This window comes from Paraglaciecola sp. T6c (assembly GCF_000014225.1).
GTDB lineage: Bacteria > Pseudomonadota > Gammaproteobacteria > Enterobacterales > Alteromonadaceae > Paraglaciecola > Paraglaciecola atlantica_A.
This window is the reverse complement of sequence record NC_008228.1, coordinates 4,613,364-4,671,034: the sequence shown is the minus strand read 5'-3', so window position 1 is coordinate 4,671,034 and position 57,671 is coordinate 4,613,364. Positions and strand designations below refer to the sequence as shown.

At 44.4% G+C, this 57,671-nt stretch carries 56 protein-coding genes (2 of these 56 cut by a window edge); 19 read left to right on the top strand and 37 right to left on the bottom strand.

Annotated elements, in window-relative coordinates:
- Positions 1-748, bottom strand: partial view of a DNA-3-methyladenine glycosylase 2 family protein gene (locus PATL_RS19830; RefSeq protein ID WP_011576582.1) — the 5' portion only. Its footprint begins 626 nt before the window's first position; only the first 748 of its 1,374 coding nucleotides appear in the window; the start codon lies at positions 746-748; the stop codon falls past the left edge of the window.
- A 302-nt stretch (positions 749-1,050) separates the two neighbouring features.
- Here PATL_RS19830 and PATL_RS19825 point away from each other — a divergent pair, with 302 nt between their 5' ends.
- On the top strand, positions 1,051-2,190 hold the full coding sequence (locus PATL_RS19825; protein WP_041714116.1) for a serine hydrolase domain-containing protein: 1,140 nt from the start codon (positions 1,051-1,053) through the stop codon (positions 2,188-2,190).
- Between the two features lie 74 nt (positions 2,191-2,264).
- Here PATL_RS19825 and speA read toward each other — a convergent pair whose 3' ends face one another.
- Positions 2,265-4,187 carry a biosynthetic arginine decarboxylase gene (gene speA / locus PATL_RS19820; protein WP_041714115.1) on the bottom strand — a complete coding sequence of 641 codons (1,923 nt, stop codon included), beginning with the start codon at positions 4,185-4,187 and terminating at the stop codon, positions 2,265-2,267.
- 538 nt (positions 4,188-4,725) lie between these two features.
- Between speA and PATL_RS19815 the strand changes: the two genes are divergently transcribed.
- Complete coding sequence (locus tag PATL_RS19815; protein WP_011576579.1) at positions 4,726-6,288, top strand: bifunctional GNAT family N-acetyltransferase/carbon-nitrogen hydrolase family protein; 1,563 nt, start codon at positions 4,726-4,728, stop codon at positions 6,286-6,288.
- 151 nt (positions 6,289-6,439) lie between these two features.
- On the opposite strand, the gene PATL_RS19810 is transcribed toward PATL_RS19815, so the two are convergent.
- The 3 genes from PATL_RS19810 to PATL_RS19800 all read right to left on the bottom strand — a co-directional run bounded on the left by PATL_RS19810 (position 6,440) and on the right by PATL_RS19800 (position 7,669).
- Complete coding sequence (locus PATL_RS19810) at positions 6,440-6,652, bottom strand: helix-turn-helix transcriptional regulator (protein ID WP_006992993.1); 213 nt, start codon at positions 6,650-6,652, stop codon at positions 6,440-6,442.
- A 1-nt stretch (position 6,653) separates the two neighbouring features.
- Complete coding sequence (locus PATL_RS19805) at positions 6,654-7,118, bottom strand: hypothetical protein (protein WP_011576578.1); 465 nt, start codon at positions 7,116-7,118, stop codon at positions 6,654-6,656.
- A gap of 113 nt (positions 7,119-7,231) precedes the next feature.
- On the bottom strand, positions 7,232-7,669 hold the full coding sequence (locus PATL_RS19800; protein WP_011576577.1) for a nucleoside deaminase: 438 nt from the start codon (positions 7,667-7,669) through the stop codon (positions 7,232-7,234).
- Positions 7,670-8,078: 409 nt separating this feature from the next.
- Between PATL_RS19800 and PATL_RS19795 the strand changes: the two genes are divergently transcribed.
- On the top strand, positions 8,079-8,831 hold the full coding sequence (locus PATL_RS19795; RefSeq protein ID WP_011576576.1) for a phosphatase: 753 nt from the start codon (positions 8,079-8,081) through the stop codon (positions 8,829-8,831).
- Between the two features lie 50 nt (positions 8,832-8,881).
- Here PATL_RS19795 and PATL_RS19790 read toward each other — a convergent pair whose 3' ends face one another.
- Both PATL_RS19790 and PATL_RS19785 read right to left on the bottom strand, forming a co-directional pair.
- Positions 8,882-9,214 carry a PBPRA1643 family SWIM/SEC-C metal-binding motif protein gene (locus PATL_RS19790; RefSeq protein ID WP_011576575.1) on the bottom strand — a complete coding sequence of 111 codons (333 nt, stop codon included), beginning with the start codon at positions 9,212-9,214 and terminating at the stop codon, positions 8,882-8,884.
- 166 nt (positions 9,215-9,380) lie between these two features.
- Positions 9,381-10,148, bottom strand: a complete 768-nt coding sequence (locus tag PATL_RS19785) for a BPSS1780 family membrane protein (protein ID WP_041714114.1) — start codon at positions 10,146-10,148, stop codon at positions 9,381-9,383.
- A gap of 507 nt (positions 10,149-10,655) precedes the next feature.
- Between PATL_RS19785 and PATL_RS19780 the strand changes: the two genes are divergently transcribed.
- Positions 10,656-11,066, top strand: a complete 411-nt coding sequence (locus PATL_RS19780) for a late embryogenesis abundant protein (RefSeq protein WP_011576573.1) — start codon at positions 10,656-10,658, stop codon at positions 11,064-11,066.
- An 88-nt stretch (positions 11,067-11,154) separates the two neighbouring features.
- Here PATL_RS19780 and rpoS read toward each other — a convergent pair whose 3' ends face one another.
- The 13 genes from rpoS to PATL_RS19715 form a co-directional block, all read right to left on the bottom strand.
- Positions 11,155-12,138: an RNA polymerase sigma factor RpoS gene (gene rpoS / locus PATL_RS19775; RefSeq protein ID WP_011576572.1), complete on the bottom strand. Its 984-nt coding sequence runs from the start codon at positions 12,136-12,138 to the stop codon at positions 11,155-11,157.
- A gap of 65 nt (positions 12,139-12,203) precedes the next feature.
- Positions 12,204-13,022: a peptidoglycan DD-metalloendopeptidase family protein gene (locus PATL_RS19770; protein WP_011576571.1), complete on the bottom strand. Its 819-nt coding sequence runs from the start codon at positions 13,020-13,022 to the stop codon at positions 12,204-12,206.
- 40 nt (positions 13,023-13,062) lie between these two features.
- Positions 13,063-14,004, bottom strand: coding sequence for a DUF368 domain-containing protein (locus tag PATL_RS19765; protein WP_301547045.1), 942 nt, complete (start codon positions 14,002-14,004; stop codon positions 13,063-13,065).
- Between the two features lie 109 nt (positions 14,005-14,113).
- Entirely contained in the window at positions 14,114-14,752 is a 639-nt protein-coding gene (locus PATL_RS19760) for a protein-L-isoaspartate(D-aspartate) O-methyltransferase (protein ID WP_011576569.1), read from the bottom strand.
- An 88-nt stretch (positions 14,753-14,840) separates the two neighbouring features.
- Positions 14,841-15,587 carry a 5'/3'-nucleotidase SurE gene (surE, locus tag PATL_RS19755; protein ID WP_011576568.1) on the bottom strand — a complete coding sequence of 249 codons (747 nt, stop codon included), beginning with the start codon at positions 15,585-15,587 and terminating at the stop codon, positions 14,841-14,843.
- Positions 15,584-16,636, bottom strand: coding sequence for a tRNA pseudouridine(13) synthase TruD (gene truD / locus PATL_RS19750; RefSeq protein ID WP_011576567.1), 1,053 nt, complete (start codon positions 16,634-16,636; stop codon positions 15,584-15,586). The genes surE and truD overlap by 4 nt, the downstream gene beginning before the upstream one ends.
- Before the next feature lie 4 nt (positions 16,637-16,640).
- Positions 16,641-17,129, bottom strand: coding sequence for a 2-C-methyl-D-erythritol 2,4-cyclodiphosphate synthase (ispF, locus tag PATL_RS19745; protein WP_011576566.1), 489 nt, complete (start codon positions 17,127-17,129; stop codon positions 16,641-16,643).
- The gene (ispD, locus tag PATL_RS19740; protein WP_011576565.1) at positions 17,126-17,821 is read right to left on the bottom strand and encodes a 2-C-methyl-D-erythritol 4-phosphate cytidylyltransferase; all 696 of its coding nucleotides are present in this window, start codon (positions 17,819-17,821) and stop codon (positions 17,126-17,128) included. Before ispD ends, ispF begins: the two co-directional genes overlap by 4 nt.
- Before the next feature lie 6 nt (positions 17,822-17,827).
- Positions 17,828-18,106 (bottom strand): cell division protein FtsB, encoded by a 279-nt coding sequence (ftsB, locus tag PATL_RS19735; RefSeq protein ID WP_011576564.1) that lies wholly within the window; start codon positions 18,104-18,106, stop codon positions 17,828-17,830.
- Between the two features lie 148 nt (positions 18,107-18,254).
- Positions 18,255-20,018, bottom strand: a complete 1,764-nt coding sequence (locus PATL_RS19730; RefSeq protein WP_011576563.1) for a TIGR03545 family protein — start codon at positions 20,016-20,018, stop codon at positions 18,255-18,257.
- A 1-nt stretch (position 20,019) separates the two neighbouring features.
- Positions 20,020-20,523 (bottom strand): DUF2062 domain-containing protein, encoded by a 504-nt coding sequence (locus PATL_RS19725; RefSeq protein WP_011576562.1) that lies wholly within the window; start codon positions 20,521-20,523, stop codon positions 20,020-20,022.
- A gap of 40 nt (positions 20,524-20,563) precedes the next feature.
- Complete coding sequence (locus PATL_RS19720) at positions 20,564-21,205, bottom strand: LysE family translocator (protein ID WP_011576561.1); 642 nt, start codon at positions 21,203-21,205, stop codon at positions 20,564-20,566.
- A gap of 81 nt (positions 21,206-21,286) precedes the next feature.
- Entirely contained in the window at positions 21,287-21,886 is a 600-nt protein-coding gene (locus PATL_RS19715; RefSeq protein WP_011576560.1) for a TIGR04211 family SH3 domain-containing protein, read from the bottom strand.
- A 156-nt stretch (positions 21,887-22,042) separates the two neighbouring features.
- Between PATL_RS19715 and PATL_RS19710 the strand changes: the two genes are divergently transcribed.
- From PATL_RS19710 to PATL_RS19700, 3 genes are all read left to right on the top strand, one after another.
- Positions 22,043-23,518, top strand: a complete 1,476-nt coding sequence (locus PATL_RS19710) for an inorganic triphosphatase (protein WP_041714113.1) — start codon at positions 22,043-22,045, stop codon at positions 23,516-23,518.
- Positions 23,519-23,678: 160 nt separating this feature from the next.
- Positions 23,679-25,319, top strand: coding sequence for an acetolactate synthase large subunit (locus PATL_RS19705; RefSeq protein ID WP_011576558.1), 1,641 nt, complete (start codon positions 23,679-23,681; stop codon positions 25,317-25,319).
- Between the two features lie 10 nt (positions 25,320-25,329).
- The gene (locus PATL_RS19700) at positions 25,330-26,760 is read left to right on the top strand and encodes an aldehyde dehydrogenase family protein (protein ID WP_011576557.1); all 1,431 of its coding nucleotides are present in this window, start codon (positions 25,330-25,332) and stop codon (positions 26,758-26,760) included.
- A gap of 72 nt (positions 26,761-26,832) precedes the next feature.
- Here PATL_RS19700 and mutH read toward each other — a convergent pair whose 3' ends face one another.
- Positions 26,833-27,519, bottom strand: a complete 687-nt coding sequence (gene mutH / locus PATL_RS19695; protein ID WP_011576556.1) for a DNA mismatch repair endonuclease MutH — start codon at positions 27,517-27,519, stop codon at positions 26,833-26,835.
- Positions 27,512-28,162, bottom strand: a complete 651-nt coding sequence (locus PATL_RS19690; protein WP_011576555.1) for a lysoplasmalogenase — start codon at positions 28,160-28,162, stop codon at positions 27,512-27,514. Before PATL_RS19690 ends, mutH begins: the two co-directional genes overlap by 8 nt.
- A gap of 59 nt (positions 28,163-28,221) precedes the next feature.
- Here PATL_RS19690 and rppH point away from each other — a divergent pair, with 59 nt between their 5' ends.
- The 5 genes from rppH to PATL_RS19665 all read left to right on the top strand — a co-directional run bounded on the left by rppH (position 28,222) and on the right by PATL_RS19665 (position 33,654).
- Complete coding sequence (gene rppH, locus PATL_RS19685) at positions 28,222-28,746, top strand: RNA pyrophosphohydrolase (protein WP_006994712.1); 525 nt, start codon at positions 28,222-28,224, stop codon at positions 28,744-28,746.
- A gap of 9 nt (positions 28,747-28,755) precedes the next feature.
- Positions 28,756-31,044 carry a phosphoenolpyruvate--protein phosphotransferase gene (gene ptsP, locus PATL_RS19680; RefSeq protein ID WP_011576554.1) on the top strand — a complete coding sequence of 763 codons (2,289 nt, stop codon included), beginning with the start codon at positions 28,756-28,758 and terminating at the stop codon, positions 31,042-31,044.
- Between the two features lie 14 nt (positions 31,045-31,058).
- Positions 31,059-31,859, top strand: coding sequence for a sulfite exporter TauE/SafE family protein (locus PATL_RS19675; protein ID WP_011576553.1), 801 nt, complete (start codon positions 31,059-31,061; stop codon positions 31,857-31,859).
- A 9-nt stretch (positions 31,860-31,868) separates the two neighbouring features.
- A complete protein-coding gene (gene lgt, locus PATL_RS19670; protein WP_011576552.1) occupies positions 31,869-32,711 on the top strand; it encodes a prolipoprotein diacylglyceryl transferase in 843 nt (280 codons plus the stop codon).
- A 160-nt stretch (positions 32,712-32,871) separates the two neighbouring features.
- A complete protein-coding gene (locus PATL_RS19665) occupies positions 32,872-33,654 on the top strand; it encodes a RhlG family 3-oxoacyl-ACP reductase (protein WP_011576551.1) in 783 nt (260 codons plus the stop codon).
- An 89-nt stretch (positions 33,655-33,743) separates the two neighbouring features.
- On the opposite strand, the gene PATL_RS19660 is transcribed toward PATL_RS19665, so the two are convergent.
- Positions 33,744-34,214: a Dps family protein gene (locus tag PATL_RS19660; RefSeq protein WP_011576550.1), complete on the bottom strand. Its 471-nt coding sequence runs from the start codon at positions 34,212-34,214 to the stop codon at positions 33,744-33,746.
- 274 nt (positions 34,215-34,488) lie between these two features.
- Between PATL_RS19660 and PATL_RS19655 the strand changes: the two genes are divergently transcribed.
- A complete protein-coding gene (locus PATL_RS19655) occupies positions 34,489-35,121 on the top strand; it encodes a CPBP family intramembrane glutamic endopeptidase (protein WP_041714112.1) in 633 nt (210 codons plus the stop codon).
- Between the two features lie 275 nt (positions 35,122-35,396).
- On the top strand, positions 35,397-36,689 hold the full coding sequence (locus PATL_RS19650; protein WP_011576548.1) for an outer membrane protein transport protein: 1,293 nt from the start codon (positions 35,397-35,399) through the stop codon (positions 36,687-36,689).
- Positions 36,690-36,758: 69 nt separating this feature from the next.
- On the opposite strand, the gene PATL_RS19645 is transcribed toward PATL_RS19650, so the two are convergent.
- Positions 36,759-37,637 carry a DMT family transporter gene (locus PATL_RS19645; RefSeq protein ID WP_011576547.1) on the bottom strand — a complete coding sequence of 293 codons (879 nt, stop codon included), beginning with the start codon at positions 37,635-37,637 and terminating at the stop codon, positions 36,759-36,761.
- A 127-nt stretch (positions 37,638-37,764) separates the two neighbouring features.
- Positions 37,765-38,616 (bottom strand): thymidylate synthase, encoded by an 852-nt coding sequence (locus PATL_RS19640; RefSeq protein ID WP_011576546.1) that lies wholly within the window; start codon positions 38,614-38,616, stop codon positions 37,765-37,767.
- Positions 38,617-38,859: 243 nt separating this feature from the next.
- Here PATL_RS19640 and PATL_RS19635 point away from each other — a divergent pair, with 243 nt between their 5' ends.
- From PATL_RS19635 to PATL_RS19625, 3 genes are read left to right on the top strand one after another with little or no spacing between them, the layout of a single operon-like run.
- Entirely contained in the window at positions 38,860-39,876 is a 1,017-nt protein-coding gene (locus tag PATL_RS19635; RefSeq protein ID WP_011576545.1) for a response regulator, read from the top strand.
- Between the two features lie 11 nt (positions 39,877-39,887).
- Entirely contained in the window at positions 39,888-40,838 is a 951-nt protein-coding gene (locus PATL_RS19630; RefSeq protein WP_011576544.1) for a GGDEF domain-containing protein, read from the top strand.
- A gap of 46 nt (positions 40,839-40,884) precedes the next feature.
- Entirely contained in the window at positions 40,885-42,138 is a 1,254-nt protein-coding gene (locus PATL_RS19625; RefSeq protein ID WP_011576543.1) for an AmpG family muropeptide MFS transporter, read from the top strand.
- Between the two features lie 10 nt (positions 42,139-42,148).
- On the opposite strand, the gene PATL_RS23010 is transcribed toward PATL_RS19625, so the two are convergent.
- The 4 genes from PATL_RS23010 to rapA form a co-directional block, all read right to left on the bottom strand.
- Entirely contained in the window at positions 42,149-42,481 is a 333-nt protein-coding gene (locus tag PATL_RS23010) for a hypothetical protein (protein WP_011576542.1), read from the bottom strand.
- Positions 42,482-42,635: 154 nt separating this feature from the next.
- Positions 42,636-43,616: a DUF3530 family protein gene (locus PATL_RS19615; protein ID WP_011576541.1), complete on the bottom strand. Its 981-nt coding sequence runs from the start codon at positions 43,614-43,616 to the stop codon at positions 42,636-42,638.
- 69 nt (positions 43,617-43,685) lie between these two features.
- Complete coding sequence (gene rluA, locus PATL_RS19610) at positions 43,686-44,342, bottom strand: bifunctional tRNA pseudouridine(32) synthase/23S rRNA pseudouridine(746) synthase RluA (protein WP_011576540.1); 657 nt, start codon at positions 44,340-44,342, stop codon at positions 43,686-43,688.
- A gap of 14 nt (positions 44,343-44,356) precedes the next feature.
- Complete coding sequence (rapA, locus tag PATL_RS19605) at positions 44,357-47,188, bottom strand: RNA polymerase-associated protein RapA (protein ID WP_011576539.1); 2,832 nt, start codon at positions 47,186-47,188, stop codon at positions 44,357-44,359.
- Positions 47,189-47,538: 350 nt separating this feature from the next.
- On the opposite strand from rapA, the gene PATL_RS19600 reads away from it, so the two are divergent.
- Positions 47,539-48,936, top strand: coding sequence for a PhoH family protein (locus tag PATL_RS19600; RefSeq protein WP_011576538.1), 1,398 nt, complete (start codon positions 47,539-47,541; stop codon positions 48,934-48,936).
- A gap of 77 nt (positions 48,937-49,013) precedes the next feature.
- On the opposite strand, the gene PATL_RS19595 is transcribed toward PATL_RS19600, so the two are convergent.
- The 7 genes from PATL_RS19595 to PATL_RS19565 form a co-directional block, all read right to left on the bottom strand.
- Positions 49,014-49,682, bottom strand: coding sequence for a hypothetical protein (locus PATL_RS19595; RefSeq protein ID WP_011576537.1), 669 nt, complete (start codon positions 49,680-49,682; stop codon positions 49,014-49,016).
- 135 nt (positions 49,683-49,817) lie between these two features.
- The gene (locus PATL_RS19590) at positions 49,818-50,747 is read right to left on the bottom strand and encodes a hypothetical protein (protein ID WP_011576536.1); all 930 of its coding nucleotides are present in this window, start codon (positions 50,745-50,747) and stop codon (positions 49,818-49,820) included.
- 82 nt (positions 50,748-50,829) lie between these two features.
- Positions 50,830-51,186 (bottom strand): hypothetical protein, encoded by a 357-nt coding sequence (locus PATL_RS19585; protein WP_011576535.1) that lies wholly within the window; start codon positions 51,184-51,186, stop codon positions 50,830-50,832.
- A gap of 26 nt (positions 51,187-51,212) precedes the next feature.
- Positions 51,213-51,407, bottom strand: coding sequence for a CPXCG motif-containing cysteine-rich protein (locus PATL_RS19580; RefSeq protein ID WP_007985042.1), 195 nt, complete (start codon positions 51,405-51,407; stop codon positions 51,213-51,215).
- 69 nt (positions 51,408-51,476) lie between these two features.
- Positions 51,477-52,139, bottom strand: a complete 663-nt coding sequence (locus tag PATL_RS19575) for a glutathione S-transferase family protein (RefSeq protein ID WP_041714621.1) — start codon at positions 52,137-52,139, stop codon at positions 51,477-51,479.
- Between the two features lie 205 nt (positions 52,140-52,344).
- Entirely contained in the window at positions 52,345-53,940 is a 1,596-nt protein-coding gene (locus tag PATL_RS19570) for a glycoside hydrolase family 32 protein (RefSeq protein WP_011576533.1), read from the bottom strand.
- Positions 53,937-55,268 carry a sugar porter family MFS transporter gene (locus tag PATL_RS19565; protein ID WP_011576532.1) on the bottom strand — a complete coding sequence of 444 codons (1,332 nt, stop codon included), beginning with the start codon at positions 55,266-55,268 and terminating at the stop codon, positions 53,937-53,939. The genes PATL_RS19570 and PATL_RS19565 overlap by 4 nt, the downstream gene beginning before the upstream one ends.
- A 452-nt stretch (positions 55,269-55,720) precedes the next feature.
- Here PATL_RS19565 and PATL_RS19560 point away from each other — a divergent pair, with 452 nt between their 5' ends.
- Positions 55,721-56,755: a LacI family DNA-binding transcriptional regulator gene (locus PATL_RS19560; protein WP_049765916.1), complete on the top strand. Its 1,035-nt coding sequence runs from the start codon at positions 55,721-55,723 to the stop codon at positions 56,753-56,755.
- A gap of 25 nt (positions 56,756-56,780) precedes the next feature.
- Here the strand turns inward: PATL_RS19560 and PATL_RS19555 are convergent, their stop codons facing one another.
- Positions 56,781-57,671 carry the 3' end of an amylosucrase gene (locus tag PATL_RS19555; protein WP_011576530.1) on the bottom strand. 1,047 nt of this gene lie beyond the right edge of the window, so only the last 891 of its 1,938 coding nucleotides appear in the window; its start codon lies beyond the right edge, outside the window; it ends in the stop codon at positions 56,781-56,783.

The window sequence follows — 57,671 nt, the reverse complement described above, 5'->3', positions numbered from 1 at the left end:
GAAAGCGGTATTTATCTGGTTGATGCTGGGCCTGAAAATAACCTTTGCTGGTTCCGAAGGTAAAATTACGTGCGTAACTATCTTGGCTCACCCATTCGCTACCTGATATTGCTCGGCGCGCCAGAAAGTCACGCAAGTGGGGCCAGTTGTACGGCGGGCGGTAGGCTAAAGGAATAACGATAGGTTGTATCAGGTTACTGGGTTTTATACGTAATTCCTTTGGAGTACGGTGCATGACGCGTTGCATATTATATTGTAAGCGTCTGGCGTCTTTAAAGCCCGCGGCATCCGCAACATGTTCGATAGGCAATTGGGTGTGCTGCAATAATTGTTTGGCAAACAGAATTTGTTCATAGACTTGATATTGTTTCGGGCTAAGACCAATGTGTTGAATAAAAAGTTGGCGTAAATAGCGGTCGCTTATACCGAGTTTTTCTGCAATTGCGGTCATACTTAGGTGTAGGTTTTCGCCAAGTATCCGTAGCGCTCGATTGACCGTAGTATCAACTCCGTTCCATGCGTGGGAATGCGGCGCACTGTCTGGACGACAGCGTAAACAGGGGCGATATCCCGCAAGCATGGCCTGCTGTGCTAAGGTGTAGTATTCGACGTTTTCTTCATGTGGTAGCTTTGCTGGGCAAATCGGCCGGCAAAAAATCCCTGTCGATTTGACCGCAATAAAAAAACGCCCATCGAAACGAGGATCGCGGGTAAGTCTCGCTTGTTGATAATCTTGTATCGTCAGCATGAGGGAACCGAATGTGTTAAGCCATGGACTAATGGTAATCCGGTGAGTGGCTATTATGCGTCGAAAACGGAACTCAAAGCAAAAATGTTGTTCTTTGATTAGCTCGCAAAAGTTAACCCGGCAAAGTTTTGCGAAAGCAGTATGCAACGCTAGCAGTATTTAGATTCCGCTCTGGCAGTTTCGGCTTTCGTAATTGCTTGTTGAATTTGATAGGGAATAAAGCAGATAATACGCGGCCGTTTTCTGCGCGTAGAAAAGGAATGTAATCTTGATAACCGATATTTTGGAGTGGCTGTTTTCACGTGTTTAAGTCTTTCTTATTGATAAGCCTCGTTTTTTCTAACTTAGTTTGCTCGCAAGCCATGGGTGAGGAATGGCTAGACGACTTTGCTAGTCGAGTGAAAGCTAAAACGGCTAAGCAGCGCGTGCCAGGTTATTTGTTCGCTTTTGTCGAAGAGGGCAAGCCAGCCAAGATGGTGGTGTCGGGCAAAACAGCCAATAACGGTACGGCTATCTCTCCGCAAACGGTTTTTCGCTTAGCGTCAGTGTCGAAAACATTTACCTCTATTTTAATGGCAAAAATGGTCGATGAGGATAAATTAAGTTGGCAAACCCCTGTGAAAAAAATGACCAACGAATACAGTTTTGATAACAGCAAAAACTTACAGCTCAGTCATATTGTTGGTCAATCGAGCGGGTTCTCGCCTAATGCGTATGACAATCTCATTGAAGCAAATTACCCGGTCAAACGAGTACTTAGCATGCTGACCGATTTAAAGCCTTTATGTACGCCGGGTGAATGCTACACCTACCAAAATACCCTGTTTGGGGTTATCGAAGAGTATTTTCAAGAAAATAACACGTCGTACGGACAACAATTAGAAGCTGAAGTATTGCGCCCGTTAAATATGAAAGGTGCCAGTGTAGGGCGTGAAGGCTTACAAGCGTCGAATTCATGGGCCAAACCTCATGTAGCGATCGCGAAAAATAAATGGCGCAGTGTGAAGGTTAACGAAGACTATTATCGCTTTTCACCCGCCGCAGGGGTGAACGCTAGCGGAGCTGATATGGTTAAGTGGGTTGGGGCGCTGCTTGGCGAACAACCTAATGTGATTGGGCCGCAAATTATTGATCAAGTGACACAACCTCGAGTCAAAACCAAACGCGAAATGCACCGCCGCTTATGGCAACGTTACTTGAAAGACGCGCATTATGGTTTAGGTTGGCGTGTATACGACTTTGATGGGCATAAATTGAATTACCACGGTGGCTGGGTCAAAGGTTATCGTGCAGCGGTTGCGTTCGCGCCGGATCAAAAAGTGGGCTATTTCATGCTCATGAATGCAGAATCAAATTTGATTAATGATTTTACGGCTGATTTTTGGGCCAGTTATTTTGAACATTATGATGCCCAGCAAAAACTAATCAGCGCGGCCCCATAATTGGTTTTTAAATGAAATAAAAAAGCCCAGAATTGAAAAACGAGACTGGGCTTTTTTAGTGATTTAGTAAATGCTTAATTGGTTTTTAAATAGGTATAACCTTTTAAGCAATCTTCGTAAAAGTCAGTCCATTTTACCGCTTCGCGGGGCTTCATTGCGCCACTTGAAATATGCTGGTCAATCATACGTTTAACCGATTGGGCCATTGCATCTGGGTTGTACTGCATAATAGATAATACGTCTTGTACAGATGAGCCTTTAACCATTTCTTCAATGTAGAAGTCTTCTGGGTCATCATCATCACCAAAAATATGCACTTCGTTCAACCGGCCGAACAAATTATGCATGTCGCCCATTACATCTTGATATGCGCCGGTGAGGAACAACCCTAAGTAATACTCTTCCCCTTTTTTAAGCGGCGGCATCGGTAGCACGTCTGAGATACCGTGCTCGACCACGAATTGGTCAAGCTTACCGTCACTATCACAGGTGATGTCGACGAGTGAACAATTCACGGTGGGTTTCTCGTTCATGCGAGCAATGGGTACGACCGGTAATACTTGGTCTATCGCCCACGTGTCAGCTGCGGATTGGAAAACAGAGAAATTACACAAGTATTGTGACGACAAGTTGTAGTCAAGTTCTTGTAATTCTTCTGGTACAAACTCAGCATCTTTCAGGCGATGCTGCAATTTGACCATAATCTGCCAATACAAAGTTTCAATTTTGCCTAATTCTTCTAATGAAATAACGCGCAGTTTAAATGCGTTAATTGCGTGCTCTTTCCATTGAGATGCATCATTGAAAATTTCTTGAAGGTTGTCTTGCGAGTCAACACTTTCAGCCAATTCGCGAATGTTATTCAATAAAACGTGATCGTTGGGCAATTTATCTGTGGGAAGCTCGGCGCTATTTGCGCGAATTTCACCAACAACTTGCGCCACAACGCAGCTATGGTGAGCGGTAATAGCACGGCCACTTTCGCTAACAAGCGTAGGGTGAGGAACGCCTTCTAAGTCACACACTTCACGCATACCGTAAACGACATCGGCTACGTATTCTTCCATGGTGTAGTTACGTGATGAGTCATTAGTTGATTTGCTGCCGTCGTAATCGATACCTAAACCGCCGCCCACATCAACGTACTCTAATTTAAAGCCCATGCGGTGTAATTCTGCGTAAATACGACCGCCTTCACTGATGGCCTCTTTGACTGCGCGGATGTCAGTTAATTGGCTACCAATATGGAAATGCAGTAATTTCAAACATTCGCCCATGCCCTCGCTTTCTAGATAGCGAGCGGCGCAAATCATTTCGCTGGTAGTGAGGCCGAATTTAGCACGGTCACCGCCTGAACTTTCCCATTTGCCACGGCCTTTTACAGTCATTTTTGATCGAAGGCCAATGATAGGCATCACATCTAATTGTTTAGCGGCGTTCACAAGCAGGCTTAGCTCTGAGTATTTCTCAATCACCACTATCATCTTGCGGCCAAGTTTGCGACCTAACAAGGCTAAACGCATAAACTCGGCGTCTTTATATCCGTTTAAGATCGTCAACGAGTCGATATTGGTATTGTAAGCCATAACCGTAATAAGCTCGGCTTTAGAGCCTGCTTCTAGGCCATAGTTAAACGGAGCGCCAGCGTCTACTATTTCTTCAACCACTTCGCGCATCTGGTTTACTTTAACCGGATAAACACCCATGTACTTGCCCTGATACTGGGCTTCTTCGATGGTGTTGATGAAGGTTTGATTTAAGCACGCAACCTGAGAGCGTAAAATATCGTGAAAGCGCACAACAACGGGAAATTGAATGCCTTCTTCTTTAATTTCTTCGATGACGGATTGGAAGTCGATACGCATATTTTTATTTGAAAGATCTGGAGTGATCTTAAGATTGCCGTTTGATCCGATTTCGAAGTAACCAGCACCCCAACGTTTAACGCCATATACGCGCTCCGCATCGTCGATTGTCCAATCTGCTTGCTCTGCCATTACCATTAATACCTAGTTGCGGGACTGTAAAGTCGCGCATTATAGTGAACAAATTTCTTCAACGCTATGACACTGAAGACACTTTATTAAAAACTTCAATCGCTCAAGGAATAACCACTTAACTCGTCGCTGACTAAGTAGGTGATAGAAGCATACAAACTACGCTGTGAAGTAGGATAAAACCATTATTTTCTACGCTATCTTCACACGCATGTACACATGACTTTGGCTAAGTTAACGAGCCTATTAGCCAAGCTAATGCAAGTTATTAACCAATAAGTTGAATTAGGTTAGCCAAAAGAGCGTAATGCCGCGCAATGGCTCACTAATTGCTGTCCTCAATATTTGCTTCGTCATGTAATGCAACGTCAGTTTATTCAACTACTCGACCCATTGGGTCAAGAATAGTTGAAGAGTGGGTAAAACAGATGTCTCGAATTGCCGCTAGATGATAAACATTGCTTGACGAAACCTCCATGCTGGTACAGGTTGTATCTCGTGACCAATCCCTATTATAACGGAGCCTCTCGGTACGCTTATGCACGACAATAATTGCTCAACTCCCTCGATGGATGATCCAGAACATATTTTGGAATTGCGCCATTTAACCATAGATGATTATGCCGACGTAAAAGAGCTTATGGACATCGTCTATTCTCAAGTTGGTGGGGCCTGGCCTTTGAAAAATTTTCAATCGCAGTTGAATGTTTTTCCTGAAGGGCAAATCTGTATAGAAGATAAAGGCAAGGTTGTCGCTGCCGCCATTTCAGTGATAATCGATTACGATAAATTTGGTGATAAACATACCTATGAAGACATTACCGGTGACGCATATATGTCTACCCACGATCCAAAGGGTGATGTGCTTTATGGCGTAGACCTTTTTGTGTCTCCTGAGTATCGAGGCTTGCGATTAGGGCGACGCTTGTATGAAGCACGCAAAGAAGTGTGCCGGAATCTAAACTTAAAATCGATTGTGGCTGGTGGGCGGATTCCTAACTACACCAAGTATGCAGCGCAGATGTCACCATATGAATATGTTGAGTTAGTCAAATCAAAAGACATTCACGATCCAATTTTAACCTTCCAATTGTCCAATGGCTTCGAAGTAAAACAATTACTTAAAGCGTATTTCCCTGAGGATAAAGCGTCTCGTGGTTACGCTACGCTGCTTCAATGGCACAATATTTACTATGACCCTGAAGAGCCTGAGTTGTTGGGTAGCCAGCGCAACTCAGCGCGTATCGGATGTATTCAATGGCAAATGCGTTATTTCAATGATGTGCCAGAGTTGCTCCAGCAAGTTGAATATTTCGTGGATGCCTTGTCAGATTACAAATGTGACGTCGCACTTTTTCCTGAATTTTTTAACGCACCATTAATGGGGATTAAGCAGGCTGATACATCTATCGATGCGATTTGGAATTTAGCCACTTACACGGATGAAATCCTCACCGAAATTTCACGTTTAGCTGTCTCGTATAATATAAATGTTATTGCCGGGTCGGTGCCGGTTATCGAAGAAAATGAACTGTATAATGTGAGCTATTTTTGCCACCGAGATGGGCGTGTTGAAAGCCAATATAAATTGCATCCGACACCACATGAGAAAAAAGATTGGATCATGCAAGGGGGGAATCAATTACAAGCATTCGATACTGATTTTGGTAAAGTCGGCATTCTGATTTGTTACGATGTTGAGTTCCCTGAATTGGGCCGTTTATTGGCAGAGCAAGATATTCAAATCTTATTCGTTCCGTTTTGGACTGACACCAAAAATGGCTACCTGCGTGTACGTCGTTGCTCTCAAGCTAGGGCGATAGAAAACGAATGTTACGTAGCAATTGCGGGCAGTGTGGGTAACCTTCCTAAGGTTGATAACGTGGACATTCAATACGGTCAAACCGCTGTGTTTTCCCCATCGGATTTCGCATTTCCCCATGATGCAATAGTGTCAGAAACGACGCCGAATACTGAAATGACGCTGATCGTTGACTTAGATTTTGATAAGTTAAAACAACTTAAAAATGAAGGGTCTGTGAGAAACTACTTAGATCGCCGCCGAGACTTATATGAAGTGAAGTGGAAGGGCCCGAAGTAAGTAAGCATTAACTAACTTTAATTGATTTACTCTCGTTAGTTAAACTGGCAGCACAGAATAAGGTTACCTTCTTGCTGTCAGTTAGATAAAAACAACGCTTAGTTATAAATAGCTTAAGCAAAGATTAGTGCACACTAACCTTTGCTTTTTTTTACCCTTCGTATTGAAAAACTTCTTCTAGCGACTGACCAAATACTTCGGCAATTTTGAAGGCAACCTCTAAAGTTGGTGAATACTTACTTTTTTCTATTGCCATGATCGTTTGGCGGGTCACCCCGACCAATTCTGCCAACTCTTTTTGGGTCATTTCATCAGCAAAAAAACGTAACTCTCGGATCTTATTTTTGATTGGAACATTTGCCACTTTAGGCACCTTTTCTATAGAAAAATACTTGGCTCGAATAGCGTGCCACTTCGGAAATAATAAAACTGAAAAATAAAATATATGCGCTTAAAAGCGGAAAAGTAGCGACTGCATTTTGGCTTTTAAATTCAGGAATAAACGAGCCTAATAATATATGACCTAAGGTCAACATAACACCCAAAATAAGTATGCGATATCCAACGCTGTTCGCTCTCATTTTGTACAATTTATCTCGTTCATCAGCAGGCTGTTGCGCATCGCTTGGGTTACATATCGCAATGACACTATGCAGAATAATTTCTACTACTACTGTGGTGACAACCGCTTGAAATAATAGCTGAACCGCGGCACTGTTTGCCTGCTCTGAGGGCATCGAGCCTAGGCTCAAAACACTGATAAAATAATAACCAAAAATACATACTGTAGATATCAGCGATACCCAAATGCTTTTCTCTGTATATGACATATCCGCTCACCTTGTAACATAGTAGGGGATAGAATATATGTTAAATCAAACTTTGTGTAAAATATTTTTAACTTTAGGTCGTTTTTTTTAAGCTTAATGGGGCTTTCGGAGGCTCATTCGCCGATATCTTCGTTCCACAGTTCGGGCTTATCACGAATGAAATCATTCATCAGGCTGATGCATTCCTGATTATGCAGTACCTGAGTGTTCACCCCGCGAGAGGTCAAAAGAGACTCTTCGCCCATAAACGTTTGATTTTCTCCAATCACTACTTTTGGGATACCGTAAAGTAGAATGGTGCCGCTGCACATGCTGCAAGGTGATAATGTGGTGTAGAGCGTCGATTCTTTATAAACGCGTGCTGGTTGGCGCCCCGCATTTTCAAGCGCATCCATCTCACCGTGCAATATTGGGCTGCCACTTTGCACGCGCTTATTGTGACCTCGTCCGATAATTTTATTATTGTGTACAAGTACTGAACCAATGGGGATCCCGCCTTCTGCTAAGCCCAATTTTGCTTCGTCAATCGCCGCTTGCATAAATTTGTCCATGAGAACCTCTGTGATAATGTGCATAGTGTTAAAAAAATGATTGATTAAATAGCTTAAAAATATTCCGCTGCTCGTTGATATTTCTTCGTTTTATCGCGTGGCTATCGCGTGCGCCAGTAAGCAGGTTACTTCATTAGTCTCAAGCTAGCTCTGTCACAAAGCATAAGCGAGCGGAAATATCTAGACACGCTTCAAACATAAGTAAATCAAGCCGCTATGGTAATATAGTCTGCCAATTGAGGATTATGGTTTCGCCTCAATGTGACTTTCAGATATCACCATTGGGAGATCCAATAGGCATAACCATATTGCCATTTTGAGCTCCAGTGAATAGTGCCATTTTCTTTAGATATTTTAAGAAAAATGTCATTGATAGCCGCTATCATAAATTAAAACTCAGGAGGAAAAAATGACGTTATTGGTTGATACGCACTCGCATACGGTCGCCAGCACACATGCGTATAGCACTGTGCATGAGTACGCTGTGCAGGCCAAACTTAAAGGGATGCAAATGTTCTCACTCACTGAACATGGCCCGTCGATGCCTGACTCTCCTCATCCGTGGCATTTCGGTAACCGCCATGTTCTGCCGCGTTTTGTCGATGGCGTTGCGATATTACGCGCAATCGAAGCGAATATTATGCCGGTCAATGGTGGCCATGATATTCCAAACGGTCTTCATCCCTTTCTCGATTTTGCCATCGCGAGTTTCCATGAGCCCGTTTTTACGCCAGCAGGGAAAGCGCAAAATACGCAAGCCATGATAACCACTATAGAAACGGGTGACATACAGATTATTGGCCATCCTGGGAACCCTAATTTTCCCATTGATATAGGTGAAGTGATCCGAGCCGCAAAAGATAACAATGTGGTTTTAGAAGTGAATAACAGCTCATTTAAAGGCTCGCGTTCTGGCAGCGGCCCTATTTGCAAACAGGTACTTGAGATGACAGACCAGCTCGATTGGAAGGTGGTGTTTTCAAGTGATGCTCATGTGGCATACGATATTGGGAATGATGCTTCAAGTCGCGCGTGTGCTGAGGAAGTTGGTTTTCCCCTAGAGCGAATTGTGAATCGCGACGCACATCATTTTGTGGCGTTTTTGGCCCAGCATAATAAGTCTGTCGCCACCGAGTTGCAGGATTGGTTAGGCGCACTGTGATACGCTGACCGTTGCCTGTGATCAGCTAAATGATGACATAGCGGCTTCGCTTAGCCACAACATTTTTTATATTTTTTACCGCTTCCGCAGGTGCAGGGGTCGTTTCGATTTGGGGTTTTAACGAACGTCTGTGTACCTGGCACTTTGAGTAAGGTATCGAGTTGAATCGTATTTTCAGGCTTATCAGCATCTACGGTGATTTCAGCATGCAGATTATGTTCAGCTAGAACAGATTTTAGCTCGACTTCCCTTTCGTGGTTCTGCACCGAGATGTGTAGCGGTGCATTTTCACTGCCCACCTTGGTTTTTCGCTGAGTGTTGTAGCCAAATCTCTGGTATTTTTCCCGGGGATCTATTCGGCCTTTGAAGAAAAACTTAGACATGTTTGTTCCTTGACGCGTTAAAAAAAGGGCGCAGATACTAGCAGGCTTTCCCGCAAGTCCCTATTAATTATTTTACTGGGACGGGTATGACGGTACAAAAGGTTTCAAAAGTAAAAACGGCTCTTTTCTGAGCCGTCTGATAATTCAAAAATACTATTCAATATTTTTATTCGTCGTCTAATGAAGCACCACCGATAGGCTCTAGGAAGATTTGGACATAAGACGCGTACATACTCACTAAAATTACCGGTAGGACAATAAGTAAACCTAAACCAAGGGTAAACATACCAAAGAGAAACATCGGAATTAAAATTAGCCCGTACCAGAAAAAGGGTAGGGTGTTTAAGAAGCAGGCGACGAAGCTGAGTCTTAGTGCTGCAAACACAGATAAATCATGACGAATAATCAGTACCGGAGCAAACCACAGACCCATCATCAATGGAATGAGCAGTAAGGTCGCGATTAAAACAGAGATAGCCAAACTATTAACGTCAAAATCAGCAGGTAGCGTATCTACGTCCCCACTGAGCATGGCAAGATACATGTCTCCTAACGTTATCCACATAATAAGGCCTGAAAGCACCATGCTCACAAAACCTAACCCAACTAATTTAGAGAGATTGTGTTTAAAGCCCGCAAACATATATTGACTCGTAAATTCTTTGCCTTGACTGGCTTCATAACAACCAAGCATGAGCCCCGCAATGAACACGTAATTTAATAACCCGCCCGCTATTTGCCCTACAATAGGGATGACCGACATTACCAAGGAAAAAACAAACCAAATCAAAATACAGGTAACCCAAGCGCCGGGGTTTCGCTTGAATTGATGTTTTCCTTCGCGTAACCATGAAATAACATCCTTAGCTTTACATACTTTGGGGAAAACTAAGCGGTACGTTGAGCCATCGTGTGATGAAGGAGAGGTTTGCATAGAAAAAATTCTCTTAGTTGAGTAAGGCGTTTAAACATGGGTTATATATCCTGTCAAAGTGACTTCATAAGAACAAGACGTAATGTAGCTGTATGTGTAACTCTGTGTTGCCAATATCCCACATTTACACATCATTAGCATCATATAACGCTTAATACCTTCTACTTTTCAATATCTTATGTTCTGGCATGAAACTAGCATTGAAGTGTTTACAGATAAACTAAGTAGCGATGAGGTAACAGGAAAAGCGGCTTGCAGTTTTCACTTTTCAGTTAATAAATTGTTTGCTAAAAATTACAGGAGACAACCATGTATTTCTTCGTCATCATAGTATGTGCTTTGACCGCACTAGTAACATTGCGAAATGTAGCTATGTTAGAAGGAGTCGTGCACGGTCTTGTAAAAGTAGTTTGTTACTTAGGGTTAATCACGTTTATCGTGAGCACCCTAGTAAGAGTCATACTAAATCGCTTGAATTTTCGAGCAGCGTAAATATAAGGAACTAGAATGAAAAATACATTTACCAAAACAGCTATGGTGATCTTTGTTGCGTCATTATCTCTTGCAGCTTGTAGCGAGAAGAAGGAAGCGACAACAGGTGATAAAATAGACTCAGCTGTACAAACCAGCAAAGAGAAAATGGAAGCCGCTGGCGAGAAATCTAAAGACGCTTACGAAGAAGCTAAAGATAAAGCATCTGATGCTTATGAAGATGCTAAGGAAGAGGCTTCTGACGCTTACGAAGACGCGAAAGACGCCTCTTCTGAAGCCTACGAAGATAGCAAGGAAAAAGCGTCTGAGTGGATGGAAAAAGGCAAAGACAAAGCAAGTGAGATGAAAACTGATGCAGCTAATGCAATGGAAGACACTTGCGAAGATGCTAAATCTAAAATGAATGCAGACGACACCGACTGCTAATTCCGCGCCTCCCGTTTAACTCGGGCATATCGCGTAAAAAATGCCGCTTCTTAATAGAGCGGCATTTTTTGTTTAGGAGCATATTTTTTTAAGCTAATTGATTAAACAATGATTCCAAGTTTAATCCCTTGTGACCAAGCATATCCTTGAGTCTTCGCAGAGCTTCTACCTGAATTTGGCGAACCCGCTCACGTGTTAACCCTATTTCTACGCCAACATCCTCTAGTGTTGAAGGTTCGTACCCTAACAGCCCAAATCGTCTGGCTAATACTTCTCTTTGTTTAGGATTTAAATCTTCTAACCAGCCAACGATACTTAATTTGACGTTTTTGTCTTGCAAATCTTCTTCAGGATCGTGACCGTTATCGTCAGCAATGATATCCAGTAAAACGTTGTCGTTCTCACTGCCGATGGGTGTATCGACCGAGGTAATACGCTCATTTAAACGCAGCATCTTAGTGACATCTGCAACGGGTTTTTGAACCGCCTCAGCTATTTCCTCTGCGGTGGGTTCATGATCTAACTTCTGCGCCAATTCGCGTGAGGTACGAAGGTATACGTTAAGTTCTTTTACGACATGTATAGGTAAGCGAATTGTGCGGGTTTGATTCATAATAGCCCGTTCAATCGTCTGGCGTATCCACCACGTCGCATAGGTAGAAAAACGAAATCCTCGTTCAGGATCAAACTTTTCAACTGCGCGGATAAGGCCGAGATTACCTTCTTCGACTAAGTCAAGTAAGGCCAAACCTCTGTTGTTATAACGTCGCGCGATCTTTACCACTAATCGTAAGTTACTGACGATCATGCGTTGTCGTGAGGCTTCATCGCCTTTTAGGGCTCGGCGCGAAAAATACACTTCTTCTTCTGCAGACAGCAGGGGGGAAAAGCCTATTTCGCCTAAATATAATTGGGTGGCATCGAGATTTTTACTAGGGGCTTCTTTGCTAGAGACGATATCTTTGAATTTATCTTCAGAATCTTTCTCTGCCTTTACTAATTCTTTTTCTACGGCTTCTTCAATGTCGTCGACTAAATCTAACTCTATGGTAGCGCTATTTTGATGACTCATGGTGACTCCTTAGCTAATACTAATTCCTAAACATCTCCTGATAGTTTTATAATTATTTATTGTTATTATCGTTTAGGCAGATAGCGTAGCGGGTCTATAGACTGGCCCTTGTAGCGCACTTCAAAATGAAGTTTAACTGTGTCGGAACCACTTTTTCCCATAGTCGCAATTTTTTGACCTGCTCTAACCCACTGTTGCTCTTTCACTAGAATACTATCGTTATGGGCATAAGCGCTCAAAAATGAATCTGAGTGTTTCACTATAACGAGCTTTCCATATCCACGCAGGGCATCCCCTGTGTAAACAACTTTGCCAGCAGCGGTCGCCAAAATAGGTGAACCTAAGTTTCCGTTAAAATCTAAGCCTTTATTGCCGTGTTCTGTGTTAGAAAAACCACGTGTAACGGTGTTTTTAGTTGGCCATAGCCATGCTGCGATTTTACTTGGAAACTCACTGCCGGAAGAGGTAGTTACCTCTTTTGTAACAGTGGCGTTAGATTTACCATACGCCTGCTTTTTTGGGGGGTCAACTACTTGATTTGATTTTGAATTTGAACTCAGACCAGTGCCATTGTTAGACCTTTTAACTATTGACCCTGATGATTTTTTGAGCGTTAAACGTTGGCCTGGGAAGATATTATACGGAGGTCGAATACCGTTTAATTTTGCAATATCTCGATAATCTTGTCCACTTTTCCAGGAAATGGTGTAGAGCGTATCGCCCTTTTCCACTGTGTAAGAATGAGCATTATAGGACGACTTTTTAACATCCCGAAAGGTTTTGCCTTGATAAATCTCAACAATAGGCGCAGGCGCTTTGCGACTTGAACAAGCCGCAAGACAAATGCAAAAAGAAAAAATAAGCAAACCAGACGATTTTTTCATCTGTTGATACAGCCAACGTGGATAAGTAAGGTTAACAAGCTTATTCCCGAGGGGCAGAGCCTACTTTTTCTAAAAGTAATACTGCGCCAGCACCGAATAGACTCAATGCGATGGCATACCATAGATAAGAAGGCTGACTTGTTAATACCTCGAATGTGCCGGGTAATATATTTTCTTGCACTAGGGGGATCGTTTTACCGTGACTGTTTACTGTTGATTCTATAGTCAGCTTCCAGGGCCATACTTTGTTCAGCGAACCCAACATAAAACCGCCCAGTAGCGCTAACGTGAGTGTTTTATGGGAATTAAACATCCAGTTCAATACGCGAGAAAAGCTTAATAACCCAAATACGCAACCGATGGCAAACAGAGCCAATGTCACTATATCGAGATCTTTCACCGCAGTTAGAATATGCGTATACATACCCAGTAAAAGCAAAATAAAGCTGCCTGAAATACCGGGTAAAATCATGGCGCAAATGGCAAGCATTCCGGATAAAAAGATAAATAACTTAGTCGGTTCAATCGCGCTAGGGGGGATCATTGTAATCAGATACGCGGCAAGCGTGCCCACGGCAAAGAAAGCGATAGTTTTTACATCCCAAGATTCAATATGCCGTATTAGGGACCAAATTGCTGCCAATATTAAGCCAAAGAAGAAAGACCACAACATCACTGGGTAGGCATCAAGCCAGTATAAGACCAACCGTGATATGGTGAAGATGCTTAGCATAATGCCCATGAGTAACGTCAGTAAAAAAGCGCCATTAATATGCTTCCACATCGCAGCAAAGCCTTGACGAAAAAGAACGTTTAACGCCTCTGGCCCGCATTGCTTTAACGAGTAAATGAGCTCTTCGTAAATACCCGTGATAAATGCAATTGTGCCACCAGATACGCCAGGTACTGCATCTGCTGCACCCATTACCATTCCTTTTGCGGCTAAGGCCAGATGGTCTCGCCATGATCGTTTATTTTGCATTATTTTTTGTCTATCCCTGAGGTTGCTCAGTCATTAATTCAGTTTTTAGGCAGCGAGTTATTCTTTACATAACGCTACGAGTTAAGCCACTTGCTAAATACGAAGGCAATCAAATAATGTCACCCGCTACAAGAGGCACAAAGCGTACCGCTTCAATTATCTGTTCGTTGAACCCTTCACCCACGCGAGTAATGCAATGTAGTTGCTGGCTTTGTTCCCCTACAGGGATAATAAGCCGACCACCATCATTCAGTTGTTCAACCAATTTAGCAGGTACTTGGCTTGCCGCTGCGGTCACGATAATGGCATCAAACGGCCCTTTACTAGACCAACCTTGCCAACCGTCACCGTGTTTCATAGAGACATTATGTAAATCCAATTGGTTCATTCTGCGTTTAGCTTGAAATTGCAAACTTTTGATGCGCTCAACACTGAACACTTTATCAAACAGCTGAGCCAAAATAGCGGTTTGATAACCTGAGCCAGTGCCAATTTCCAGTACCGCCTTTGGTGCATTGCTTGAGGCCAACAATAACTCTGTCATTTTCGCTACAATATAAGGCTGAGAAATGGTTTGACCTTGACCAATCGGTAAAGCGGTATTTTGATATGCTTTATGGCGTAACGCGTCAGGCAAAAATAATTCTCTGGGCGTACAAGCCACCGCATTTAGGACTGAAGCATTGACTATGCCTTCTTGTTTTAACAGATGGGCTAGGCTTTCCCCTTTGCGTGAAGAAACTCTCATGTAACTGTCTATCCAATGTGTGTGTGATTAATACCAAATGCTGAACAGCGATAATGACGATAAACCCTCATCATGCTGTTTCTAATCATTATATTTTTGTAATCCATTGTCGCACATCTTCAAGAGATTGATGAGCGGTCATATCTACTGATAAGGGAGTGACAGAGCAAAAGCCTTCACTTATGGCGTGAAAGTCAGTCCCTGGCCCTGCATCTTGTTCTTCGCCCACAGGGCCATACCAAAAGATGGTTTTCCCTCTTGGGTCGGTGTCCTTTATCATCGTCTTTGCTCTGTGGCGTCTTCCTTGGCGGGTTACTTTTATGCCTTTTATCTCGCCATAGGGTAAATCAGGAATATTAACGTTTAAAATTTGGTCCGCTGGCAAGGGATGTGCCTGCAAGTGGGTAACTATACGGCGCACAAATTTCGCTGCGCTAACAAAGTTATCACTGGTGTGGGCACATAGCGATACCGCAATGGCGGGCAACCCCATGTACCTTCCTTCAGTGGCGGCGGCTACCGTACCAGAATAAATAACGTCGTCACCCAAATTAGCACCATGATTAATACCAGAGATAACTAACTCCGGGTCCTGCTGTAAAAAGCTATTCACACCAACATGCACGCAATCTGAGGGAGTACCATTGACCGCATAAAAACCACTTTGCATTTGTTCCATACGCAAAGGTTGTTGAAGCGATAATGCATTGCTTGCGCCGCTGCAGTTACGATCAGGGGCAATGACCGTAATTTCATGGTCTTCTTTTAGCTCCTTATATAACTCAGCTAAGCCTTGAGCAAAAACGCCATCATCGTTACTGAGTAAAATTCTCATTCGCTGGGCCCCGTATCGACAGATTCGACATTTAAAATTTCTCGCAAAACTGACGTGGCAAATGTGCCGGCGGGTAATTCAAACGCAATGCGCAGATTATTTTGCTCCCACGCCCATGTCAGGTTGCTTGGGTATAAAACAATAGGACGTCTTTCTTGCTCCAAGCCTAGACTGGCTAACGTTTTCGTTATCTTGGGGTGGTTCATGACAACGCTTTTTTCAAATGCTAATGCTGAGCCGGTGGACGCAAGCTCGCCTTTACCCCACAAAGGTGCAGATATGGTTATGTCTCGTGTGGCTAAGCGTTGCTTGATGGTATCGTCGATATCATCGCTAACAAAATAGCTTGCGTTGCCCGCTAAAGACATTACATCGCCTTCTAAGGGCTGGGCAAAATCCCCTGCATTGATACGTTCGCTCAGTACCTCGTTAAATAACCAAGAACGTAATGCCGAGATAGCCATTGAGCGCTTATTACGGTTGCGAATAACTTCACCGTTAATCATTTTTTCAGCAAGCATCAAATTACTGCCCTTGGGATCATAGCGGCTATCACCAAATCTTTGGGGGCCATAGTAATTAGGGGCACCTGACAGGCTCACTTGCGCAATGCGTTGTGCTAAGTCGTCGCTGGGGGTAACGTCGCGCATCAAAATAGTAAACTTATTACCTTTTAATACACCAGTTCGTAGCTTTTTATTGTGACGAATAGCTTTGAGTACGGTGGCACCCGGTACATTAAGCGCCGACCAATCATATTCTGCTTTACCGGGTTTGTGCACACCAAACCATTGCTCGCTAACTGAGTGTTTGTCTTTGCGCCCAGCGTAGGTAACCGCGCGCAATGGTAGCTGCGCAAACTTAGCGATCTGCTCCGCCAAATAAGCGGTATTTAAGCCTTCTTTTCGTACCCACAGATAAATATGTTCGCCTTCCCCGACAGGCTCATAACCGAGAATTTCTTGCACCACAAAATCATCAGGTTGCTGTTTGAATATGCCAGTTGATTCGGGCTTGCTACTTAGGTACTGCCAATGGTTAATTTGCATTCAATTATGCCGCTATGCTTTTGTTCAATAGCACCACCGCATAGCACGCGATCCCTTCTTTTCGCCCGGCAAAGCCAAGCTTTTCAGTGGTAGTGGCTTTTACATTCACTTGGTTTAATTGCGCGTTTACGTCTTGGCGGATGTTTTCACGCATGGCTTGAATATGCGGCGCCATTTTGGGCGCTTGAGCGACTATGGTTAAATCAAGGTTGCCTATCTCGTAACCATGCTCATTAACGAGCGTCATTACGTGGCGTAATAATGCACGGCTATCTGCACCTTTAAACTGTGCATCAGTATCGGGGAAGTGACCACCAATATCGCCTAAGGCTAACGCGCCCAACAGTGCATCACATAGCGCGTGTAGGGCGACGTCTCCGTCAGAGTGAGCCAGTAAGCCTTGCTCGTAATCAATCTTCACACCGCAAATCGTGATGGGGCCGCTATCACCAAATTTATGCACGTCGTAACCGTGACCTATACGTAAATTCATAAAGTTGCCTTGTGTTGTAGATAAAATTCGGCCAAATGTAAGTCCTCTGGTTGGGTAACTTTAATGTTACTGCTTCGCCCTTCAACTAAATGTACCTTACCTTGCACCCATTCTATGGCAGAGGCTTCATCGGTAATTTCTATGCCTTGAGCCATTGCTTGACCCAAAGCGCTACGCAGCGCATCTAAAGGAAAAAACTGCGGTGTTAAAGCGTGCCATAGATTGTCACGGCTCTCAGTGTGCAATATATCGTGCGACGAATTTCCGCGTTTCATCGTGTCTCGCACTCGGCAGGCGAGGATCGCGCCATGCTCTGAATGCTCGGCTGTGGCCAAAAGTTTGCTTAAGTCGTCTTGGGCGAGGCAAGGGCGCGCGGCATCATGCACGAGTACCCAATCAGCGTTTTGAAGGCTGTTTAGGCCTGCTAAAACTGAGTCTGCGCGTTCACCGCCACCATCAACCCGCTTTACCCAGGTTTTGCTAGCAATGGGCAAGCTGTCAAAGTATTGATCTAATGGGTTTATCGCGACAATGATTTGTTCAATTTGAGGGTGAGCGTACAGGTTCTCTAGGGTGTGCTCCAAAATGGTCTTACCGGCTATGGTCAAATATTGTTTGGGCCTGTCGGCTTGCATACGTTGACCTATTCCTGCAGCGGGCACAACAACGGTGTACAGGGGAGCAGTTGACATAGTTTTCTATTCTTCGCTTGGGAGTATTCGATAGAAGGTTTCGCCTTGCTTAATGAGGCCAAGTTCGTTTCTTGCTCGCTCTTCAACCGCTTCCAGGCCTACTTTTAGGTCTTGAATGTCAGCTTTGAGCAAATTATTACGCTGCAATAGCTCAGTGTTTTGCTCGGCTTGCTCTGCCACCGATTTTTCCATGGCGACGTACTCTGGAATACTGTTTTTACCAAACCATAAGCGATATTGCAGCGCAGCCAACAGAACGAAAAGGAGTATGGGGACTACTTTCATTATGCTTAGCTCCTTCTATGGTTTAGTTGTTAGGGTATAACGGTTCAGCGCGTATTATGCCGAGGTTTTTTCATCGCGGCTAGTATAAGCCCCTAAGGTTAGCCGCTCAGCTAAGCCTTAAGGGATTTTATTCAACTAATTCATCAGCTTAATTAAACAGCTTTCCTTTTAACTTATCTTTTAGCTTGTCGGTTAGCTCTTCTTTTTTCTTATCAACCACGCTGTTCAACTTACTATCAAGCATGCTTTGCATACTGCTTAAGTCACCATCTGCGAGTTTTTCCCAATCCAGCCACTGGCTCATTTCTGAATCGGTTGCGCCTAAGGGGCCTTCAATTTTGGCGTTGAGTTTCTGTTTAAGCTCACCCAGTTTACTGCTTTGGTCGCCCGTTAAGTTATTGAGCATGACCTTGGCCAATTGTTTGTCTAAATCAGAACTAAAGCTGAGATCCATATCGCCAAGAATACCGCCGATATCAGCGTTAATTGTTAAATTGCTTAAGCCTGACAAGGTTTCAGCGATAACGTTTGTTAGGTTGTTACTGCCAGTGGCAGATAAATCCAACTGACTTAATGCCGCATTGCCAGTACCTGAAATAACGTTTTTATCAATGCTGGCTTTACCTGAGCTAGATAGCAAACCTTCAAGCAAGGTGGAAGAAAGCTTTTCTTGGTTTAACAGTGAAACATCTGATAACGCTAAGCCACGCAAATTCCAATCTTGATTGGCCTTTACTCCAGCATCATTAAGCCAGAAATCACCATTTAACTTCAGTGATTGCCATAATGAACTTGCGCTTGAGTCCACTTTGAAGGTAGTAGGGCGACCAATTTTATCATGCTCATTGGTGATATCGTGCCACACGCTGAGTACACTTTCATTGCGCCAAGTAACAGATACATCCGCATTTCGGACTAAAAAATCAGGTAATGCAGCGGTATCATCGAATGCCACCCAGCGACCATTGTAGGCTTCTTCTTCGGCTTGTTCTTCTTTGCTTTTTGCTAACATTGGAGCCGCTAAATCATAGGCGCTCAATACATATTGACTGAATTCACCAGCCTTTTCGCCAAACACCATAGTGGTAACGTCTTTAATTGCGCCCTCATCGCCGGCAATTAACCCTTGCAACTGAGCGTAATCGTCACCTGGGGCTGCCTTGAGTTCAGCAAGGCGTGGAGCCATATCGTTTTTTGCATCACTTACAGCATCTTTAAACTCGGTGATCTTAGCTTTGTCCGCTTTAATCTCTGCTCGCAAAGCATCAAACTCTTCTTTGGCTTTCGCTAATTCAAGGGGGTTTTTATAGTCCGTATCGGTAATGGCTTCAACGCGCTTTTTGTAGTTTTCTAACGCGTCTTTGCTTGGAAGTTGTGCATACTTTTGTTTCAATATTTCGCTATGCTTTTTATAAGCGGCTTGAGTTTCTTCCACTGCTTTCGTGGTTTTCAAAGGCGACTTGGCCAGTATTTCATCGACACTGGGTAAATTTTTAGGATCGAATGCTTCTTGTAACTCTTCCTTAATCGCCGCCTTGGCGGTGCGATACACGGCCCCTTCTGAGTCCCTAGGTTGAGCAAACTGCACCCCACTGACCGTTAAATCATCGATGATAACCTTGCGCAGAAGTAGAGGTGCTAGCTCGATTTGTGCGGTGATTTCATCTGCCTGGACTTGATTCTGGGTAGGCGTAGCCGGATCCGTTAATTGAACCCCCGTGAGGCTCACGCCAAATGGTGAGAAGGTATGACTCACTTGAGCTATATTAACTTCCGCCCCGGTGGTTGATTCCAAGCTCTTGATGGCTGCAAGTTTTATCCACAAATCGAGGAATACGATGAGAATGGCAGCAAAAAGGCCGGTGACAACAAAAAAAGCGATAAGCCCAGGCCAACGAATAAGTTTCTGCATGTTATTCTCCTAGCGTCTGATAAATTTGGTATATACGACTGCTTTTGAGGAACTGCACCAGTTTTAGTTTGTTCACCCATTGCATAAAACGCACGCGATATTGCACGACTAACATCTTACTGATAACCAAAATGAACGGCGCTAAAATTAGACTGAACAATAAGCTTCCCAAGGTAAGTGTGTGGTAAAACTGGGTAAGTTGACCAAATGTGGAGTTATATAAGCTGGTCCACATAGAGGTTAAATTAGCTGAGGTCAGTAGGGATTCGCCGATACTTGCCATCATAGGGTTAAGCATTAATGTAAGCCCGGAAAACAGCGCATAAGCGAGTAAGAAAGTACTAAGGTTAACTCTTAGAAAAAGTACAATGAATAAAATAATGATGCTGTGTAGGCCTAAGAATGGAGTGAGCCCCATTATCATCCCTAACATGACGCCAAAAGCCAACTGCCAAGGACTATCGTCCGAGTTTAGGGCTTTCAGTAATTTTGCTAAAAGTTGCATTAGTAAGTCCTTATATTAAAAATTCAGTGTAGTCATGAAGTTAGTCCCGTATTAGTAGTTCATCTATCGCAATATAACTTCCTAACGATAAAAGGAGCCCACCACTAAGCCGGTTCTGCCATACCTCGAATGCGGGATGCTGGTTAAGCCACGAACCCAATTTGCCAGCTAGCATTGCCACGCAAATGTCACACATAAAAGCGATAAGTGCGTACATGCCACCTAATATGGCAAACTGCAAAATGACTGAGCCAGCATCGTGTTGAATAAATTGTGGTAAAAACGCGATGAAAAATAATGCGGTTTTAGGATTAGTCAATTCGACGATGATGCTTTGCATAAAAATGCGTGGAATAGTCATGATGGTTACTCTAGGTTTGCTTTCATCACTGTGCTTAGTGCTGAACAAATAAACCCACCCTAGGTAAAGCAAGTAGGCAGCTCCAGCTAGTTTCAATAGCATAAATGCCAGAGGAAAATAGATAAAGATTGCCGCTAGGCCAAAAGCCGTTGCTAACACATACACCAGCGAGCCAACCGCCATTCCGCCTGCAGCCGCGATACCCGCAACATGCCCTTGGCTAATGCTGCGCGCCATTATGTACAAATTAGACGGCCCAGGAGAAAGGCTGAGTAACAATGCAGCAAGGGCAAAAGAGAGCAATATGTCCGCGGAGGGCATGACGAATTCCTTAAGTGGGTACTCTATTCGGTATAACGCAAAAAAGCCGCCCATTGGCGGCTTCCATTAGCTGATTATAAACTACATCCAAGTATCACTTTTGCGTCGTTTCTTGGGCAAATAAGCGACTATAACCCCTAGAATTAAGCTGATAAGCGCCACGATACCGCCACGGGTAAACCACTGCATTTTTTCAGTTTGGTCGGCCGCATCCAATTTCTGACTAAAATCAGCGTTTTGCTGTTCCAAGGTTTTAAGTTGTTTCGTCAGTCTGTCATTTTGCGACTGCAACTCAGAAAATTGCTGTCGTAAACTGTCGTTCTCATCTTGTTGAGCGTTATTGCTCTGTGTGGCATCGGCAAGTTGTTGCTGCAAGCCAGGGACGAGTTCACGCAAACTTTTTTGAGGACTAACAAATTCACCGTCGACCCAACCTGTCCGGTCTTTATCATCGACGATCTCTACATAATTACTGTCACTGTCTGTTTGTAACACTGTGACTTCAGAGCCCGCCACAACTGAGCCTAGAATACGGTAGTTTCTACCTGGGCCTGAATGTAAAAAAGTGAATAAATCGTCTGAAATATACTGGGTTTCGCCCTGAGATTGTTGAGCACTTGCCTGTATGGAAGGCAACAAAAATAAGGCGCAGGTAACACTGAACAAAAATCGCTTTAGCATAATAAATATATAGTCTCTGAATGTCTGGCTCGATCTTATGGCCTAGCTATAGGAAAGGCAATAGGTGAACCTGATTAGTCTTATACCTCCCGTTCACCGTTGTACTGCATAAAAGGGAAAGGTAAGGTACTTTTTTAAAATTAAATGACAGTCACTATGGACCTAGAAATTGAATTAAAGTTGCTTGCAACACCAAGCGCACAGCAAGATATTTTATCTTGGTTGACGCAAAGCCAACTAAATTACACGGTTTTAGCTCAGAAGCAACTGCGTAATGACTACTTCGAAACCCCGCAGCGCACTTTGCGCAAGCATGATGTCGGTCTTCGGATTCGGGGGCATAACGGCGAGTATGAGCAAACGGTGAAAACCAAAGGGCGTGTTATCGCGGGTATGCATCAACGCCCTGAATATAATGTCTCGCTGCCCAGTCCTGTTCTGCAATTAGCCTTGTTTGATGAGGATATATGGCCACAATCTATTGATCTGAGAGTCTTGGAAGATGACCTTTACTTGATGTTCTCAACGGATTTTATGCGCCACACGTATCTCATTACGCTTGGTAGCGGCACACAAGTGGAATTAGTGTTTGACCAAGGAGCTATTTCAGCGAATGGCAGGACTGTCGATATCTGTGAAATCGAGCTCGAGCTTAAACAAGGCGAACCCAGTGAGCTTTTTGAACTGGCCCAGCAGCTTGTTGATATAACCCCCTTACGTGTAGGCCTGCACTCTAAAGCGGCTAGAGGCTATCGCCTAGCAGACAACCTTGCAGAGCCAACTTATACGCCAGCGCCTTATTTTAGTGTTTCATTAGAATGCTCCCCCATCCAACATGGGGTATCAATGCTTGAGCAAGCACTTGAGGTATGGCAGCAAGGAGAAGCTGCGTTTTATCAAAGCCAACGCGTGAATGATTGGCGTAACATGCGCGCAGGAATCATTCTAGTGCAGGAGATTTTAGCTATATACCAGCACGCGTTTGAGTCACAGGCGATAATTGCTGACAGTGGCTCTGCTGGCTTATTGGCATCATCAGTCGTTCAAACATTGCAGGTCAAGCTTGATACTTTATCTGTGCAATACCAAGAAGCAGATTTGATGCTTGATGCTATGCATTTGCACACCAGCGATTTTCTGACTCAGCATAAGGCCCCTTATCACGGACAGGTTAATTGTAAACTGGCCGAATTCAATAAAACTGCTAACGTGCTAACTAGATTACGTTCTGTGTTAGCTAAACCACATAGTATGCACGTGCAATTGTCGCTAGGAGCGCTGTGTTTGACTGCAACGAGTGAGAATGCAATACGAAAAGACTCACCTGCACGTCAGGATGATGCAGCCAAAAAAGTGACAATGCCGCAACTTATTCACGACACAATGAGCGCGAAGGACATAGGATTACCATCCAAGCGCAATAAACTTGCAGCATGCAAGGTCATATGGGGTGCCTTAGATGCAATAAATGCGTATGACGCACACCAGGGGAGCAGCAATCCTTGGGGCGTGCTACGCGGTGAAGACGATAAAAGCATGCGCGATGCGCTGAATATTTTACTCGAGCGTCACCTGTTATCAGTTGAGCCTAATGTGAAAGCAGAATTAACGGCATGGTGCGCTAATAATTAATCGATTTAAGTAATCGGTTTTTAGAACTTTAATCTTTTTTGAACACTGTCATGCTAGGTGTTTTAAAGGCGTTCGTGTGTGTCACGTGCACTAGCAAGATGTGATTGATTAAGATGATTACCTACGTACTGAGTGCGTTCAATAGCAAAGCGGAGATGAAATGAAAGCGTCAGATTTATTTGTTAAAGCCCTAGAGGCAGAAGGTGTTGAGTATATTTTTGGTATCCCAGGTGAAGAAAACTTAGATTTGCTTGAATCGTTACGAGACTCAGACATCAAATTAATCTTAACCCGCCATGAGCAAGGCGCAGGTTTTATGGCGGCCACCTATGGTCGATTAACCGGAAAAGTGGGTGTGTGTTTATCGACACTTGGCCCCGGCGCAACTAACTTGGTGACTCCCGGTGCATACGCTCAATTAGGTGCAATGCCCATGTTGATGATCACTGGCCAAAAACCGGTGAAAACCAGCAAGCAGGGGCGCTTTCAGGTCATTGATGTTGTGGACATGATGCGTTCGATTACTAAGTACACCACACAGGTGGTCAGTGGTGATCGCATTCCATCTGTGGTGCGTGAAGCATTTCGTCTTGCTCATGAAGAACGCCCTGGTGCAACGCATATCGAATTACCAGAAGATATTGCGGCAGAAACCACCCAAGCTCAGTTACTTAAACCTAGCATTTCTCGCCGCCCCATCGCTGAATACAAAGCGATTAATAAGGCAATTGAAATGATAGAGGGCGCACGCTCTCCATTATTGCTTATTGGCGCGGCAGCAAACCGCAAACTCACCTCCAAAATGCTCAAAGAATTCGTTGAAAAAACCGGTATTCCTTATGTCACTACCCAAATGGGTAAAGGCGTATTAGATGAATCACATGAATTGTTTATGGGTAACACTGCGCTTTCCTCTGGCGATTTTGTACACCGAGTGATCGATAGTTCAGACTTAATCATCAACGTTGGCCACGATGTCGTTGAAAAACCGCCGTTTTTTATGCAGCACGGTGGCCGTGAGGTGATTCATATTAACTTTGAGCCCGCTGCGGTTGACCCTGTGTATTTCCCGCAGTTAGAAGTAGTGGGTGATATTGCGAACAGTATCTGGCAAATAAAAGAGCAAATTCAGCAGCAAAGTAATTGGGAGTTTAGTTTCTTCAAAAAAGTGCATCAGGCGTATCTCGATCATAAAGCGGAAAGCGAAAATGACGATCGTTTCCCTGTTTTACCTGAACGGTTTGTTAAAGACATCCGCGAAGCCATGCCACGTGATGGCATCGTCACTCTGGATAACGGCGTGTACAAAATCTGGTTTGCGCGCAACTACCCCGCGGCACTGACCAACACCTTACTGCTTGATAACGCCTTGGCCACAATGGGCGCAGGGCTGCCCTCAGCGATGGCAGCGAAAATGGTTCATCCTGATAAACCTGTGCTGACAGTGTGTGGTGACGGCGGATTTATGATGAACAGCCAAGAGTTAGAAACGGCCGTAAGGTTGAATTTGCACATAGTCGTCATCATTCTAAGAGATGACGCTTATGGCATGATCAAGTGGAAGCAAGCCAACATGCAGTTTGCTAACTACGGTTTGGATTATGGCAACCCTGATTTTGTGAAATATGCAGAAAGCTACGGTGCGAAAGGCTGGAGAGTAGAAGCGGCGGATCAAATATTACCGCTGGTGAAATCATGTTTATCTGAGCCTGGCGTGCATGTCATTGATGTGCCCGTTGATTATAGCCTTAATGACCAAACGTTGAACGAAACTCTCCGTGAACGTAGTCAACAACTATAAGGAATACAGAATGTTAGCGAAAGAATATCCCTATTATCTTGCGAGCAAAGCGGTGTATGCCAATCGCGATCTGAAAATCACCAATAAGTACACGGGCGAGGTAGCCACGTATGCTGCATTGGCTGATGCCGAGGTGATTGATAAAGCAATAGATGCCGCCGAGAAAGCTCAACCCCTGCTAAACAAAATGGCACCTTATGAGCGTCAGGCTATTTTAAATCACTGCGTTAAACGTTTTGAAGAGCGCTTTGATGAACTGGCGCATGCCTTGTGTATTGAAGCGGGTAAGCCAATTAAAGATGCGAGAGGTGAAGTGACTCGGTTAATCGATACCTTTAGAATTGCCGCCGAAGAATCAGTGCGTATGAAAGGTGAAGTGCTTAATCTAGAAATCACCCCTCGAGCGAAAGGTTACCAAGGGCAGTATAAACATGTGCCGATTGGGCCATGCTCGTTTATCTCGCCGTTTAACTTTCCGTTGAATTTGGCGGCACATAAAATAGCCCCTGCGCTAGCAGTAGGGTGTGCTTTTGTGATGAAACCTGCGAGCCGTACACCTCTTGGGGCCATTATCATAGGTGAAATTTTAGCGGAAACGGATTTACCAGAAGGGGCGTTTTCGATACTACCGTGCAGCCGTGACGGCGCTGACTTATTTACTACCGACGAGCGCTTTAAATTGCTTAGCTTTACCGGTTCACCTCAAGTGGGGTGGGAGCTAAAAGCCAAAGCCGGTAAAAAGCCCGTCATTTTGGAACTAGGCGGTAATGCTGCTTGCGTGGTCGATGAAGACACAGACCTTGATGATGCCATCGAACGCATTATTTTTGGTGCCTATTATCAGTCAGGACAAAGCTGTATCAGCGTGCAACGTATATTGGTGCATGAAAAACTGTATAGCGAGTTTAAGCAGCGCTATACGGAAAAAGTGGCTAATTTGGTTCACGGCGATCCCCTTGATGAAGATACCTTCATCGGGCCTATGATTTCTGAATCTGAAGCTGAGCGTTTAGATGATTGGATCCAAGAAGCGGTGAAAAGTGGCGCGACCGTATTGGCCGGCGGTGAACGCGATGGTGCTATGTTGCAAGCTACTTTGCTCGAAGGCGTGGCGCACGATGCAACGGTTAATTCAGAGGAAGCATTTGGTCCTGTATCTATCATCAGTTCGTTCAGTGATTTTGATGAAGCATTAAAAGAAGTGAACAACAGCCAGTTTGGTTTACAAGCCGGTATTTTCACACGTGACATTTACAAGGCGCACAAAGCGTGGGATGAGTTAGACGTTGGCGGCGTGGTGATTGGGGATGTGCCAAGCTGGCGTGTGGATAACATGCCCTATGGCGGTGTGAAGGAGTCAGGGCTAGGACGTGAAGGTATTACCTATGCCATGGACGACATGACTGAAATACGTTTGATGGTACTCAGAACCCCTCAGTAGCACGGATTACGAATTATAAAGGCGTCTTTCGACGCCTTTTTCGTACCTGAACGCTTTACATTTAGGGGATTGTCACGAGAAGTAGTCATGTAAAATTTTACGGGTGAATTCTTTTCTTAAATAGAATCCTCTAGGGCGAGTTTGAATGATTTGGCCATTTTTCCCTATAGCATCGGTTAAGACGCTGCCGTTCGCAGCTTTAGGGCGTAACTGCATATACTCACCATAGCGCGCGGTTACCTTTTCAATGTCCCCCATGGCAATCATGTCCATTATTTCCTCCCAATCTTGGCGCAAATACGCTTCTTGTTGACCTTGTAGGGACCATAAAAATGGTGTGCCTATAACGCGCTCGCTTGGGGGGATGTCGCGCCTGCCATCTATGGGAACCCACAAGACTTTATTTAGCTTATTGCGCACGCTACTGGTGGCCCAGTGAATACCTGCCACATCAACTAAATGCGCATAACAAACATAAGTCGTTTCAAGAGGATACCCGTTTACGTCAATGGGGATGGTTTTGAGTTCAACGCCTATACTGGCAAAATCTTGCTGCGCTTTTGAGCCCGCTTCGGCACCTAGAGCCAGCTCAAGTAGCTGACCACTCCAGCCTTTTTCACGCTTAAAATCGTTGGGAACACGAATATTCTTGCTTTGTGCTAACTCGCCTAAGGTCAGCCCTGCCAGTGATCCAGCGCGTTCAAGCAATTCGTCAATACTGTTTGGTGGGGCTTTAATTTGTGATGGATTATTAGACAAACTCGTTCCCCCTTGGCACTTTTACTAATTGAATGCAGCCCTTCACGATAAAAAATTGCGCCGCGTAATAGGTACTCATGACAAGTACGCTTTGCAAAGGTAACGGCGTGATAAAGGCATTAATGGCCAATAAACTATCAGATACCACAAACAACAATGCGCCTAAGCGTAATGCATATCCCTGCGTATTCGCTGCAAGCGCACTGATAAACATTACACTTATGGCAACAAAATAGCCTATTACCGGCAGTTGAAGCGAGCCGACTGCAGGTAGCAGCAGAAACAGCATGGCCACTAAATACGCCGAAAATAAACTGACGGTGAGTAAATTTAAACGGTCAAGATTTCGCCAACGAAACAAGAATATCGAGTATAAAATGTGTGCTAAGGCAAATGCACTAAGGCCCAGTATGAAACTGTGCTTGAGAGGCAAGGCAAGTAGCATATCGCCCGCGGCGCTGGACAATATGCCCGCTATTAACCACCATCTTGCTGGCAAATCTGTTTGTTTTCCCGCGATGACGCCTAGCAGTAATATCGGGGCCGCTTTATGTAGAAAGCTCCACGAATAGGTCGTTGTCAGCGTACTTGTTATGTAGCTTAGGGCTAAGAGCCAGTAAATTGTTGTGATTATTCTATGCATAGTCAGTAGTTTATGGAAGAATGCCAATCAATAAAAGAATTGAATTCTCGGGAGTCTAAGTGATTGATGCCGAAGGATTCCGCGCCAACGTTGGCATAGTGATTTGCAATAGCTTAGGTCAGGTCTTTTGGGCCCGCCGCTATGGTCAACATTCTTGGCAGTTTCCGCAAGGCGGAATCGATGAAGGTGAAACTGCTGAACAAACCATGTACCGCGAACTTTATGAGGAAGTTGGACTAAAACCAGAACACGTAAAAATTTTAGCGGTAACCAAAAATTGGTTGCGATACAAATTACCAAAGCGCTTGATCCGTCAGGGCAGCGCACCTGTTTGTATTGGGCAAAAGCAAAAATGGTTTTTGTTACAACTGACCTGCAAAGAGCAAGACGTTGATTTGCTGCAATCTGGTCATCCTGAATTTGATGACTGGCGCTGGGTTAGTTTTTGGTATCCAGTACGTAATGTGGTGTCTTTCAAACGTGAAGTGTACCGCAGAGCAATGAAAGAGTTTGCGCCTACGGCAATGGCACTGAGCAGTAAACCGGCCCAAGGCCAAAGAAGTAAACGTAGACGCAAAAACTAAAGGGTTAATATGTTAACCAAGCTAAAACGCATCGTTAAAGAGGTCAATCAAACTCCCGTCCTAGATGATGCGCTTAGCGGTGTGGCAAAGAGTCTTAAAGAGGCCATCAAGGTCGACTCTGTCAGCATATATTTAGCCAACTACGAAAAGCAGCACTTTACGCTGCGAGCCACAGAAGGCCTGGCGAAATCTGCTATTGGAAATGTATCGATAGGGTTTTCTGAAGGGCTGATCGGCTTAATTGGCCAGCGCGAAGAGCCAATCAACATAAGTAATGCGCAAACCCACCCCAGATTTAAACATTATCCTGAAGTACAAGAAGAGCAATATCACGCCTTTTTAGGTGCGCCTATTATTCATCAACGAAAAGTATTGGGCGTGCTGACACTACAACAGCAACGAAAGCGTCTTTTTAGCCAAGATGAAGAAGCGTTCCTAGTGACACTCGCAATGCAGTTGGCCGTTGAAATTGTTAATGCTGAAGCCCGTGGCCGATTTAGCTTGAGCGATGACCACCCCGAACAAAATGAGATAAAAAGTGTCAAGGGTGTGCCGGGCTCTTCGGGTTTAGCGGCCGGGGTTGGCGTGGTACAAAATTTACTGGTTAATCTACGCAACCACGTACCAAAACGCAGTGGCGATCGGGAAACCCAAATACAGAATTATCGCTCTGCGGTTATGCAAACTCGGGAGCAAGTTGAGGTCTTATCTCAGCGAATTCAAGGAGAGGTGCCCGATGACGTGCAAGCTATTTTCACCCTTTACCACCATCTACTGGATGCGAACAGCTTAGGCCGTGAAGTAGAGCAGAAAATAACACTTGGATGGGATGCTGCAACGTCTTTAAAAATGGTGGTTGAAAACTATATCACTCAGTTCCAAGGCATGAGCGATGCCTATATGCGTGAACGCGCAGTGGATGTAGAAGATCTTTCCAATCGCATTTTAGCGAATCTCCTTAATCTTGATACCAGCCGTTTAACGCGTGAAGAGCTGCCAGAAAAATGTATTTTGGTAGCAGAAGAGCTGACGGCGACCATGCTTGCTGAATTCCCTAAAGGTAAGCTCTGCGGCCTGATTTCGATTCGTGGCTCTAGTAACTCTCATGCAGCAATAATGGCTAGAGCATTGGGTGTTCCCGCGGTTATGGGGGTGACAGGTGTTCCACTATCCCTACTCGATAACAAAGACATTTTACTGGATGGTTACACCGGCGGGATTATTGTTTCGCCTAATCAGACCATTGAACGAGAATTCCAGCAGCTTATACATGAAGAAAAGCTGTTAAGTGATAAAATTCTTGCACAAGACGACCTGCCAGCCGTAACGAAAGATAATTGCTTGCTTAGCCTATTGGTAAATGCAGGGCTGTCGGCCGATATCGAAAATACCTACTCTAGTTACGCTGATGGTGTGGGGCTATTTCGTACTGAAATTCCGTTTATGATGCGTCAGCGTTTCCCTACCGAAAAAGAGCAAGTTGAACTCTATAGAGCAATGTTAAGCGCTGAGCCAGACAAACCTTTCACCATGCGTACGTTAGATGTAGGCGGTGACAAGCCTTTGCCGTATTTCCCTATGACTGAGGAAAACCCTTTTCTAGGCTGGCGAGGTATCCGCTTAACACTTGACCATCCAGAGGTGTTTTTGGTGCAAATTCGCGCCATGTTACGCGCCAGTATCGGGTTGCAAAACTTGCAAATTATGTTGCCTATGATCACATCGGTAAGTGAAGTGCTAGAAGCCAAGAGGTTAATAAGTCAGGCCTTTTTCGAAGTGCAAGAAGAGGCGAAAGTTCAAGATGGTACGCTGTATCATCCTAAAATCGGTGTGATGCTTGAAGTGCCGGCGGTTATTTATCAACTGCCTCAGTTAGCAAAAATTGTCGACTTCTTTTCAGTGGGCAGCAATGATTTAACCCAGTATTTGCTGGCAGTCGATAGAAATAACGCGCGGGTTTCTGAGCTGTATGATAGCTATCATCCGGCTGTGTTAGCAGCGCTGTACAATATTGCGCAGCAAGCCAACGACTTAAACGTACCCATTACTTTATGTGGTGAATTAGCCGGGGAGCCTGGCGGAACAATCCTATTAATGGCGATGGGATACCGAAAACTAAGTATGAACAGTCATAGCTTACTCAAAATAAAATGGGTTGCCCGCAGCGCTAATTTGAATGATGCGAAAGCATTACTTAATGAAGTGTTAACCATGAGCGACCCGAAAGACGTGCGCGAACGGGTAAACCTTTATCTTGAATCGATTGGTCTTGGCGGCTTGATCCGCGCGGGTATTTAGCGGGAGTAATAAAAGTGGATCCTGCATTACTTATATTCTTGGTATGTACCTTATTAGGTGCGTTCGTTGGCTTATTCGCTGGGCTGTTGGGCATAGGCGGAGGGCTCATTATCGTGCCTTCTTTACTGTATCTGCTTACCGAATACGTACACCTACCGTTAAAAGTTGCCATGCCAATGGCGATCGCTACGTCCTTGTCTACTATCGTGTTAACTGCTATTTCTTCATCAAGGGCACACTATAAGTTAGGTAACTTGCGCCAGTTCTATTTGCTTTGGACAGGCTTGGGTATTTCAGTAGGAGCGATAATCGGCCCTCAGTTTGCTACCGTCATTTCAGCACAATCATTAAAAACGTTATTTGCCACCTTGGTGCTGCTTATTGCAGTGCAAATGGTGTTCTTGGGCAACAAAAATGCGAAACGAGACGTGACGAAACAACTGTTGCTATTGATTGGTGTCATAACTGGTTGCATTTCCTCAGTTATGGGAATCGGTGGGGGTGCTATCATGGTGCCCGCGTTATTGTGGTGTCGGGTTGATGTGCGAGCAGCAATTGGTTGTGCTGCATTTAGTGGCTTAGTCATCGCGTTGTTCGGTTCCGCCAGTTTTATCGTTGCAGGCTGGAATAACGAACATTTACCCCAGTGGTCTGTGGGCTTCATTTATTTGCCTGCCACCTTTGGGATAGTGTTGACGTCAGTGTTTACTGCCAACATAGGGGCGAAATTAGGCCGCTCCTTGGACACGAAACTTTTAAAGAAAATTTTTGCCGGCTTTTTAGTCATTGTTAGTCTACGAATGTTATTAGGATAAAAATTCAACATGGTAAGTAGTTATTTTACATTTCCACAAATAGACCCAATCATCTTTAGCATTGGGCCCTTGAGCTTGCGCTGGTACGGCTTAATGTATTTGGTGGGATTTGCCGCTGCGTTTTGGTTGGCTGGCGTGCGTTTATCACGTACTAATTGGACGAAAGAGCAACTAAGCGATTTATTATTCTGGGGCTTTTTAGGCGTTATTTTAGGAGGGCGAATTGGCTACGTACTCTTTTATCAATTCGAGTTATTCCTCTCTGATCCCTTATATTTATTTAAAATTTGGACTGGGGGCATGTCTTTCCATGGCGGCTTGTTGGGTGTTATTGCTGCACTTTGGTGGTTCTCGCGCAAAGCAAAATGTACTTTTTTACAAGTGGGTGATTTTATCGCGCCCTTAGTGCCCATTGGTTTAGGGGCTGGGCGTATCGGTAACTTCATAAATGCCGAGCTATGGGGGCGTACTACGGATGTGTCCTGGGGCGTTATTTTCCCTGGAGCCGGGCCCTTACCTCGCCACCCTTCACAATTGTACGAATTCGCTCTTGAAGGCGTCGTTTTGTTCTTAATACTATGGCTTTATTCCCGCAAGCCTCGGCCTATTGGCGCGGTAAGTGGTTTATTCTTATTAGGGTACGGCAGCTTTCGGTTTTTTGTGGAGTTCTTCCGAGAGCCGGACCAGCACATAGGTTTGTACGAAGGGGCATTCTCTCTGGGAATTTCACAGGGGCAAATATTATCAGCACCTATGATCATAGGTGGAATTGCGCTGATGGTGTGGGCTGTGCGCCGTAATAAAATGGCAGAGACTGGGGTACCTAAGTCATCAAAAGCCGCTAAAGCTTAATTATTTCTATTTACTGGCTCGCTCTCTGTGAGCCAGTTCTTTTGGCCACAGAGCCTACCGCGTTAAACCTATACTTAATTATCACCTCAAAAAATAATCTGCCCAGCTGCTTCTTGTTAGTCTAAATCATCGATGGTCGATTTCTGTTCAGGAGAGAATGATGTTAGATAATTTATTTTCAATGCAAGGCAAGGTATGCGTTGTCACCGGTGGCTCACGGGGTTTAGGGGCTTTTATGGCGCAGGGCTTTTTAGAAGCAGGTGCTAAACGGGTGTATATTACTGCGCGTAAAGCACAAGCGTGTTTAGATGCCGCCGAAGAGCTTAGACAATTTGGCGACTGTGTGGCACTCGTGGGTGATGTTGCAACCAGCGAAGGTGTGATGGATTTGGTCAAGCAGCTAAATGACCGCGAGCAGCATATTGATGTGTTGGTGAACAATGCAGGCACGGCTTGGGGGGCACCATTTGGCCAATTCCCTGAAAAGGGCTGGGACAAGGTGATGGATTTAAACGTGAAAAGCCCATTCTTTTTAACCCAAGCGTTAACGCCATTGCTTGAAAAGAATGCGAGCAAGGACAATACGTCTGCCGTGATTAATATCGGCTCTATCGCGGGGATTGTAGGCAACGGGCTTGATAATTACAGCTATGCTGTTTCTAAATCTGCAATTCATCAGCTAACCCGGGTTTTAGCCAAAGAATTAGTTGATAAACATATTCGAGTAAACGCCATCGCACCTGGTCGTTTCTATTCAAAAATGACCGAATTTCTGAGTGAAGATAAAGAAGCGTTTGAAGAAGAACTCCAGTCTATACCTATGCGTCGCTGGGGCGAAGCATCTGATATTGCTGGTGTCGCTTTGATGTTAGCAAGCAAAGCGGGTGGCTTCATGACGGGACAAATACTGCCCGTAGACGGAGGCACAACGTTAGTCAATTAACCAATCAAGCTGACAATAAAAAGGGCTAGTAACCTAGCCCTTTCTATTAAATGCGTGATTGCTAAAGATGCAACTCCGTTTTGCTAATATTACTTACGAGTCGCGCGTAACATCCAAGATGTTTTCTCATGAATTCGCATGCGATCAGACACTAGGGCGGCTGTTGATTCGTCTTCAGCATCTTGAGCCAGCTTCAATACTTCACGAGACGTTCTCACGACTTGCTCATGACCTTTAGTCAGTAAATCAATCATCTCTGATGCTTCAGGTACACCATCCACTTCTTTAATAGAACTTAGCTTGGCAAATTCTTTATATGTGCCAGGGGCTGCGACATCCAGTGTACGAATACGCTCGGCGATATCATCGACAGCTGTTGCTAATTCTGTGTATTGCTCTTCGAACATCAAATGTAGCTCGCGAAACTGAGGGCCTGTGACGTTCCAGTGAAAATTATGAGTTTGTAGATACAGAGTGTAAGAATCCGCTAATAAAGCCTTTAGTCCATCAGCAATTTTTACTCTGTTTGTTTCATTGATACCAATATCGATCGTTGTCATGCCTAACTCCCTAGGTTCAAAAATAAAAGGAACGGTAATTTAAAAATTCTGAATACCCTAATTATATGCGTCGTTAAGCTCCTGTTTACAAGGGGCAATGCAGAAAAATAGCGCAAAAAATATTGCGCTAAAAAGTGAACTGCCCGCATGGGTCTTTATATAGGGAGCATGTGTAAAGGTTATAAATTATACCAATGGTTAACCGATTTACATGACATTTTCATGAACAAATAATCGTCACTAATTGTATAATAAACCATCTAGGAGCTTATATATGCAATTGTTACGTTGGTCTGAGCTGACCGTCTTGTTTTTATGTACCCCACTGTTAATTCTGTTTCTTGTCTCTGACTACGATACTTGGTTAATGCCATTACTCATTTTAATGGGCGGTTATTGCTTACTTTTACTGTGGAAAGACGTTAATTTTAAGCGTTTCCGCTTGTGGCACACCGATGATTTTTGGCGACATCTAGGGGCTACGTTAAAGGTATTCATACCTGCAGCCATCGTTTTGGCGTGTGTTGTTTATTATTTTGCGCCGCACATTTTGTTCAAGTTACCCAGAGAAGACATGCAGTTTTGGCTTATTACGTTAGCGATTTACCCTATCGTTTCAGTGATCCCTCAAGAGCTCATTTTTAGAACCTTCTTTTTTCATCGATACAAACGGATCATTCCGTCAAAAAATACCCGATGGGCGCTCAGTACCGCGAGCTTTTCACTGGCTCACGTCGTGTACGGGAACTGGATTGCAGTGGGCCTGTCTTGTATTGGCGGAGCATTATTCGGTTATCGCTATATGCAGTCCCGGTCTACTTTGGTGGTCGTGATAGAACATTCTCTTTGGGGATCTTATTTGTTTACGCTGGGCGTTGGCGTCTTTTTGCTTACCCAAAACATCTAACTCTGCTGGCTTGATAGCAATGAGGGTAAACCCGTGCATGCTGCGCCATCACTACGCGTTGTTAATAATCTGTTTGTAAAATGCTTATTCCGCGTTAATAAATAAGCTTTTTAAAATGCTGTATATGGCTTTTGTACGATTTTACCGCAAAGAACAAGTATTTTATCGACTAATACTGACATTTTCTTAACAAACGCTATATCATCCGCATCCTAATTTTTTGCCTCTCTCACCGAATACTTAGAGTGAGATGAGTTGATTCGTAATGAGATCCTATGAACGTAAATAAAATTCTTTTGGCGGTGGGTTTAAGCACCTTATCTTTAAATACCATGGCGGCGGCTTTTCAATTGTCTGAGCACAGCGCATCAGGACTTGGGCGCGCTTTCGCGGGTGACGCAGCGATCGCCGAAAATGCTTCAGTTGTGGCGCGCAATCCCGCTTTAATGTCGCAATTTAGCGAAAACCAGTTATCGGTAGTGGGTACTTATATTGTTCCGGATGTGAGCTTGACGGGCGAGAGTGCGCCAGCTTATTCCAGCGCTGATGCATTGAATGACGACAGCATTGCTCCCGAGGCATTTGTACCTGCAACTTATTACGTCATGCCGCTTGATGACAAGTTTGCATTAGGCTTTGGTTTGTTCTCAAACTTTGGTTTAGCAACTGACTTCGCCGAAGATTACGCCGCAGGCCAGTTGGCGGGCAAGACCGAAATCCTAACGGTTAATTTTAATACAAGCTTGTCATATAAGATAAACGAACAGTTGACTGTTGCTGGTGGGCTGAATGTTGTGTACGCCGATGCCACTATTACTCGTCATTTAGGCGATTTAAGTAATGCTCTATCTGCCCAAGGATTAGTTATTCCGTCGAGCACGACGGGACTTGATTTGGAAGGCGATGACTACGGTTTTGGCTATAACCTAGGCGTAGCTTACGATTTTGATGAAAATTCGCGCTTTGGTTTTCATTATCGCAGTAAGGTCGACATTACCTTTGACGGGACTTATAGCAACGACTTACCACTTATTCCTGGGGTGTTTGACAATGGCCAATCAGGTGCTGTTCAACCTGGCAGCGTGGATTTAGAACTGCCAGCAATCGCGGAGTTTTCAGGTAGTCACCAGTTAGATGATAAATGGGGTGTGCACTACAGCGTGTTGTGGACAAACTGGAGCAGCTTCGAGCGTTTAGAGGCGTATGTCCCTAGCCAGGATGAGCCAGTTTTTGAAAAGGAAGAGAACTTTTCAAATAGTTTCCGTTACGCCATTGGTGCAGATTACCAGTTGAACGCAAAAGTGATGTTACGAGCTGGTATTGCTTACGATGAAACCCCAACTGACTCTCAGTTGTTGTCGATCTCTATTCCTGACACCAATCGTCTATGGATAAGTGCGGGCGCAAACTATTTACTTGATGACAACTCATCTATTGATTTGGGGGTGAGTATCATTCGCGGCCAGGACCGGACCTTCACTGAAGAAGATGATGCTGGTGGTGAATGGGAATTCAATAGTGAAGGGCATGCGTTTATCGTGTCTGCCCAGTATAACTATGCATTCTAATATGCTGTTTTAGCATTCGCTAATGTTGATAAAAGCCGGTTTGGAATTTATTCCCTACCGGCTTTTTCGTTAGGCGAGTATGACCAGCACTGCACCAACTAGAATTAACCCAAGGCCCCACTTGTCAGAACGCTGTAATCGCTCCTTAAACCATTTCGCAGATATCAGTAAGGTAAAGAATATCTCAATCTGGCCTAGGGTTTTAACCAAGGCTACGGTTTCTAAACTCATAGCGGTGAACCAGCCAATTGAGCCGACAAAGCTACAAAAACTGATGATAAAAACCAATTTAGGCTTTAGGCACAAGGCGCGCAAAGTTTGTGGGCTACGAATGAGTAGCCAAAGCAATAGAATGAGGGTTTGTATCAGCAAAACCCAAAATAAGACATATGCTGCGCTTTGTAAAAACGGTAGCTGCGTCATTAGGCTTGCTTCTCGTACCCATAAGGTGGTCAACGCAAAGCATAGTCCGCTGGCTAAGCCGATAAGCAGTGTAGGCCAAGAGATATCCCGCATGCCTTTAGGCACACTCATTAACCATACGGCCATGCCGCCTATTATTACGCCACACCAAGCCATTGCTGACAAAGGGGCAGCAAAAAGCAGCGCACCTAAAATGGCAGCAATGACGGCCTCGCTCTTGGCTAACCCCACACCCATTGCATAATTTCGTAAGCGGAAAAGTTTGACCATTAACGCGGTAGCAAAAATTTGCGATATAGCAGCTAGTACTATGGCGAGATAGAACTTGGGATTCATTTGTGGGACGGCGCTATCCTCAATAGAGAAAAGGACAAATGCGTAGAGGGCAGCCATGGGGACGGCAAGAATAAAGCGAGCAAGGGTGACACCTAACGTGTCTACGTCAGCACTGAGGCGCTTTTGAAATGCATTTCGCCATGATTGCATGAACGCAGCCATCACGGTAAACGGGATCCACAAACTCATGTTATCGCCTTTAAGTTTTGCACGGGCAATGCCGAGTTCACGGTAATCAACTCATCTCAATTGAGGATGAATCGAAGCACAGGACGCCAGCAAAAAGAGCTAGCGCCACATGAGTAGGTTAATATCTTTATACTGAAAACGGGTATTTAATTGCTGGATGGTGAGCATAACCCTCAATGCTAAAGTCATCCATAGTGACCCACGTTTCTAAGTCTTCTAATGACTTAATGTCTGGGTTGATGATCAATTTAGGCATACCTAGAGGTTCACGCTTCAACTGCACGTCACGCATCAACTCTAATTGGTCTTCGTAGATATGGGCGTTGACTATTTTGTGGTACGCCATACCCGCTTTTTTTCCGGTGATCTGCGCCACAATCGCCAGCAAGAAGTAAACCTGAACCATATTGAAATTTAGCCCAAGGGGCACATCACAACTGCGCTGTGTGCTGTTTAAATACAAAGTGTCATCAAGCAAGGAAAAGTGATGACTGTACATGCAAGGGCGAAGGCAGCCCATGTGAAATGCACCGGGATGATAAAAAGTGAATATTTCGCCTCTGTCATCAATGCCATTTTTTAAGTCATAAATAATTTTAGCGAGTAGGTCGATGCTTCCACCATCAGGCTTGGGGAAATTACGCCCAATTTTGCCGTAAATTAATCCGCAATCGTCTTCGCCTTTGCGGTGAGGGTTGTCTAACCAAGCTTGGTTCTGGTTCGCATTTGCATCCCAGGTTGACGTTCCTATTTTGCGGAAGTCGGCGGCATTGTCATAGCCACGAATATAGCCAATCATTTCCGCAATGGCTGATTTATAAAAACTCTTGCGCGTAGTCACTAAAGGGAATTCACCGTTACCCACGTTGTAGGTGAGATCTGCGTTGATAACGGTAAGGCATTTTTTACCGGTTCTTTCGTTATTCACCCATTTGCCATCGTCAACTATACGTTGGCACAGATCGAGATATTGCTTCATTTTATTTAACGGCTACTCTATTTGAAATGCTAGGGGGATATTATCAGAAATGTGAGGACTTTTTTAACGAAATATAATAACTCAGTATCTGTTTTTCGGGAGCCTTTATACGACTGATGTCGCCTTGTGGATTGTGTTTATTCACTCTAAAATTCATATCTTAGTGTCGTGCTCCAAGGCGTAAAAGATGATGATTCATGCGTTTTCCTCGATTCCCGTTCTAACAATGGAATAAATATCTATATGACAATGTCAGTCCTTATTTGTGATGACTCCGGTTTTGCTCGCCGTCAAATGGCTCGTGCGATACCAGATGGTTGGGATGTGGACATTTACTTTGCCGAAAATGGTAAAGAAGCGCTCAGTGCCATCAAGCAAGGACAAGCTGACGTCATGTTTCTCGATTTGAACATGCCGGTAATGGATGGTTATCAGACTATGCAGGTCGTAAAAGAGCAGGATCTGCCTACTCTGGTGATCGTAGTCTCGGGAGATGTTCAACCTGAAGCCCATAAAAAAATGCTGGGCCTTGGTGCTATAGCTTTTATTCCCAAGCCTATCGATAATCAAAAGTTGGGCGAAATACTACGCCAGTACGGTGTGTATTCAGGTGACATGACCTGTAAGGGGCGTTCTGAAAAAGTTGCTATTGTTGAGCCTCATAGCCAGGGCGCAGAGCTTGACGCTTACCGTGAAATGGCAAACGTAGCTATGGGAAGAGCCGGCGAGAACGTTGCTAAGCTGCTTGGGGAGTTTATTCAACTGCCTATCCCTAATGTAAATCTAATTACTAACAACGAATTACACATGGCGATGTCTGACGTGAAAACTAGCGACAGTATATCTGCTGTTTCCCATGGCTTTATCGGCGCTGGAATTAACGGTGAAGCATTGGTGATTTTCAATGATGCCAACATCGCAAATATGGGCAAGTTGTTGAACTACAAACATAATAGCACTGAAGAAGAATCCGAATTAGAAGTGCTGATGGATATTTCCAATATTATTGTGGGCGCCTGCATCAATGCATTGTCAGAACAACTACATGTCACCTTTAGTCACAATCATCCGATAATTTTAGGGCGCCATTGTGACATTGACCAAGTGCTTGAGAGCAATCATCAGCGCTGGGATAAAATTCTCGCAATTGAAATAGCCTATGCGATTAAATCCCACGATATTCAGTTTGATTTGTTGTTGCTGTTTCCTGGCAATGCAATGGAATTGGTTTACGCAAAACTTGTTACGGTTACCCAATAGGAGTTGCATCAGTGCAAGATATGAAAGAGTTAGCTGAAATGCATTGGAAGCACGATTTACTTGGCTCCATTGAAGTAGGCATAGTGGTGGTTGACAGGGAATATCTGGTAATGGTGTGGAACTTGTTTATGGAGAACCACAGCAATATCGCGCCGAGTACGATCCGAGGTACATCTCTATTTACGCATTTTCCTGAAATCGACGAAACTTGGCTAAGGGCCAAGGTCGAACCTGTTTTTTCCATGAAAAGCCCGGTTTTTGTTATCTGGGAACAGCGGCCTTTTCTTTTTCGGTTTGGGGCTAATCGACCTATTACTTCACCCTCTAAGTTTATGTACCAAAACATCACCATATTTCCATTGGCCTCTTTATCGGGGCAAGTAGAACAAGTGTGTATCGTGGTGTATGACGTAACCGATCAGGCTGTAAGTAAGCAGGCAGTTGATGAACTCAACAGTGAGTTGCAGCGATTAAGCCGAATAGATGGTCTAACAGGCATTTTTAACCGCCGCTATTGGGAAGAGCAATTTAGTCGCGAATTTAAACGAAATTTGCGTAAGCCGAGTCAGTCGTCAGTCATCATGTTAGACATCGATAATTTTAAAAAAATCAATGATAACTACGGTCACCCTGCGGGCGATGAAGTGATACGCCAGCTCGCCAAGCTGATCGAGGATGTTACAAGAGAAACAGACATCTGTGGCCGTTATGGCGGTGAAGAATTTACAATTTTATTACCCGATACTGCCTCACAAAATGTCATGGTTCTTGCTCAACGTATCAGAGAGACTGTGGAAAATCTCAAAATTGAGTATGAACAGCAGACTATTTCCTTTACAGTCAGCTTAGGAATAGCGCAATTTTCCCCTGTATTTGAACAACATATACAATGGTTAGAAAGTGCTGATAAAGCCCTATATCAAGCGAAAATTAGCGGCCGTAATCGGGTGGTTATTGCTTAAAGTAAACGCTTAAGTCAGAGTATAATTAAAAGAATATCTAGTTGTTATGAATAATAAAACGTTACGCCAGGCGTTGTTAAATAAGCGCATGCTTATTTGTATTTGCACTGGTTTTTCCTCCGGTCTTCCCCTTTATTTATTGATTCAATTTGTGCCAGCTTGGCTTCGCTCAGCTGACATTGATTTGTCTACCATTGGCTTGATTAATCTCGTCCTGTTTCCTTACACATGGAAATTTATCTGGTCCCCAGTCATGGACCGCTTCGTGGTACCTATGCTCGGCAGGCGACGAGGCTGGATGTTCATTACCCAAGTGGCGCTGATTGTGTTGATGAGTATGTTGTCTTTTTATGACCCTGCAACAGACATCAGCCATATTATAGTGATTGTCGCGGCTATCGCTTTTTTCAGCGCCAGCCAAGATATTGTTATTGATGCCTATCGCCGAGAATTACTACCGGACGATGAATTGGGAGCTGGGAACGGCTTTTATGCTCAGGCGTATCGCATCTCTTCATTTGTACCCGGTTCGTTAGCGATGATTTTAGCGGGCTTCTATCCTTGGTCAGTGGCGCATATGAGCATTGCTGTATTTATGTTGGTCGGTCTAGTGACCACGCTAATGATTAACGAAACGTCCAAAGCAGGGGACGAACCACAGACACTGCGCTCAGCGGTGGTAGAGCCTTTTGTGGAGTTCTTCCAGCGTCAAGGTTGGCAGCAAGCGGTACTTATCTTACTGTTTATCATGTTTTATAAACTAGGCGACAGTATGGCCACCGCCCTAGAAACACCATTCTTTCTAGATATGGGCTTTTCCACGGTAGAAATAGGCTCAATTGCGAAAATAGCCAAAACTATTGGAGCAACAGCGGGGACAATTCTTGGCGGGGTAGCCATGATCAAACTGGGTATTAATCGAAGCTTGTGGGTGTTTGGCGTCTTTCAATTGATATCTATTTTGGGTTACGTCATGTTATCCATGGTGGGGTATAACCATCTTGTGTTGGCGATTGCTAGTGGCTTTGAATATTTTGGCGTTGGGCTGGGCTCCGTAGCGCTTATCGCGTTTATGGCTAAATCGACTAATCGCCATTTTACTGCTACACAGTTCGCTTTGTTTTCGAGTATTGCGGCGGTGCCACGCACATTTGTAAGCGCCACGACAGGTTATGTTATCGAAGCGGTGGGTTACACCCAGTTTTTTATTATCTGTTTTGTGTGCGCTATTCCAGGAATGTTAATGCTGCTAAAAATAGCACCATGGAATGCAATTAAAAGCGAGGAAACACAACCATAACGATAATCCGTTAAGGTCGTGAGCCTAAATATTCATAAGGAAATGGATACTCATCTTCGCTTTCTAAGAAGTTGACGCATAAGTCTAAATCACTGCGTAAATTGGAGTCTTCTCGTAAGGTTTTTTCTGGCCAAAAATGTAACTGGTGAAGCACATACCAAAACACGCGCTCCTGCTGCGAACTTGGTTGATCCGCTAAATGGCTGACTTGAGACCATTCCTCCATCGTATCCCAGAAATACAAGTCTAATTCTTTGTAAACTATGCGGTTGTTCCAGAAGGCTCGAACAAAATATGCGAGTTGCTGAGACTTAACATTTAAAAACTTTTGTACACTTATCACTGCCTAATACCCTCGTATCAATAAGTCGAACTAGACAAAAGTATAGTGTTTTATAGTGATTATGTTTGGTCTTTACCCAAAAAATGCGGCAGATTTAAGCTATCTTTTTGAAATAAAGAATGTTTTATCCGAGTACTACAATGTATTTCTCGCCTCACCAGCCTAAATAATGCAACCAGCCGTATATTTCTTTACTCACAAACGCGCTGTCTGAAAAGGTGTTAAATGTGTTGGTGAGTTGTCGCTGTCGATAGTCCAGTTTTAGATTTTTGCTGGCATCAATTCCGCGTTGAGTTGCACTCATTAAACTCCAATTATTATCTTGAGGACTATAAATATCGAGTAATGGCATTTCTGTCACTGCTGTGTAATTCGCAATGAGCGCATTCAAGTTGCGCTGGGGCCAAAAAGGACTAATTGTCACTAGGGCATCAGGGCTGGGAATTTGTTTTTCAGCATATATCTTTATCAACCAAGCGGCGCTAGTGCCTTGGGCGATAATGAGTCTAAAACCAGAGTAACTCTGAGCCCTAGCCATTGCCGCCTGCATCAATCCACGTAGCTCTTGTTCATGTTGCAAGAAGTGTCCATTGCTTATCTGGTGTAACTGATACTGAGGGGATGCAGGCGAGCTATTAGCTGGGGTAGGCGTTTCCTGTGCGGCCTCGGTTTCATCATTTGCTGTATTATCTTGCGATTCGTCAGTCGTCGACGCTTGAGATTGAGAATCTGGTGCGGTCGTTTTTTCATCGGTCAAATCGGGCTCAAACCCAATTGTTGGCGGCGTTATTTGCATAGTCACCCAACCTAAATCATTGAGATATTGGGTAAGCATGGCTAAGTTTTGCTGACTCGAAGGAGGGCGGCCTGTTTCGCCAACTAATATGGCGACGCCATTTAAGTTGGATGTGGTGTTTTGTGACTCAATGATTACCGTAGACTTGTTATTCGCTTGTAGAATTTTAGCCTTGTCGGGGAACAATTGACGTTGTACATCTGTCAGGGTGCTGGCACTTGTCATGCTTGGTACAAGCAGCATGCAACCCAACGCAACGTTGTGCATGAAAGCGTGAAGGGCAGGTATGAAGATGTCATCCAAAAATATCTTGGATCTGTTAAAAAATGAGATGTTCATAGAAACCAAATTTCCCTCGCCATAGCCTGTTATCGGGCGCGAAATAGAGGAACTTTAGTAAAGGCGACATTAAAAAGGAACTGGGGCGTGAAAATCCACTGACGCGTTCGTCGCAGGGTGGGTAAAACCCAAGGTTTGAGCGTGCAATTGTAGTCTGTTAGCCATGGCCAACGCGTCAAAGTGAGCATACAGACGATCCCCTAAAATAGGATGCCCTAAGCTCAACATGTGTACTCTTAGTTGATGGGAGCGCCCTGTTACTGGCGTTAATTCCATTCGCGTCGTGTGGTCATTTCGCTCTAAAATGCGCCAATGAGTTAATGACGGTTTGCCTCTTTGCTGACAGACCATTTGTTTAGGCCTGTTCGGCCAATCACACATTAGCGGCAAATCGACACTACCCCGTTCGCCATTGACTTGACCAAATACTCTGGCGATATAGGTTTTACGTGTTTGACGCAGTTCAAACTGCTTTGATAGTTGACGGTGAGTGTCTTTATCAAGGGCCATGACTAATAAACCTGATGTGGCCATGTCTAAACGATGCACAATACGGGCAGTAGGATAAACCCGCTGCACCCGCAATTCTAAGCTGTCTTTATGCTCTAGGGCCTTGCCTGGTACGGTCAATAAGCCACTTGGTTTATTGAGTACCAACACATATTCATCCTTAAACACAATCTGTAAATATGGCCGCGTGGGCGGCGCATAATTGACTATGGCCATAAACTCGATTCTTCCTAGGGGTTGTTCACTATCAGTCTAATGGCTTCAAGATTCACCCGTGCTTCGCTAATAACCAGTTTCAAGTCGTCGATTTGTTGCTGCAGGTGAGCAATTTCTTCATCGCGAATTGACGGGTTCACTTTCTGTAAGCTTTGCATACGTTTTAGCTCACCGCCCAGCAAGGATTTCATTTGCTTTTGACACTGCTTGCGGACTTTTTCCGCGTCAGCTTCACCTTGACTTTGCGCTACAGCTAAAGCTTTGGTTAATTGAGGCGTCAACGCTTTAATCAATTGATTACCCATTTTACCGCGTACTTTGTCCAGCTTAGTAAATTGTTTTTCAACCACACTGTTAGTGGTATCAACACAAATTTTTATAGGCGTGGGGGGCAAGAAGCGGTCAAGTTGCAATGATTTTTCAGCTTTACCCGATAACACAAACAAGCACTCTAGCCAGTATGCGCCAGCGGGTAAGGATTTATCCTCTCCCAATGCTACCGAGCTCTTACCTGTGATCTCTGTAGTGACGGTCTCCATGGCATGTTGCACCATGGGGTGGTCCCAGCTAAAGAAGTTCACATGCTCCAAACGGGTCGCGGTGGTGCGTTCGTAGGTAATGGTCATGCCTTCTTCATCTAGGCCGGGTAAGGTCGCTACCATGGTTTCAGTGGGCCGAAGGATATAACAACTTTCGTCTTTATCCTCTTGGGCAAGGCCAAGGGTGTCAAATAAGCGTGTCATGAACAGCTCAAGGGTGGGTGAGTCTTCTGCGGCGAGTATTTCTTTTTGCAGCTTTTCCACTCGGCCTTTACCTGACGAGTTAAGCTCAAGCAGTTTGTCACGCCCTTGTTCTAACCGCTCTTTGAGTTGTCTGTGCAAACTTGCGGTTTGGTTAATTAAGTTCTCGCTCGCGGCAAAGTCGGTTGGGAACATCAAGCAGCTATGCAGTAACTCTTGGGTTTCCTCGTACACAGTCATGCCTGTAGGGCAAGTATGCTCAAACGCATTCAGACCCTGGTGATACCAGTCAAGTAGTACTTGTTGGGCGCTCATATCAAAATAAGGCACATGAATGCACACATCGTGGGTTTGACCGATACGATCAAGACGACCGATACGCTGCTCAAGCAAATCTGGTACTTGGGGTAAATCAAATAACACCAAGTGGTGAGCAAATTGAAAGTTACGCCCTTCACTGCCGATTTCACTGCAAATTAACACCTGCGCGCCTTCTTCGGTTTGTGCAAAGTAGTTTGCGGCTTTGTCGCGCTCTACTATGCCCATGCCTTCATGGAACACTGTTGCCCGAGTACCGGCTTTTACCCGCAGTACCTCAGCTAACTGCAATGCGGTCCCTGCGTTGGCACAAATAGTGAGAACTTTCTCGCCTTTAAGCTCTTGTAGTTTATCAATAAACCAGTCCACTCTTGGGTCGATATTGAACCAGCTGTTGACCATATCTGGGTTGCGCTCTGGTGTTAAATGCAACGACAAGTTGGTTGGATCTTCATCTTGAGCGGCAATATACTCTTCTGGCTGTTCTAGGCTGTAGCTATACAATTTACGATCAGGGAAGCCACTGACGCCAGCGCGGCTGTTTCTGAAAAGCAAACGGCCTGTACCGTGTCTGTCGAGTAAATTATGTAGTAACTGCGTTTTTTGCCTAGCAGACATAGCATTGATGTCACCTAGATCTTCGTCTTTAGCGAAGGCTTCAATAGCGGCAATGTTATCCGCGCTTAAGGCATCACCTGACATCAAAGGAGAAATAGCTTGAGCCAAAGTACTGTATTGCTGCTCTTCTTTTACGAAGCTGTGGTAATCGTGAAAGCGAGCTGGGTCGAGCAAGCGCAGCCGTGCAAAGTGACTTTCATGGCCAAGTTGGTCAGGCGTGGCGGTTAACAGTAACACCCCTTTGGTGACTTGGGCTAAACCTTGCACCACTTGGTACTCTTGAGACGGCTGGCCTTCACTCCAAATCAGGTGATGGGCTTCATCAACCACCATTAAATCCCATGGAGCTTGCATGGCTAACTCGTAATAGCTGCTGTTGTGGGTTAAAAAGTCTAAACTACAAATAACCAGCTGCTCAGATTCGAACGGGTTACCACTTTCACCAGCCATGGCGCTGCAGCGCTCTTCATCGAAAATGGAAAACGCGAGGTTCACCCGGCGCAGCATCTCGACCAACCATTGATGCACCAAGCTTGAAGGCACTACAATTAATACGCGTTCAGCACGGGCAGTTAGCAATTGCTGATGGATAATCAACGCAGCTTCAATGGTTTTACCTAGACCTACTTCATCAGCAAGTAACACTCGAGGTGCAAAACGACGGCCCACTTCTGCTGCTATGTGCAATTGGTGAGGGATCAAGTCAACCCGAGCTCCCACAAAGCCCAATAATGATGACGTACTGTGGCTATATTGGTGATTCAAACATTGCTCGCGTAAATCAAACCACTTGGGGTGGTCAAATTGCCCTGCAAACAAGCGTTTTTCTGGCTGGTTTAGCTGAAAATGATGATCAATAAAAGTTTCTTTCAACAACACTTCTTCTTCGGTGTCATGGCGAATACCGGTATAGGTCAACATTTCGTTATGTTCACTAACGTTAGTGATCTTCATATCCCAACCTTCGTGGCTGGTAATGTTGTCGCCCTCACCAAATGTAATGCGGGTTAGTGGAGCACTTTGCTTGGCATACACTCGACTGTCTCCCGTGGCAGGGAATAACAAACTGACAGCGCGATTATCAACGGATACCACAGTCCCTAAGCCGAGTTCTGTTTGGGTATCGCTTAACCAACGTTGACCAAGTGCGAATGAGTGTTTTTGCGCCATAGAGTGTCTCCCAACAGTGTATGCATAACTGAACTTTTGATGCGGGCGGAATAATTTCGGCGCGCATTGTATACCAATAGTGCCTAGGGATGGAGGTCAATCCACCTTGATATAAACATATTGTGCATAAAAGTCGTTAACCCAAGCCCATTCCTAATAATCTATGTTCCTGCGGGCGGGTTTTAAACTAAGTGATGGCATAAACGCCATATAATAAAAGTAGATGAATAAGGAACAAAAGTGGTTTATTGTTTCACTAACAGATGGCCAATAGCAGCTGAGTGATATACCTGATTGGCTGTTTATAGGTGATTTGTTTTGCAGTGCCTTTTATTCAAATGGAGTGACGAATGCCAGAAAAAAAAGCGTTAGACACAAGAATTTACGTACTCGATACCAATATCCTCCTACACGAACCCCTCGCATTTCTATCTTTCAAAGAGCATGACGTAGTCGTCCCAATGACTGTCCTCGAAGAGCTCGATTACATCAAAGACAGTAAAAAAGATGTCGCCCGTGATGCTCGAGTGTCCATTCGCGCAATGGAAGACTTACTTCACGACGCCACACCAGAGCAGTTAATGGCAGGCGTTAGCATGCAAGGAATTGGCGTAGGTGATAATGCGCCAACAGGCAGTTTGTCGATCTTTGTCGACCACGCATTGCCAGCGGATCAGCACGTGTTCACCAGTGATGAAAACGACAATCGTATTATTAACACTGCACTGCATCTACAGGGGCAATGTAGCCCTAGGCTTGTTACCTTGGTGACAAAAGATATCAACATGCGCTTAAAAGCTAAAGGAGCAGGTTTAGCTCATGTTGAAGACTACCGAACGGATCAATTAGTTAGTGATATCAAATATTTATCTAAAGGTTTTCATCGTTTTAATGGGGATTTCTGGAACGAAGTTACCGCAGTAGATAGCCGTTCAGAAGGTCGTGATACCATTCACACTCTCGCCCGAGAGGTCTTGCCAGAGGCCTATGTGAACGAGTATTTACTGGATGATACTGAACACTTCGCAGGTTTGGTTGAATCCGTGTCAGAAACAGAAATTGACGTACTCGATTTGGGCTACGAGCGCTTAATGGGCCGAAGAGCGTGGGGAATTACCCCAAAGAATATCGGCCAAGCCATGGCGTTTCACTCTTTGCTGGACCCACATATAGATTTGGTGATCTTAACTGGGCCTGCAGGTAGCGGTAAAACCTTGCTGGCACTGGCCGCCGCCCTTGAAATGGTAGTTGAGAAGAACATGTATGATAAGATCATTGTTACTCGCAGCACACCGGAGATAGCCGAATCTATAGGCTTTTTACCAGGCACGGAAGAGGAAAAAATGGCCCCCTGGTTAGCGGCCATTACGGACTCTTTAGAAGTGCTACACAAGAACGATGAAAACGTCAAAGGCTCCATGAGTTACATCATGGAAAAAGCCAATATTCAGTTTAAATCGGTTAACTTTATGCGTGGGCGAAGCATCCAAAACGCCATTGTTATTTTAGATGAATCGCAAAACTTAACAGCCTCACAGCTTAAAACCATTATCACCCGTTGCGGAGAGGGCACTAAGCTCATTTGCAGTGGTAACTTAGCGCAAATTGACAGCAACTATTTAAGCGCGGTCACCTCTGGTTTGACATACATAGTTGAGAAGTTTAAAAACTTCTCAGGTAGTGCCACGATTAACTTAGACGGAGTAGTACGTAGTCGCTTAGCAGAGTTCGCAGAAGAGCAGCTCTAGAAAAATCCAGTCACTGAACAAAAAAAACCGCCAGTCAATCGGCGGTTTTTTTACGCTTGAGATTGGCAGGATTGGTGTTAACCCATAAAGGGTTTTGCTATTCCTACGTAAGCCTCAAATATAAGCACTAGCCATATTGTGACCACCCAAGGTTTAACCCTTCTAAGGCTACGAACCATTTGCAGATTGTCTGCATCATCGTGGGAGTCTTGCAACATTTTAGCGTAGGTAATTGAGAACTCTTTTAGATTGATACGTATCATTAGTCCGCAAAAAATTAAAAACGCGAAGCCCAGTAACTTAATGATTATCCAAGGGTTGTCAGCTAAACGCCCTGTGTTATAGGTGTATATGCTTGAGGTCACTAATGCCGCAATCATGGCCCAACGAAATAAGTAATCCACTTTGGTTAGCAAGGGGATATAGTTAGCGTTGTGCTTGTAGTGCAGTACTAACACCATGCTCAGCCATAAGGGACCAAGCAATATGATTCCTATTAACTGCCAAAGTTCATGCTCGATGCCTAAGTAATGAGCAAGTATGCCCCCCACCGTGAGCATCAAACTCATACATATTTTAGGGATTAAATCGCAACCAAGCATGATTTTGGCCGCAGTCAGACGCGTTTCTCTGCTGAGTTTGCTGTCGACGACAAATTGACTCGAGTAAAAAACCCCGACGTCACCGCCCAGCCAGTAGCAAAAAAGTAAAATATGGATCAAAAGAGCGATATCGTATGGGGTCATAAAGGCTTACTCATTTATTAACATAGTGATGCAGGTTAGATATAACTCACAGATGCAGCTAAGCACATGGCAATTATCAAATGTTAGGTTATTCATGTAAACATCGGGATTTATCGTATTAGCGTCAGCATAAGCCTAAGGAATGACTTCATAACTATACATACCTGTATCGAGAAAGCGCTGGCTACTTGGGGCGGTTTCATTTAACGAAAATAGCGCTGGGCCTGTTGGCTCCATTAATAAATATGCCTCATCGTTTATTTGCATGCTTCTTTCATCCTTTTTAGCGGGAACTCCTATGCCTAATAACGCATGGTTGGGTAAGTACAGCATCACTAACTCGATTTTTGGAAACAGAGCGCGTATCACGCTCGCCATCAACACAGATTTGCTGTCGCAGTCGCCACGATTATGACTTAGTAACGTTAACGGGGGCGAAAACCCAGCGCCATTGGAAGAAACGCGGCTTTCTAAATCATCGTAAGGAATACTCTGTAACCAACCTAACAGTAAGTTCAAAAACGCCCGCGTATCTCCGCGTTCAGACGCTTCAGCATACATAGCTTCGGCAAATGGCTTTAGTACTTCCTGATTTTCCTTGATGTAACGCAAATGGTCCGGTTTGATGCCCTCCTGACTAAGGTAATCACTGAACCGCGCATAGTAGTGATCCGTTAAATATTGCTCGAATGCGTCATCCTTTACTTGCAGCAATTGTTTTTGATACTTTTTTGCTGATTCTTCAGAGCGACTTCTCACACTGATCTGCAGCGTTTCCCCTATGCGCTTTATGTCAATGCGTGCTTCTTTGGCGTCGATTTTGTTGCGCTCTTTAAGCATGGCAATTTGCTGATAGCGAGTGACCTGCTCAGGTACAAAGCGTTTGTGATGCGAAGTGTTGATGTCGTCTAGGGGCAAAGTGAACGAAAACTGATGTATCTCTTGGTCCTTATCGCGCCATTTGTAGCTCAACTGGATATCGTTTTCGAGGGTGTTTTTACTAAAGCTTATTTGCTCGCCGTGGGCAAAGTGAATAGGACTGACAGATAAAACGGTTATCGACATGAAAAAGGCCAATAGACATTTTACATGCCTAGCCACAAAGCGGTTGGCTAAACCGCTTTTACGTGCGCGCGCAGTAAACTTCCTAGCTAAGAAGTTTTTTATGCAAGAAGCCATTACGCTCTACTGCGTCAACTAAAGGAATAAAACCCGCTGGGGTTGAGAGGTTGATATACCCTGTTTGACGCTCAAGTAAAATGTCATTGAATTGTGTCGGACGGCTCACAACAGGTGTGCAAGAGATATCAGTTGCGTCACCATTAGCAAAATGGCTAGGCCCGCCAGAGGCGGCAAACGCGATATCCAATTCGCTATGCTCGACACGAGTCGCGAATCGATACTGACTCAAATTTTTCATGACGAGCTGCATCAAGTCGCGTTCATTGTCTATGGTGTGTAATTTACGTCGTAAAGAGTCTGACGCATGGAAAATATCAATCAAAGTAGAACTCCGTATTAAAAAACAGGCTATTCGCTGTCGGTTCGGGCGTGAATAATGAAGTCGTTATCACTGTCTTGGGTAATGAGGATTTCTATAGGACTACAACACACCTGACAATCTACGATTTGCTGTTGATTAACATCGTTGTCTTGATCAATTTCTATATCATTGATTTCCATGCAGTATGGACAGCTGAATTCGGCATTTGATGTAAGGCTCATCGTTGTACTCCTATATGAGCCTTATATGGTAAAGGAAGATTGGGTAATCTTCCTACCGTTTATCACGCTTTATTTTTGAAAACTTGTTACATATTCCACAAACGCTTTATTTGCGACTTTGCGGTCTGCCGCAATTTTCTGCACTTCGGGTAATTCGTTCAGTTTAGCCATTAGGTTCTTAGCGCCTTGTGAGCCATCCAATAAATCAATGTCGAACAATTTGTAAGCGACACCAGAGGCTAAGTCCACGCTGTATAAGAACATAATATCCGCAGCGCTAAATTCATCACCTGCCACATAAGGCGAGAAAGAGGCAAGTCTGTTTAAACCTGTCATGCCTCTGAAAAGGGCGCGCTTCACTTCTTTGCGTGTTTCATCGCTGACTTTGCCACCAAAAAAGGCTTCAGGGTGACAGCGGCGGGCAGGTAGCTCTAAATATAGCTCTATAAATTTGACCAACTCTTTTACTCTGGCTTGAGCGAAAGGATCTGCTGGGTAGAGCGGTTTATCAGGATACTTAGCATCGAGATATTCCAAAATGATATTGGTTTCAACAATGATGCCGTCTTCAGTTTCTAGCGCAGGGACTTTGCCCATGGGGCTTTTGGCTAAAAATTCAGGCTCTTGGTTGGGGTAAACGGTAACCACTTCGTAATCTAATTCTTTGTGTGCAAGGGCCAATTTGATCATATTGAAGTAGTTACTGACGTCGAATCCATATAATTTAAGCATGCGTATTCTCATTGTTGCGTATGAGTCTCTAGCTTGCTTCACCTCCTAGCAAGGAGCAATGTTATTTTCTTTATAGAAGAGTATAAGTAAAGGAGGGGGGATAATGTTGAAGCGGCTGCTAAGTCGAAATCAATGGTCAGTAAAGACCTGAATAAACCCACATAGTGAGGTATCAACGTATGTGGGTTTGATCAAATATTCAGGGCTACTTGGCTTGTTGCGCCGTGAGGTTGTCCAGACTGATGTGCTCGATTAGGGCTTGTCCATCGGCTGAAAACGTAATTTCATTGTACGGCGTTGACGGGAAAGCAAGCGCTGTCATCGACAACTCTCCGTCATTAACGAACAGTTCGATTGATGCCTTGTCATAAATGATATCGAACGAGTAGGTGTCTAATCCAGCACGAATTACACCCACTTGTTGGTTGGCAAAATGTTCTTCAAATTCTGTCTCACCAGATTTTGCACGATCGATCGTTACAGTACCGGCGTTTACATCAAGGCGTATTGAAAGCAGTTCGTCGTTATTTTTGTAATCTAACGACAATGTATTCGCGCCTTGCCTTTTCACCTTCATAGTGACGCGGTGCGATTCCTCTATTGGACCGAGTAATGCAGATAAATCAGTGTCGCTGCTTACTTCAACATTATTAAGCTGTGCGACTTGATGGCTTATATTGTGAAGTTCAGTGATGGGTTGAGAGAAAAGAAGTGGGCCTAGTGCCGTCTCTTGTAACACTAGGTTACGCGGAGTTGTCATACTGCCACGCCATGCATCGGTAGGGACGTCTCTTGCGTAAAGCCAGTTGTTCATCCAACCCATAAATAACGTGCGCCCGTCCGTATCTGGCACATTAGAGAATGTGACGCCGGCATAGTTGTCTGTGCCGTAATCAAGCCATATAGCTTCTTTTTGCTCTAAACGCTCAGAGAATTCAGGATCAACGGTGAATTTACTCCCGTCAAAGTCACCCACAAAATATTGGGTACCTGAACCTCCGTTGGGTGCCCCTGGGACTAAGCTCACCAGTAATACGTGCTTTGTCTCACCCGTACTGGTAATTGTCATCTCCAACAAATCAGGGCATTCCCATACGCCGCCATGGGCTCCTATTTTTTCGCCAAATGTACTTTCAGCTTGCCAGTCGATCAGATTTTTCGATGAGTGAAAGCCAATATTATCGCCTTGCGCCAATGCCATAATCCATTTTTTCTGTGGGGCGTACCAAGATACTTTCGGGTCACGGTAATCCTTTAAACCAGGGTTTTTCATCACTGGATTTTGACTATATTTAGTCCATGTTCGGCCTTTGTCCAAACTAAACGCTAGCCCTTGGGTTTGAAAGTCGAGCGTTCCTGCTTGTTCTCCTGCAACATCATGGTAGGTGAATAGCGCAACCATAGGAGGGTTGTCTTTTGTGCCCAATCCGGATGTGTTTTCCCAGTCAACCACTACGCTACCTGAAAAAATAGTGCCTAATTCATCTGGATATAATGCAACTGGAAGGTGCTGCCAATTCAGCATGTCTTTGCTAACCGCATGTCCCCAGTGCATGGGGCCCCAAATGGTTGACCCCGGGTGGTACTGGTAAAATAAGTGATATTCGCCCGCGTAATACACCATGCCATTTGGGTCGTTCATCCAGTTGGCGGGGGGCGAAAAATGAAAGTTTGGTCGGTGTTTTTCGTTACTTTGCATACTGCTATCCGAATTGACACGTTCAGATGCTGGATTTGTGGATGACTGGCCTGAACATCCGAGTAATACGCTAGCCATTAGGCCTAACATAACCGTCTTCATTGTTGACTCTCCTTTGTTGACTTAGTGAGTATCGCTGAAAGTGCTTCTAGGGATTTCCCCTTCGTTTCAGGCATTAATATAAATACAAATATGAGTTGTAGAACCATCATAAAAGTGAAAAACGCGAATACAGTACTTGGAGCATATTCTGATAGAAAATATGGCATAAACAGGGTGATTAAGGCTGCAAAAATCCAGTGCGTACCACTGCCAAGTGACTGTCCTTTTGAGCGTACCTTGTTGGGAAATATTTCAGCAATAAATACCCAGATTACGGCGCCCTGACCAATTGCATGGGAGGCAATAAAGGTAAATACGAAAAACACAACCATCATCCCGCCTTGCTCTGAATAAAACGCCCACGTCACCACTGCAAGTGACATGATGTAACCTAACGAGCCTGCATACATAAGTGTTTTTCGACCTACTCGATCAATCAAGTAAATCCCAACAAAGGTAAAAAGTAGGTTTATCACACCAATCCCTGTGCCCGACAGCAGCGAGGCGCTTGTGTCTAGCCCGGCTAGCTCAAAAACTCTGGGCGCGTAGTAAATAATAAAATTGATGCCTGATAATTGATTAAACGCCGCAAGCAAGAACGCCAACACAATAGGAAAACGATATGAGGTGCTAAATAAACGTCCTGAACGTTTATGTTGATTCTCATTAATAACCTCATTAACAATGCTTTCACTGTTCGTTTCACCCAGTGATATAAGGACTTGCTGGGCTTTAACCGAATCGTTTCCATGCAAAATTAACCAACGAGGACTTTCAGGGGCTTTCAATATCAACAGCAAGTAAGCCAACGCGGGTATGGCTTCCACACCAAGCATCATGCGCCAATCAAAGTCTAATAGACCAGACAGAACGTAGTTAGAAAGAAAGGCAATTAAAATACCAAACACAATTTGAAATTGATAAATCGCGACCAAGCGGCCTCGATGAGATGCCGGTGCTATTTCAGAAATATAAGCGGGTACCGCAATAGACGAAATGCCCACCCCAATGCCGCCAATAAAGCGTAATATCGCAAAGGTGTATGGGTCTGTAGCAAGAGCAGAACCCAAGGCAGAGACTAGATACAATATACCAATAGCTACTAGGGTGGGTTTGCGCCCGTATTTATCGCAGGGATAGTTACCGCCTAGTGCGCCTATTACTGTCCCCCATAATGCTGCCGACATGATAAACAAACCGTGGAAGAGTGGTGACGTATTCCATAAGGTTTGAATTGGCTTATCTGCACCAGAAATTACCGCGGTGTCGAACCCAAACAGAAACCCTGCGACGGCGACCGTCATTGCCCAAAACGTGATTTTATTCACTGTACGTCCCTCTATCTTTGATTGCCTAAGCTAACGTTTACTGCGTTTATCATGCTATTTGAAAATTCTCTCTCACTGCCGCTGACATCCAAGGTACACAACCCTTTCTCAAGTATTTGAAGTCAGCCAGAATAGCATCTTAAACGTTTAAGATTGATTTATAGTAACCCGCTGTCTTTTTATTGTAAATATTTTATAACAACTAAATAACACGCTATGGTCTGGACTTCGTCGTTGTGATTTTCATAGCCTTGTTCATTAAATGAGTTTATTAAATATGTTCATTAATGGATTGAAATTGGTTATTTTGTAGCGCGTCATAGGCTCCAGGATGGGTTTATTGGCATGGAGCCTGAAGTAAATACTAGAAAGAAGAGACCGCCTTTGCCTCGTTTGGACTTTTTATTCATCTGCATCAACTGAAATAACGCTATGCTCTTAAGGGTAAAATCATCAAAAAAAAACTTAATCTGAAACAAGTATCACAGCAACTCGGGGTATCTACCGCGACTGTGTCTAACGCGTTTAATCGCCCGGATCAGTTATCCGCTAAATTGCGGGAGCGCATCCTTCGCGAGTCAGCGGAACTGGGTTATCACGGCCCTAACTTTGCTGCTCGCTCATTGCGTAAAGGCCGGTCAGATGTCATTGCTGTTGTACTTGCTGATTCCATTAGTTATAGCCTGTCAGATCCGGTCGCCAGTCAGTTGCTACAGGGGGTTGCGGAGGTGTTGGGTGAAAACAAAAAACAACTCTTATTGCTCTCCAGTGAATCAGACGGGCTAGAGCACAGCAGTGCTGAGTCGTTGCCTGATGGCTTCATTTTTTATGGCACACCCAGTGGCGATATTTTTGCCCGAGTGAAACGCTCTGGTAAGCCAATTATTGCTGTAGACTTTGAAACCCACGAAGCTGAATCTGTCAATATTAACAATGAAGATGGCGCGTTCATCGTGGCGAATCATGCTTTAATTAATGAACCAAAAAACGTGGCTGTATTAGGTTTGCGTTTGGTGGATTCACAACGTATCTGTCGCCTCACTGACCAAGATATGCATGTTAAATCAAAAGAAATCTCTCGCAGTCGATTAAAGGGGTATTTGCGTGCATTTGATGAGAAGCAACTCACTATTTCCCCTAGCCAAATTTGGCACATTCCTCTAAATACCCCAGAGATGGCAGAAATAGCTGCCAAGGAAGCGCTGACCCTTAGCCCGTTACCTGAGGTCATTTTATGCATGAGTGATGTTATTGCGCTCGGCGTGCTAAGAGTGGCTAATGAGTTGAATATTGCAATACCAGAACAAGTGCAAGTGACTGGTTTTGACGATATACCTGAGGCGAACCGAAGTAAGCCTGGTCTCACCACTGTGTGTCAGCAAAGCTTAGAAAAGGGCAGGGTCGCTACTCGTTTACTCCTCGACAAAGATCACAATGACAGCGTCGTACTTGAAACGCGACTGGTGATTAGAGCGAGTTGCGCATAAGTTAGCAACTCGCTGCTCAGTTCTATTAAACGGGTTGAGCATTAAGTAGCCACATCACCTGATAAGGTGCAAGTTCAAGCTCTTGGGGGGCCGGAGAAACCCGTACCTCAGAAAGCAAATCGTGCCAAACATCACCACTACCTAAACCCAGAGTAGTACTTGATATTTGTTGCTTATGCTCGCTGAAATTGCAAATAGCTAACAATCTGGTGCCATCTTTTGCTGAGCGTTGATAGGCGAATAGTGCGCTTTGATGAGTATCGATAATACCCGTGGCGGCTTGACCAAATACGTTGTGGCGTTTACGCAACGCTATGAGGTTTTGCAAACCATTAGTCACCCGGTTTTGCGGTGTGTCTTTTTTCTTACTGGCTTGAATGTCCGCGTCCGTCACGGCAATTCTTTGCACCCAACGCTCATCGTGTTTTTTGCTTTCGTCTTGTTCGTAGCTGTAATCATTCAGTAAGGCCAACTCATCCCCAGAATAAATAAGCGGAATGCCACCGATGCTTAAGATAATGCTGTGAACCAATAGTATTCTCGCGATAGCATGGTTAATCAGTGTATCGTTATTTTTTTGTAGGCCTTGCTCCAACCCGGCAAGCGAAGCCAAAGAGCCGCAAACACGGCAGTCACCGTTGCTGGGATTTTCGCCAAAGGCAACGCCCGTGGCAAACGTGCCATCGAAGCGCCCGGTGTAGAATTGATTTAGGAAGCGACGATGGTCATAACCGTTTACGCCTTGTTGTTGGGCTACTGCATCGTCAAATGTCCAGCCAATATCGTCATGGCAACGAACATAATTCACCCAGGCGCAGTCAGGGGATATTTCAAAGCTTTTCTGCATAGATTCAGTCAATAAATGCGTGTCTCTGGTGGCTAGCGTGTTCCAGATAAGTGCCATAAGTAAGGGGTT

Bases quoted from the DNA above. Each gene is read 5' to 3' on its own strand.
- rapA (WP_011576539.1), bottom strand. From the start codon at position 47,188: ATGGCGCAAAAACACTCATTCGCACTTGGTCAACGTTGGTTAAGCGAT.
- PATL_RS19715 (WP_011576560.1), bottom strand. From the start codon at position 21,886: ATGCTAAAGCGATTTTTGTTCAGTGTTACCTGCGCCTTATTTTTGTTG.
- PATL_RS19815 (WP_011576579.1), top strand. From the start codon at position 4,726: ATGCACGACAATAATTGCTCAACTCCCTCGATGGATGATCCAGAACAT.
- PATL_RS19570 (WP_011576533.1), bottom strand. From the start codon at position 53,940: ATGAAGACGGTTATGTTAGGCCTAATGGCTAGCGTATTACTCGGATGT.
- PATL_RS19710 (WP_041714113.1), top strand. From the start codon at position 22,043: ATGGACCTAGAAATTGAATTAAAGTTGCTTGCAACACCAAGCGCACAG.
- PATL_RS19690 (WP_011576555.1), bottom strand. From the start codon at position 28,162: ATGCATAGAATAATCACAACAATTTACTGGCTCTTAGCCCTAAGCTAC.
- rluA (WP_011576540.1), bottom strand. From the start codon at position 44,342: ATGGCCATAGTCAATTATGCGCCGCCCACGCGGCCATATTTACAGATT.
- lgt (WP_011576552.1), top strand. From the start codon at position 31,869: ATGGTAAGTAGTTATTTTACATTTCCACAAATAGACCCAATCATCTTT.
- PATL_RS19770 (WP_011576571.1), bottom strand. From the start codon at position 13,022: ATGAAAAAATCGTCTGGTTTGCTTATTTTTTCTTTTTGCATTTGTCTT.
- PATL_RS19700 (WP_011576557.1), top strand. From the start codon at position 25,330: ATGTTAGCGAAAGAATATCCCTATTATCTTGCGAGCAAAGCGGTGTAT.
- PATL_RS19720 (WP_011576561.1), bottom strand. From the start codon at position 21,205: ATGCCCTCCGCGGACATATTGCTCTCTTTTGCCCTTGCTGCATTGTTA.
- ispF (WP_011576566.1), bottom strand. From the start codon at position 17,129: ATGAATTTACGTATAGGTCACGGTTACGACGTGCATAAATTTGGTGAT.
- PATL_RS19635 (WP_011576545.1), top strand. From the start codon at position 38,860: ATGACAATGTCAGTCCTTATTTGTGATGACTCCGGTTTTGCTCGCCGT.
- PATL_RS19615 (WP_011576541.1), bottom strand. From the start codon at position 43,616: ATGAACATCTCATTTTTTAACAGATCCAAGATATTTTTGGATGACATC.
- PATL_RS19600 (WP_011576538.1), top strand. From the start codon at position 47,539: ATGCCAGAAAAAAAAGCGTTAGACACAAGAATTTACGTACTCGATACC.
- PATL_RS19730 (WP_011576563.1), bottom strand. From the start codon at position 20,018: ATGCAGAAACTTATTCGTTGGCCTGGGCTTATCGCTTTTTTTGTTGTC.
- rpoS (WP_011576572.1), bottom strand. From the start codon at position 12,138: ATGAGTCATCAAAATAGCGCTACCATAGAGTTAGATTTAGTCGACGAC.
- ftsB (WP_011576564.1), bottom strand. From the start codon at position 18,106: ATGAAAGTAGTCCCCATACTCCTTTTCGTTCTGTTGGCTGCGCTGCAA.
- PATL_RS19590 (WP_011576536.1), bottom strand. From the start codon at position 50,747: ATGTCGATAACCGTTTTATCTGTCAGTCCTATTCACTTTGCCCACGGC.
- PATL_RS19625 (WP_011576543.1), top strand. From the start codon at position 40,885: ATGAATAATAAAACGTTACGCCAGGCGTTGTTAAATAAGCGCATGCTT.
- PATL_RS19800 (WP_011576577.1), bottom strand. From the start codon at position 7,669: ATGGACAAATTTATGCAAGCGGCGATTGACGAAGCAAAATTGGGCTTA.
- PATL_RS19665 (WP_011576551.1), top strand. From the start codon at position 32,872: ATGTTAGATAATTTATTTTCAATGCAAGGCAAGGTATGCGTTGTCACC.
- PATL_RS19705 (WP_011576558.1), top strand. From the start codon at position 23,679: ATGAAAGCGTCAGATTTATTTGTTAAAGCCCTAGAGGCAGAAGGTGTT.
- PATL_RS19575 (WP_041714621.1), bottom strand. From the start codon at position 52,139: ATGCTTAAATTATATGGATTCGACGTCAGTAACTACTTCAATATGATC.
- PATL_RS19760 (WP_011576569.1), bottom strand. From the start codon at position 14,752: ATGAGAGTTTCTTCACGCAAAGGGGAAAGCCTAGCCCATCTGTTAAAA.
- PATL_RS19795 (WP_011576576.1), top strand. From the start codon at position 8,079: ATGACGTTATTGGTTGATACGCACTCGCATACGGTCGCCAGCACACAT.
- PATL_RS19595 (WP_011576537.1), bottom strand. From the start codon at position 49,682: ATGACCCCATACGATATCGCTCTTTTGATCCATATTTTACTTTTTTGC.
- PATL_RS19725 (WP_011576562.1), bottom strand. From the start codon at position 20,523: ATGCAACTTTTAGCAAAATTACTGAAAGCCCTAAACTCGGACGATAGT.
- PATL_RS19650 (WP_011576548.1), top strand. From the start codon at position 35,397: ATGAACGTAAATAAAATTCTTTTGGCGGTGGGTTTAAGCACCTTATCT.
- truD (WP_011576567.1), bottom strand. From the start codon at position 16,636: ATGCAAATTAACCATTGGCAGTACCTAAGTAGCAAGCCCGAATCAACT.
- PATL_RS19765 (WP_301547045.1), bottom strand. From the start codon at position 14,004: ATGCAAAATAAACGATCATGGCGAGACCATCTGGCCTTAGCCGCAAAA.
- ispD (WP_011576565.1), bottom strand. From the start codon at position 17,821: ATGTCAACTGCTCCCCTGTACACCGTTGTTGTGCCCGCTGCAGGAATA.
- PATL_RS19660 (WP_011576550.1), bottom strand. From the start codon at position 34,214: ATGACAACGATCGATATTGGTATCAATGAAACAAACAGAGTAAAAATT.
- PATL_RS19655 (WP_041714112.1), top strand. From the start codon at position 34,489: ATGCAATTGTTACGTTGGTCTGAGCTGACCGTCTTGTTTTTATGTACC.
- PATL_RS19790 (WP_011576575.1), bottom strand. From the start codon at position 9,214: ATGTCTAAGTTTTTCTTCAAAGGCCGAATAGATCCCCGGGAAAAATAC.
- PATL_RS19780 (WP_011576573.1), top strand. From the start codon at position 10,656: ATGAAAAATACATTTACCAAAACAGCTATGGTGATCTTTGTTGCGTCA.
- PATL_RS19640 (WP_011576546.1), bottom strand. From the start codon at position 38,616: ATGAAGCAATATCTCGATCTGTGCCAACGTATAGTTGACGATGGCAAA.
- PATL_RS19805 (WP_011576578.1), bottom strand. From the start codon at position 7,118: ATGTCATATACAGAGAAAAGCATTTGGGTATCGCTGATATCTACAGTA.
- surE (WP_011576568.1), bottom strand. From the start codon at position 15,587: ATGAGAATTTTACTCAGTAACGATGATGGCGTTTTTGCTCAAGGCTTA.
- PATL_RS19645 (WP_011576547.1), bottom strand. From the start codon at position 37,637: ATGAGTTTGTGGATCCCGTTTACCGTGATGGCTGCGTTCATGCAATCA.
- PATL_RS19785 (WP_041714114.1), bottom strand. From the start codon at position 10,148: ATGCAAACCTCTCCTTCATCACACGATGGCTCAACGTACCGCTTAGTT.
- PATL_RS19580 (WP_007985042.1), bottom strand. From the start codon at position 51,407: ATGAGCCTTACATCAAATGCCGAATTCAGCTGTCCATACTGCATGGAA.
- speA (WP_041714115.1), bottom strand. From the start codon at position 4,187: ATGGCAGAGCAAGCAGATTGGACAATCGACGATGCGGAGCGCGTATAT.
- ptsP (WP_011576554.1), top strand. From the start codon at position 28,756: ATGTTAACCAAGCTAAAACGCATCGTTAAAGAGGTCAATCAAACTCCC.